General features: G+C 41.2%; 44 protein-coding genes. 16 read left to right on the forward strand and 28 right to left on the reverse strand.

Translation table 11 applies throughout. The annotated features are described in order from the left end of the window. Positions 1–282 precede the first annotated feature (282 nt). From ABIN91_RS19930 to ABIN91_RS19940, 3 genes are all read left to right on the forward strand, one after another. Positions 283–573, forward strand: a complete 291-nt coding sequence (locus ABIN91_RS19930; protein ID WP_348053207.1) for a GIY-YIG nuclease family protein — start codon at positions 283–285, stop codon at positions 571–573. 291 nt (positions 574–864) lie between these two features. After that, positions 865–1,803, forward strand: a complete 939-nt coding sequence (locus tag ABIN91_RS19935; RefSeq protein ID WP_348053208.1) for a terminase small subunit — start codon at positions 865–867, stop codon at positions 1,801–1,803. Between the two features lie 242 nt (positions 1,804–2,045). After that, positions 2,046–4,610 carry a BamA/TamA family outer membrane protein gene (locus tag ABIN91_RS19940; RefSeq protein WP_348053209.1) on the forward strand — a complete coding sequence of 855 codons (2,565 nt, stop codon included), beginning with the start codon at positions 2,046–2,048 and terminating at the stop codon, positions 4,608–4,610. Between the two features lie 63 nt (positions 4,611–4,673). Here the strand turns inward: ABIN91_RS19940 and ABIN91_RS19945 are convergent, their stop codons facing one another. Further along, complete coding sequence (locus ABIN91_RS19945) at positions 4,674–6,173, reverse strand: ATP-binding cassette domain-containing protein (RefSeq protein WP_348053210.1); 1,500 nt, start codon at positions 6,171–6,173, stop codon at positions 4,674–4,676. Between the two features lie 97 nt (positions 6,174–6,270). Further along, complete coding sequence (locus ABIN91_RS19950; protein ID WP_348053212.1) at positions 6,271–6,729, reverse strand: hypothetical protein; 459 nt, start codon at positions 6,727–6,729, stop codon at positions 6,271–6,273. Between the two features lie 235 nt (positions 6,730–6,964). Between ABIN91_RS19950 and ABIN91_RS19955 the strand changes: the two genes are divergently transcribed. Further along, positions 6,965–7,858, forward strand: a complete 894-nt coding sequence (locus ABIN91_RS19955; RefSeq protein ID WP_348053213.1) for a J domain-containing protein — start codon at positions 6,965–6,967, stop codon at positions 7,856–7,858. A gap of 68 nt (positions 7,859–7,926) precedes the next feature. Next, on the forward strand, positions 7,927–8,136 hold the full coding sequence (locus tag ABIN91_RS19960) for a hypothetical protein (RefSeq protein ID WP_348053214.1): 210 nt from the start codon (positions 7,927–7,929) through the stop codon (positions 8,134–8,136). Here the strand turns inward: ABIN91_RS19960 and ABIN91_RS19965 are convergent. The 6 genes from ABIN91_RS19965 to ABIN91_RS19990 form a co-directional block, all read right to left on the reverse strand. After that, positions 8,133–8,444: a hypothetical protein gene (locus tag ABIN91_RS19965; protein ID WP_348053216.1), complete on the reverse strand. Its 312-nt coding sequence runs from the start codon at positions 8,442–8,444 to the stop codon at positions 8,133–8,135. The genes ABIN91_RS19960 and ABIN91_RS19965 overlap by 4 nt on opposite strands. A gap of 4 nt (positions 8,445–8,448) precedes the next feature. Continuing rightward, the gene (locus ABIN91_RS19970; RefSeq protein WP_348053217.1) at positions 8,449–9,165 is read right to left on the reverse strand and encodes a pirin family protein; all 717 of its coding nucleotides are present in this window, start codon (positions 9,163–9,165) and stop codon (positions 8,449–8,451) included. A 193-nt stretch (positions 9,166–9,358) separates the two neighbouring features. Continuing rightward, entirely contained in the window at positions 9,359–9,964 is a 606-nt protein-coding gene (locus ABIN91_RS19975; protein ID WP_348053219.1) for a Crp/Fnr family transcriptional regulator, read from the reverse strand. Between the two features lie 19 nt (positions 9,965–9,983). Continuing rightward, a complete protein-coding gene (locus tag ABIN91_RS19980) occupies positions 9,984–10,643 on the reverse strand; it encodes a DUF4412 domain-containing protein (RefSeq protein ID WP_348053220.1) in 660 nt (219 codons plus the stop codon). A gap of 41 nt (positions 10,644–10,684) precedes the next feature. After that, on the reverse strand, positions 10,685–11,734 hold the full coding sequence (locus ABIN91_RS19985; RefSeq protein WP_348053221.1) for a hypothetical protein: 1,050 nt from the start codon (positions 11,732–11,734) through the stop codon (positions 10,685–10,687). A 192-nt stretch (positions 11,735–11,926) separates the two neighbouring features. Continuing rightward, positions 11,927–14,083 (reverse strand): DUF1800 domain-containing protein, encoded by a 2,157-nt coding sequence (locus ABIN91_RS19990; RefSeq protein ID WP_348053222.1) that lies wholly within the window; start codon positions 14,081–14,083, stop codon positions 11,927–11,929. 187 nt (positions 14,084–14,270) lie between these two features. On the opposite strand from ABIN91_RS19990, the gene ABIN91_RS19995 reads away from it, so the two are divergent. Beyond that, positions 14,271–16,439, forward strand: a complete 2,169-nt coding sequence (locus ABIN91_RS19995; protein WP_348053224.1) for an alpha-galactosidase — start codon at positions 14,271–14,273, stop codon at positions 16,437–16,439. A 106-nt stretch (positions 16,440–16,545) separates the two neighbouring features. Here ABIN91_RS19995 and ABIN91_RS20000 read toward each other — a convergent pair whose 3' ends face one another. From ABIN91_RS20000 to ABIN91_RS20055, 12 genes are all read right to left on the reverse strand, one after another. After that, the gene (locus tag ABIN91_RS20000) at positions 16,546–17,064 is read right to left on the reverse strand and encodes a peroxiredoxin (protein WP_348053225.1); all 519 of its coding nucleotides are present in this window, start codon (positions 17,062–17,064) and stop codon (positions 16,546–16,548) included. 52 nt (positions 17,065–17,116) lie between these two features. After that, entirely contained in the window at positions 17,117–17,632 is a 516-nt protein-coding gene (locus tag ABIN91_RS20005; RefSeq protein WP_348053226.1) for a CAP domain-containing protein, read from the reverse strand. Between the two features lie 45 nt (positions 17,633–17,677). Next, positions 17,678–18,622 carry a phosphatase PAP2 family protein gene (locus ABIN91_RS20010; protein WP_348053227.1) on the reverse strand — a complete coding sequence of 315 codons (945 nt, stop codon included), beginning with the start codon at positions 18,620–18,622 and terminating at the stop codon, positions 17,678–17,680. A gap of 2 nt (positions 18,623–18,624) precedes the next feature. Beyond that, on the reverse strand, positions 18,625–19,245 hold the full coding sequence (locus ABIN91_RS20015; RefSeq protein ID WP_348053228.1) for a sterol desaturase family protein: 621 nt from the start codon (positions 19,243–19,245) through the stop codon (positions 18,625–18,627). Positions 19,246–19,252: 7 nt separating this feature from the next. After that, entirely contained in the window at positions 19,253–19,855 is a 603-nt protein-coding gene (locus ABIN91_RS20020) for a DUF4833 domain-containing protein (RefSeq protein WP_348053229.1), read from the reverse strand. A gap of 2 nt (positions 19,856–19,857) precedes the next feature. Further along, positions 19,858–20,586 carry a CDP-alcohol phosphatidyltransferase family protein gene (locus ABIN91_RS20025; RefSeq protein WP_348053230.1) on the reverse strand — a complete coding sequence of 243 codons (729 nt, stop codon included), beginning with the start codon at positions 20,584–20,586 and terminating at the stop codon, positions 19,858–19,860. Positions 20,587–20,604: 18 nt separating this feature from the next. Beyond that, positions 20,605–23,145 carry a DUF5686 family protein gene (locus tag ABIN91_RS20030; RefSeq protein WP_348053231.1) on the reverse strand — a complete coding sequence of 847 codons (2,541 nt, stop codon included), beginning with the start codon at positions 23,143–23,145 and terminating at the stop codon, positions 20,605–20,607. Between the two features lie 151 nt (positions 23,146–23,296). Beyond that, positions 23,297–23,746, reverse strand: coding sequence for a phosphatidylglycerophosphatase A (locus tag ABIN91_RS20035; RefSeq protein ID WP_348053232.1), 450 nt, complete (start codon positions 23,744–23,746; stop codon positions 23,297–23,299). Positions 23,747–23,837: 91 nt separating this feature from the next. After that, positions 23,838–25,163, reverse strand: coding sequence for an inositol-3-phosphate synthase (locus ABIN91_RS20040; protein WP_348053233.1), 1,326 nt, complete (start codon positions 25,161–25,163; stop codon positions 23,838–23,840). 38 nt (positions 25,164–25,201) lie between these two features. Beyond that, complete coding sequence (locus ABIN91_RS20045; RefSeq protein ID WP_348053234.1) at positions 25,202–26,191, reverse strand: NAD(P)-dependent oxidoreductase; 990 nt, start codon at positions 26,189–26,191, stop codon at positions 25,202–25,204. Beyond that, on the reverse strand, positions 26,188–27,306 hold the full coding sequence (locus ABIN91_RS20050; protein ID WP_348053235.1) for a hypothetical protein: 1,119 nt from the start codon (positions 27,304–27,306) through the stop codon (positions 26,188–26,190). Before ABIN91_RS20050 ends, ABIN91_RS20045 begins: the two co-directional genes overlap by 4 nt. Then, the gene (locus tag ABIN91_RS20055; RefSeq protein WP_348053236.1) at positions 27,303–28,511 is read right to left on the reverse strand and encodes a pyridoxal phosphate-dependent aminotransferase family protein; all 1,209 of its coding nucleotides are present in this window, start codon (positions 28,509–28,511) and stop codon (positions 27,303–27,305) included. Before ABIN91_RS20055 ends, ABIN91_RS20050 begins: the two co-directional genes overlap by 4 nt. Before the next feature lie 334 nt (positions 28,512–28,845). Here ABIN91_RS20055 and ABIN91_RS20060 point away from each other — a divergent pair, with 334 nt between their 5' ends. From ABIN91_RS20060 to ABIN91_RS20075, 4 genes are all read left to right on the forward strand, one after another. After that, positions 28,846–30,180, forward strand: a complete 1,335-nt coding sequence (locus tag ABIN91_RS20060) for a TolC family protein (protein ID WP_348053237.1) — start codon at positions 28,846–28,848, stop codon at positions 30,178–30,180. A 14-nt stretch (positions 30,181–30,194) separates the two neighbouring features. After that, on the forward strand, positions 30,195–31,328 hold the full coding sequence (locus ABIN91_RS20065) for an efflux RND transporter periplasmic adaptor subunit (RefSeq protein WP_348053238.1): 1,134 nt from the start codon (positions 30,195–30,197) through the stop codon (positions 31,326–31,328). 12 nt (positions 31,329–31,340) lie between these two features. Then, positions 31,341–34,538, forward strand: coding sequence for a multidrug efflux RND transporter permease subunit (locus tag ABIN91_RS20070; RefSeq protein ID WP_348053239.1), 3,198 nt, complete (start codon positions 31,341–31,343; stop codon positions 34,536–34,538). A 317-nt stretch (positions 34,539–34,855) separates the two neighbouring features. Beyond that, a complete protein-coding gene (locus ABIN91_RS20075; protein WP_348053240.1) occupies positions 34,856–37,345 on the forward strand; it encodes a beta-galactosidase in 2,490 nt (829 codons plus the stop codon). 6 nt (positions 37,346–37,351) lie between these two features. On the opposite strand, the gene ABIN91_RS20080 is transcribed toward ABIN91_RS20075, so the two are convergent. The 5 genes from ABIN91_RS20080 to ABIN91_RS20100 all read right to left on the reverse strand — a co-directional run bounded on the left by ABIN91_RS20080 (position 37,352) and on the right by ABIN91_RS20100 (position 42,502). Beyond that, positions 37,352–37,777: a hypothetical protein gene (locus ABIN91_RS20080; protein WP_348053241.1), complete on the reverse strand. Its 426-nt coding sequence runs from the start codon at positions 37,775–37,777 to the stop codon at positions 37,352–37,354. A 6-nt stretch (positions 37,778–37,783) separates the two neighbouring features. Next, positions 37,784–38,875, reverse strand: a complete 1,092-nt coding sequence (aroC, locus tag ABIN91_RS20085; RefSeq protein ID WP_348053243.1) for a chorismate synthase — start codon at positions 38,873–38,875, stop codon at positions 37,784–37,786. A gap of 192 nt (positions 38,876–39,067) precedes the next feature. Further along, on the reverse strand, positions 39,068–40,396 hold the full coding sequence (aroA, locus tag ABIN91_RS20090; protein ID WP_348053245.1) for a 3-phosphoshikimate 1-carboxyvinyltransferase: 1,329 nt from the start codon (positions 40,394–40,396) through the stop codon (positions 39,068–39,070). A 9-nt stretch (positions 40,397–40,405) separates the two neighbouring features. Beyond that, positions 40,406–41,536, reverse strand: coding sequence for a chorismate mutase (locus tag ABIN91_RS20095; RefSeq protein WP_348053247.1), 1,131 nt, complete (start codon positions 41,534–41,536; stop codon positions 40,406–40,408). Positions 41,537–41,665: 129 nt separating this feature from the next. Further along, complete coding sequence (locus ABIN91_RS20100) at positions 41,666–42,502, reverse strand: prephenate dehydratase (RefSeq protein ID WP_348053249.1); 837 nt, start codon at positions 42,500–42,502, stop codon at positions 41,666–41,668. 557 nt (positions 42,503–43,059) lie between these two features. Here ABIN91_RS20100 and ABIN91_RS20105 point away from each other — a divergent pair. Then, positions 43,060–44,691, forward strand: a complete 1,632-nt coding sequence (locus tag ABIN91_RS20105) for a glycosyltransferase family 39 protein (RefSeq protein WP_348053250.1) — start codon at positions 43,060–43,062, stop codon at positions 44,689–44,691. On the opposite strand, the gene ABIN91_RS20110 is transcribed toward ABIN91_RS20105, so the two are convergent. Continuing rightward, positions 44,659–45,204, reverse strand: a complete 546-nt coding sequence (locus ABIN91_RS20110; protein ID WP_348053252.1) for a hypothetical protein — start codon at positions 45,202–45,204, stop codon at positions 44,659–44,661. The two genes, ABIN91_RS20105 and ABIN91_RS20110, sit on opposite strands and share 33 nt — an antisense overlap. 49 nt (positions 45,205–45,253) lie before the next feature. Between ABIN91_RS20110 and ABIN91_RS20115 the strand changes: the two genes are divergently transcribed. Continuing rightward, on the forward strand, positions 45,254–45,646 hold the full coding sequence (locus ABIN91_RS20115) for a hotdog domain-containing protein (protein WP_348053254.1): 393 nt from the start codon (positions 45,254–45,256) through the stop codon (positions 45,644–45,646). Between the two features lie 91 nt (positions 45,647–45,737). Here ABIN91_RS20115 and ABIN91_RS20120 read toward each other — a convergent pair whose 3' ends face one another. Further along, positions 45,738–46,286 carry a NifU family protein gene (locus ABIN91_RS20120; protein ID WP_348053256.1) on the reverse strand — a complete coding sequence of 183 codons (549 nt, stop codon included), beginning with the start codon at positions 46,284–46,286 and terminating at the stop codon, positions 45,738–45,740. 204 nt (positions 46,287–46,490) lie between these two features. Next, positions 46,491–47,834, reverse strand: a complete 1,344-nt coding sequence (gene purB, locus ABIN91_RS20125; protein WP_348053266.1) for an adenylosuccinate lyase — start codon at positions 47,832–47,834, stop codon at positions 46,491–46,493. Between the two features lie 256 nt (positions 47,835–48,090). On the opposite strand from purB, the gene ABIN91_RS20130 reads away from it, so the two are divergent. From ABIN91_RS20130 to ABIN91_RS20145, 4 genes are read left to right on the forward strand one after another with little or no spacing between them, the layout of a single operon-like run. Further along, positions 48,091–48,711, forward strand: coding sequence for a TetR/AcrR family transcriptional regulator (locus ABIN91_RS20130; protein ID WP_348053258.1), 621 nt, complete (start codon positions 48,091–48,093; stop codon positions 48,709–48,711). A gap of 23 nt (positions 48,712–48,734) precedes the next feature. Then, a complete protein-coding gene (locus tag ABIN91_RS20135; RefSeq protein ID WP_348053260.1) occupies positions 48,735–50,087 on the forward strand; it encodes a TolC family protein in 1,353 nt (450 codons plus the stop codon). A gap of 33 nt (positions 50,088–50,120) precedes the next feature. Beyond that, on the forward strand, positions 50,121–51,215 hold the full coding sequence (locus ABIN91_RS20140) for an efflux RND transporter periplasmic adaptor subunit (RefSeq protein ID WP_348053262.1): 1,095 nt from the start codon (positions 50,121–50,123) through the stop codon (positions 51,213–51,215). A gap of 25 nt (positions 51,216–51,240) precedes the next feature. Then, complete coding sequence (locus ABIN91_RS20145) at positions 51,241–54,672, forward strand: efflux RND transporter permease subunit (RefSeq protein WP_348053264.1); 3,432 nt, start codon at positions 51,241–51,243, stop codon at positions 54,670–54,672. Positions 54,673–54,695 lie beyond the last annotated feature (23 nt).

The following is a 54,695-nucleotide window of genomic DNA, read 5'->3' on the forward strand; positions in this document are numbered from 1 at the left end:
AAGCTAAAAAAGCTCCAGCAGCAGCACCGGCTCCGGCTAAAAAAGCAGAAGCAGCAGCAACTACTGAAACTGAAGAATCAGCAGAAGAAGCAAAATAAGCTTTTAATAAATTTAAATCCGAAAGCCCTGTTCGAAAGAACGGGGCTTTTTTTGTTTCCTGCCGTTATCCCGAACTTGTTTCGGGATCCCACTTGCTAAGTCTGCGAGTGCAAAGTCTGCTACCTGTCCTGTGGGGTGCCGAAATAAATTCGGCATGACGTGGTGGAATAATTATATTTATTTATGAAACAAGCATACGTTTATATCATGACCAATCAATATCGCACAACCTTTTATATCGGCGTTACTAACGATATTGCGGTAAGGGTTTGGCAACATCTTAACGAAGGCGGTTCTAAATTTGTAAAGCGGTACCATTGTTTTGATCTGGTTTATTATGAGCATCACATGAGAGTTACTGATGCCATAGACCGCGAGAAGCAATTAAAAAATTGGCACAGAGACTGGAAAATTAATCTTATCAAAACAACAAATCCAGATATGCGCGATTTAAAACCACAAATTGGGACTTAGTTGTTTTTTACCGTCATCCCGAACTTGTTTCGGGATCCCACGAGCTAAGTTTGCGATTGTAAAGTCTGCTACCTGTCTTGTAAGGTGCCGAAATAAATTCGGCATGACGGTGGTGGGTAGGAGATGGGAAAAATGGGTCGGTTATTCCAGTTTATTTGATTATTTTAGTTATTTAAGTTATTGATAATTAAATATTTATATTTTTAATTGTTGATATTTTCGTATCTTTGTATTGTCTTGACGTTACGCCTGTAACGTCTGTTTGGTCCCACCTAAAAAATGAATAAACCCATGAACAATTTTGAAGAATTAAATTATCAACAACAACGCTTTTGTGATGAATATCTGGTCAATTTTAACGCTTTCCGCGCGGCCTTGAGCGCCGGTTACAGTGAAAACACGGCCCGTAAGTGTGAGCTTTTGCATAATGCTAAAATACAGGCTTACCTTAAAACCGGAATGGAGAAGGCAAGGCAGCGATTAGAAGTTACGCATGATATGATTTTGCGCGAATTTGCCAAAGTGGCCTTTAGCAATATGGGTAATTATTACGACGAGCGTGGCGCCATTAAACCCATGTGCTGTTTAACCAGTGAAGAGAAAGCGGCTGTTAGCTATTACCAGATTATGGATAGCATAGATGAGCACGGCAACCGGGTAGGTGAACTTGGCAAGATTAAACTGCATAACAAAATGAGCGCTTTGGATAAGATAGCCAGGCACATTGGGTTTTACTCTGAGAAGAGTCAAGAATCAAGAGCCAAGAATCAAGATGAGGGGAAGGAGACTCAGGAATCAAGAGCCAAGAATCAAGATGAGGAGGAGACTCAGGAATCAAGAGACAAGAATCAAGACGAGGGGAAGGAGACTCAGGAATCAAGAGGCAAGAATCAAGACGAGGGGAAGGAGACTCAAGAATTAAGAGGCAAGAATCAAGACGAGGGGAAGGAGAGTCAAGAATCAAGAGGCAAGAATCAAGACGAGAGGAAAGTGGCAGTTGTTGTTGAGGACGAGGTATGCTTAGTGGTTAATAACGAAGGAAACCTTGCCGGCGAAACTGTATTGGAGAAAGCGACATCAGCTACAGTTAGCGGCGATGATTCGGTTTTGGAGCAAGTACCCGCGGAGGTCACAAAAATTCTTACTTTATCCCCCCAGGGTCGGCAATTGTATTCACCATTGGAACATTGTGCAGAGGGCTATGATAGCCACTTAGTTTCCGCACGGTAGAAAACAAAAAAGCCGAAGATAAATCCCCGGCTCTCCATGTTCCATATGTAAATGCAGCAAGCTGCTCAGGCGTGTTATCTTACCCCTCCGTATTATTCTCGCATACGCCAAATGCATTACGTTGATGTTACGTATGGCAAATGCGGCTTCGCAATAGCACAGATAGTCGCAATAAAAAGAACAAAAAACAAACAATAATGTTTATTTTTTACTTATAGGCATAGCTTTATTACTAAAAACCATTGAAATCATTATTCTTATCCGGCCTTATCGCGTTGCAATTTTTTGTGTTGAATGCTCATGCCCAATTGCGTGCCGACAGTGTTAAAATAGCTGTTGAACCCCACTATAATAAGGTAAGTAAAACCCATGAGTTTTTTTTGGGCGAAAACTACCGTAAGCTATGGGCTGCGCCGGTTAAGCTCGCCGTATTCCACATATCTACCGAAAAAGGTGGTTTAAAAATACTGCAAAGGGGAGGAGGCAAGCAAACCAAATCATTGCGTTTGCAAGACTCTACCGGTCAGCAATGGGTATTGCGTACCCTCCAAAAGTATCCGGAATATGGCTTGCCTGCTAATTTAAGGCCGACTGTGGCCAAAGATATTTTGCAGGATCAGGTATCGGCTGCTCATCCGTTCTCGGCATTAACGGTGCCGCCACTGGCCGAAGTGTTGGGTGTGCCGCATTCAAACCCACGCATAGTTTATTTGGCCGATGAGCCTGCGCTGGGTGAATACCGTAAAGAGTTTGCCAACAACGTATTTCTATTTGAAGAACGTGAGCCGCTTGACGCTGATAAAACCTACAACACCGAAAAAGCCCAGCGCAAACTGCAAGATGATAATGACAATAGGGTAGACGAAAAAACGGTACTCCGCGCCCGCCTTTTAGATATGCTTTTAGGTGATTGGGACCGCCACGAAGACCAATGGCGCTGGGAAAAGATAGATGGCAAACACGAAAACGTTTATGAACCCGTACCGCGCGATCGTGACCAGGTTTATTATAAAACCAGCGGTTTGTTCCCCTGGATCGTATCGCATCAATGGTTAAAGTCAAAGTTTCAGGGATACAGTAATAGTATTAGAGATATCAACGGATGGAACTTTAATGCCCGCTATTTTGACCGCTATTTTTTGAACCAACTGAGCGAAGATGATTGGAAAGAGCAGATAGCCTATGTTCAAAGTAAATTAACGGATGAGGTGATCAGCAAAGCGATCAAACTGATGCCCGATACTATTTATCAACTTTCGGGAAAAGAGATCACCGGTAAAATGATAGCCCGCAGAAATGCGCTTGCTCAACAAGCACTTGAATACTATCGTTTCATATCCCATGAAGTGGAAATACCCGCGAGCGATAAGATGGATAAGTTCGCCATTAACAACCAACCCGATGGCAATTTAACCGTAACCGTAAACAAGATAAAAAAGGACGGCAGTATTGATAAAGTAACCTACCAGCGTACTTTTAAACCCGATGTTACTAAAGAGGTTAGGTTGTACGGCTTTGATGGCGAAGATGTGTTTTCGGTAACGGGAACAAAGGCTTCGCCCATTACTGTGCGCATGTTGGGTGGCGGTGGTGTTGATAGTTTTTATGTAGATAAAGATCTGCATAACAAAGGCCGGCTGTATGTTTACGACCGTTCTGATCAGAAAAATATACTCCCCTCATCATCACAGGTCAAAATCAAAACATCAACAGATACTGCGGTAAACAACTACGATAAAACCAGTTTTAAATTTGACAGGTTTGAACCTATTATACTGGCTAAGTACAGCAACGATATTGGGGTTTTATTGATAGGTGGTTTTTCGTTCGAGAAACAAGGTTTCCGCAAAGAACCTTATGCCTTTAGGCAAGAGTTTTTAACCAATTATTCGCTTGCGCGGAAATCGTTCCTGTTTACCTATGTGGCGCAATGGAAAAAGCTTATCGGTAATAATGACCTTGGTATTAACCTGATGTCGAGAGGACCCAACAACCTGAGTAACTTTTTTGGCGAGGGTAATAACACCGTTTTTGTAAACCAGGGAAATAAAGAAATATCCTATTACCGTAACCGGTATGACTACATTACCGGTGATGTTTCCTTATATCACACTTACGGTAAGCTCCGCCTAAGCGCGGGTGTAGCGGGGCAATTTTACAACAGCGAATCGGCCGATAATCCCAACCGTTTTTTAACTGATTATAACCAGCTACATCCCAATGAGCACGTTTTTGATACCCGGGTTTACGCAGGCTTACTTGCAAGCGCGCAACTGGATACCCGCAATAAAAAAACATTGGCCACCAAAGGTATTTACTGGAATACCACTCTTAGCGGTTTTAAAGGCATTAATCAAAGTAATAGTACTTATGGCCAGGTGTTATCAGAGTTTAGCTTTTATTGGAACCCCGATAAGGATTCTGTACTGGTAATAGCCAACCGCGTTGGTGTTGGAACTACCATTGGCAATGCAGCCTACTTTCAACAGTTAAAGTTAGGCGGCGCTCAAAACTTCAGGGGTTTCCATACCAATCGTTTCACGGGCAAAACAATAGCTTACAATAACCTGGAATTGCGCCTCAAAGTGCTCGATTTTAACTCTTACCTGTTACCTGGCACATTAGGCCTGATAGGTTTTAACGATGTTGGCCGCGTATGGGTGCCCGGCGAATCGTCGGATGTTTGGCACGATGGCTATGGCGGTGGTATTTACCTTTTACCTGCCCAACTCATCTTAATAGAAGGTGTAGTAGGTTTTTCTAAAGAAGGTGCGTTGCCCTATATTTCTATAGGTTTTAGGTTTTAATATCTCGCGAGGGGGATAAATAAGATTCATTTCGTTCTTTCCTTTCTCAAGTTTGAATAGCAATTAAACCACAAACCCCTTATCCAACTTTAAAACCCTGTCCACACTATCCGGAATCTCGTGCTGGTAATGCGTAACATAGATCAGCGTAGCATTTCCAGATTGGCAAATGGCATCCACAATATGTTTAAAATGCTGTTGCTGATGCGCGTCTAATCCCTGGCAAGGCTCGTCAAAAATTAATAGGGGCGGGTTTTTAACCAAAGCCCGAGCCAGCAAAACCAAGCGTTGCGCACTTGCCGATATGTTTTTCAGCGGTTTGCGCGCATATTGCTCCAACTCCAAAAGTTTCATCCAACGTAAAGCTACCTCCGCCTTTTGCGGGTTACTTGGCCTGAATAAACCCAGCGTATCGTAAAAGCCCGATTCTATAACCTGCAAACAACTATTATCTGTCGGGAAATACTGGTGCAATTCGGGTGATACAAAACCTATTTTACTTTTAATATCCCAAATGCTTTCACCAGTGCCACGTTTACGGTCAAACAACACAATATTGTTGGCATAAGCTTGTGGGTTATCACCGTTAATTAAACTCAATAGTGTTGATTTTCCCGCGCCATTTGGCCCCAGTAATGCCCAGTGCTGGCCCTGTTTAATTTGCCAGTTTACCTTGCTAAGTATGGTTTTATCGCCGTATTTAATGGTCACATTTTGCATGGCAACCATATCGTTAAATTGCGTTTGTGGTGTGAGTGATAACAAATTATTTAATTCATCCTGGTCAATATTCCGCGTCGCGGCAATTTTTACCATCTCAGGTTTAAAATCGGCTTTAGCCAAACGCTCAATAATCTGGCCCTCGTGCAACACGGCTACATGGGTGATAGCATCAGGTATTTCATTTGGTGACGTTGCGATAACTACCGTAATTCCAGATGTCGCTATCTCACTTAAAATAGCATTGAATGCCGCGCGGGTTTGCACATCTAACCCCGTAAGGGGATTATCCAATAACAATAACGATGGGTGTTTCAACAAAGCTGCCGCGATCAGCAATCGCTTGGTTTCACCGTTTGATAATTTGATGAGCTGCTTATTGAGCAACGCGGTAAGGTTCAGTTTATTAACCGTTTGCTCATAGGCCCAAACTTGTTGTGTATCGTTAGCCGGATGAATATTGGCAAGATAATTCTCAACCGTAGGTGAGTCTTCCGAATCTGAAGAATTAAAGCGTTGCTGATAATAAAAATCGGTAGTGTTAGATAGATTGCGAAAGCTATGTTTGGGCGATACCATCGCGATCAACTTATGATGCGTAAAATAGGCATCCTTAACGGAATGGGTTTTTATAAAGTCGTCGAAATAATGATGGTGTATCTCACCGCCGGTCACATTAAATTTACCGGCAATGGTTTGTAGCAAAGCGCTCTTGCCCGAGCCGCTTTCGCCCACCAAGGCCCAGTGTTCTCCTTTATTGATTCGGAAACTTAAATCCTTAAAAATGGTTTGCTCCAGATTTCGAACGGTGATATGCTCAAGTGATAGGATAGACGTATTCATATTATAGCTGCTTAACAAGCCGCTAAACTAAATAATAAAGCATAAAAAAACGGAACAAGCTTTTGGCCGGTCCCGTTTTATGATATCCTAATGATGATTATCTTTCTGCCGGTTGTTCGTAATAAGTACCGTTCTTAAAAAAATCAAAATTGTATAATTTACCGTCTTTATATTCAAACTCGGCTAATTTTTGATCAGCATGGTTGGCCTCTAATTCTTCTTTGGTTTGCACCGAATTACGGCTGAAAGTGAATGTTCCCTTGTAAAAGGTAAAGTATATGGCTTTGTTATTGTTAATATCGGCGCCAAGTTTCTCTTTAATAAAATCTTGTAAACGCACTTTGGTTTTGTCGGTTAAATCAACATCTTCGTCAACCAGGTAATATTGTGTTTTAATGTTGGTTTGAATGTCTTTGTCAAGGTCTCCACCTTCTCCAAGGTCAACCTGGGTACTAAACGGGCTTAGGGGATAAATTTTGTACTCACCTCTTTTAGGTTCACAGCTGCAAAATATAGTACATAAAACTATAACCAATGCAAATACGGGGTTTTTCATTAATGGGGGAATATTTATTTCTATTATACGAAGTATGTTTAAAAACAGTTTTACTTATCTATTAGTTACTACATGCCTGTAAAACAGGCGCTGAAGCGGCTACAAAAATAGGACTAAAAATGCAATTTTTGCAAACCGGATTTAATATTTGCGTTATACAATGGTTTATAATTGCCATTTGTTAAACCATTGGCGTAAATTTGTTAACATATAAAAAAACAGCTTTAATACCGTAATGGATTATAAAGATTATTATAAGGTTTTAGGAGTTAAAAAGGATGCGTCGACAGATGAGATCAAAAAGGCATATCGCAAGCTTGCCGTAAAATATCATCCCGATAAAAACCCCGGCGATAAGGTAGCCGAAGAAAAGTTTAAGGAAGCCAACGAAGCCAACGAAATTTTGGGCAATGCCGATAAACGCAAAAAATACGATGAGATGGGCGAAAACTGGGGACAGTACCAGAACAACCCATATGCGCAAGGTCGCCCGGGCCGCCAGGCTTATAATACCGAAGATTTTTATGGTGATGGCAGCCAGTTCTCCAGCTTTTTTGATTCGATATTTGGCGGCGGTGGTGGTTTCGGCGGTGGCGGACGTAAACGTAGCAATCAAAGGCGCGGGCAAGATACCGAAGGCACTATTGATTTGAGTGTTGAAGAATCGTTCAATGGTACCAGCAGGCAGGTTACTTTAGATGGCGCCAAGCTAAACCTCAAATTTAAACCCGGTACAGCCGAAGGCCAGATATTACGTTTAAAAGGTAAAGGTAACCCTGGTTACGCAGGTGGCGAAAACGGCGATCTGTTGATCACTGTTCATATAGCTAAACACCCGCGCTTTGAGATCAAGGGTAACGATCTGTATTTTGACCAGCCTTTAGATTTGTACACAGCCATATTAGGCGGCAAAGCAACCGTGCAGGGTATTGATAAAGCAGTGAGCATGAACATTCCCGCCGGAACAGATAGCCATAAAATCCTTCGTTTAAAAGGAATGGGCATGCCTAAATTTGACAAACCCGAAGAGCGTGGCGATGCTTATGTGCGGATGGTGATAACAACCCCCAAGCATTTATCGGCAGAAGAAACAGAGCTGTTCACTAAACTTGCTGAAATAAAAAAATAAAACAGTATAATATAAACTATAATAACAGAGCAAACGTTATATCAAGAACCCAATTGTATTAACTGATAATGAAGAAGATATCATTAATAGTAGCAGTTATATTGATCGCTGTTATTTGTTTTTTTAGTCGCTGCGCTAAGATCAATACCGATCAGCCCTGTGGTACTTATCAAACCAATATTCAGTTGTTTAAAGATAGCGAGAACAAGTGCTACTATAAAGATCAGGATACGGGTAAAAAAGTATATGTAGATCAGTCTATATGCAATTGCTACTAAAAACTTTTACCAGCTAAAGCTTCAAAAACTTCCGCGTAAAGTAAGCCGCTACCACCTCCATAATGCTGCACAACGGGTATATTTGGCTTATGCGAATTAAAAAACAGGCAGAGTTCATCGTTCTCTGCCTGTGTTAATCCGGCACCAATTAATATAACGTTGCAGGGCTGCTCCTTAAATGTGCTAATAGCCTCGTCGCAACTTGATGCGCCTACACCATTCCATTCCGGCTTATTGTTAATAAGCCTTAAAATGGTTTGCATAATTTCGGGATGCTTGCCTACAACCAATATTTGTATGGTATCCATATTATTAAAATTTCATTGGTACATCCATCAATAAAAATTCGGCATCGCTCAGTGCTTTGATCGTGAATTTATCAGTATCCCAAATACCAAAGCCATCACGGGTGTTTACCACCTGCCCGTCAATTTCAACCGAGCCACTCAGTATAAAAGCGTAAACGCCGTTACCGGGAGCTTTAATGGTGTATTCGGTACTCAGGCCTTTATCAAAGTTACCTAAGTGAAACCAGGTATTCTGATAGATCCATACCCCCGCATCATCTTTATTTGGCGATAATACCTGTTGCAATTTATTATGGCGCTCTTCCTTATTCAACGTCAACTGATCATAACGTGGCTCAACATTGCGCACATTCGGGAACAGCCATATCTGTAAAAATTTGACCGTTTCGCTTGGATCGTTATTATGCTCGCTGTGAAAAATACCCGTACCTGCGCTCATTACCTGTATATCACCATCGCTTATTACAGCCTGGTTATTCATATTGTCTTTATGTTTCAAACCACCTTCCAACGGAATCGAGATGATCTCCATATTATCGTGTGGGTGCTCCCCAAAGCCTTTACCACCGGCAACGGTATCGTCGTTCAAAACACGCAATGCCCCAAAATTCATCCTTTCGGGATTATAATAACCTCCAAAACTAAAGCTATGGAAACTTTTAAGCCAGCCCATATCGGCTTTACCGCGGCTGTTTGCTAAATGTAATACTGTTTTCGACATGATGTTTTCTCCTTGATTTGTTATACAAAGATATAGCCCCTTGCAAGGATCACACTTGATGTAGGATAAGAAATGATTTTTTAATCATCATCGCGTCATTGCTGCTACGAAGCAATGAATGAAGCGTAAAGTATATAATAAGTAAGTATGCAGCATGTTATTCAAAAGCTCCCCCTTCAGGGGGCTGGGGGGCTCACCGTTTTATCGGCGCATTCCTATCCATCTTAACCAATTTATGCTGCATTCTGCTAAAAAATTCAGGCGTAACGCCAATATAAGCGGCAATTTGCTTTTTAGGCAACTCATTAATTAACGATGGATACCGCTTGCAAAAGTTATGAAAACGATCTTCCGCAGTTAAACTCAGGTTATCAATTAGCCGCTGCTGGTAAGCCACCAGTGAGTTCTCTGTAATAATACGGAAGAATCGTTCAAACTGTGGGATCTTAATATAAAGCTTTTCCTGATCAGCTTTGGATAAGGTAAGCGCCTCAGTATTTTCAATAGCCTCAATATTCAGTATCCCGGGTTTACCGCTAATTAAACTGTACATATCCGCTATCCACCACCCTTTCGGACCGAAATTTAACACATGCTCAAACCCATTCTCATCAACCGAAAATCCCCGCAAACATCCTGAAGTAACAAAGGTAGAGTACTTACAAACCTGCCCGTATTGTAAAATAAATTGCTTGCGTTTAATGGTTTTAGGATGCAGTAGGGATACAAAATAAGTCTGCTCATCCTCCGTAAGGTGAATATGTTTGGCAACACTCTGTAAAATTAACTCGGTAAACATAGATTGAAGATAGCGTTTACTAATTACCGCTTGTCATGTTCTTAAACTGTTGCGGTGTTAAAAATTCATAACCTTTCGGAGTATTGAAAACACCATCAGGTACTTTTTCAAACTTAATATCTTTAGCTGTAGTTTTAACAATAATACCGTTCTGCTTTGAAGTAAATGACAGCGGAACACCAAGCGCTGTATCCAGGTTTAACGTGAGCGAATTGGGGATAATAGCTACATCCTTAGTGAACCAGGCTTCAGCTTCGTCGCCGGTTAATTTCTCTTTTAGGTTATATTTATAAGCCTCATAACCCGCAATGCTTTTATGCTCTGTGGTTTTGGTAAAGGTGTACGATGGCATGCTGGCCAGTTCTTCGGCCTGCCCGTTTTTGTCATAGTCAATAGCGTAATACTTTTTCTGCTCGTCCGATTTTAGCAGCGCTCGCATAAAGGTTGTCTTTTGGTTGGTAACAATACTGGTTGATTCTTCTTTACCAGCCTGAATGCTTACCGTAGAATCACCTTTAAAATAAACCATGGCCTGCTTTGGCAAATGCTCTGCATATTCTTTTAAACTATCCGGTAATTGGTATTCAACTGTGTAGTAGATGGAGCCCTCAGTTTTTTTGCCGCTGCACGAGTACAAGCTTATCGCGATAGCAAACGCAAATAGTATATTCCTTTTCATCACCACAAAAGTAGCATAAAGCTTGTAGCCCCGCTAATTTATCAGGCGTTTTTGGCCATATTCAACTCGCTGATAATGCGGGCCAATTCCCAGTAAGGATGTTTAAAGTCGTGCCTGATTTGGTTGTGCTCAATAAAATTGCGGCATACGTAGGCAATATTATAAGCAGACATGCCGCCATTTTGAAGCGGCATCAACTGCTCTAATTGCTTTTTATCAAAATATGAATGCACCTTTTTGCCCAATGCCATACCGGTATAAACCACGGTGGAGTATTGTGTAATTAATTCGGCACAGTTGGCTATCATGTGGTTGGTATTACCGCTTTGATAGATCAAGGTGCCTTCCGGCGCATATTTGCGGATCTCCGCTTGCGCGCGATCAAATTTTTCGTTAGGATGTAACTTAAAGAGTAGTTTCCGGCCATTAGCAATTTTAACAGCTTCTTTAATAAACGACGGACGGTTTTCATATCTAAAGGTTTCGCGCATATCCGTAGTGGCAACCATCACATAATTCCGATACGGAAAATCGTTATCCACAAACCGGCTAATGTTATCATAGTTAGGCATACCGGTAACCACTATTTTATTAGCAACTGTTCCTAAACGGTTAAATTGTTTTTTATAACCTTCGGATGCGGCAAAATAAACATCACAGATGTTTGATGATCCGTTGAGTGATGTGCCGCCTGTTAAAATAGGAGGTAAATTTAGCGCCTTAACAATTTTACTCATCCAGGTATATTTATCTGTCATGCCTTCTTGCACCCAAACGGTTTTGGTAGCGCGTATCCTTTCGGGGATATGCAGGTCGCTGCAATATACTATCAGATCATATTGGTTTTTTTTGGCCTGATAATCTATTTGCAAATTATTGCGGCGTAAGTAATCTTCGGAGTTTTGTTTGAACTGACCGGCCAATATAGTACCATCCAGCAATCGCGTATGCTTGATCAGGAAATTAAGGGTTGGGGAATCTGTAAAAAACTGACTAAACCAGCAATCATAATCAATCAACTGCTGCGCCACCTGATGCATTTGCGAAGTTTGATTAATTGAGCCTGTTATAAATAGTATTTTTCCCTTCATACTCACTACATTAACACAGTATTGATCTGCTTGTAACTTTATTAATACAAATTAAGGGTATCAATAAAAAACTAACATCATTAAATTGTAAATTTACTATCTGACTTTTGTAGTTAAAAAGTAAAATCTGTGTTAATAAAAAAAGACTTTTCAAATGATGAAAAGTCTTTAACTATAAGTTATGATTAGTATTTATCTCCGCTGGAATTCTGGCGACCCGATAATAATACCCACCACCTGCGATAACATAGTAGCCTGGTTATTAGAATTGTTTTGTGTGATAACTTTTGGCGGATCTTTAACAATTGGCTTGGCAGTATTTTCGCCACCTAAATTCATAGTACCCATATCTCCCGGAGCGCCAACTGTAGGATGGTCTGGTGCACTTGGTGTGGCTTTAGTGGCCGCGTTGTTCACCTTATCCGCTAAAGCGGGATCATTTAATAAGGGTATAAGGTCCTTATATGTTTTTTCGAGGTTACGCTCCGGTATCATTATTTTGCTGTAAGTAACCAATGCAGCGTTGGTACTCTCTGGCTCATGGTGGTTGTTTAGCGCGGCCAGGTTAACCTTTACGCCCGGTATACGTTGTTGCGCAAGCGCCAAACCAAAATTCATCCGGTTAAGCAAGGCACCGGTATTTATCCAATACTGGCCTCTGTCCGGGAAACCGGTTGGAGCCTGGTAATAATATATCTTTTGGCCCATGCGGGTCATCCAATTATACAATTGGTATGGGTCTTTAACATCAGCATTCAGGCTACGGACCGAGCTAACCACCAACTCAAAAGGCGATTTTGTTTTCTCGCGCAAAGCCTTAGCGTTCCAAAACTCGGGTGAACTCACCATGGTGATCAATACCTGTTTAATATCACCATTTTGCTCAGTAAAAGTTTTAGCCATTTTATTAATGAGGCTCACAGGCGGATTATCGCTCACAAAACGTACAGCTAATTTTTTCGAGATAAATTTAGCTGTTGAGGGATGATGGGCCAGCATTTCCAATAGGTCAACACCTTCCTGGTAACCTCCCTTACCATCAAAGTGATGGCCTAACACAACTTTTTCGCCTAAATCATGGCGGGTTGGGGTAAATAAAAAGTCGCCGTCGTGTACAAAGCCTTTGCTCTCTAAATTTGCAACGCCAATCTTATCAACTAAACCTTTCATGGCGCTGCCATAACCATAGCTACTGATGGGATAAATAGTCCATCCGGTTAAAACTTTGGCCGCTTGTGTTACGTCGGTTTGAGTATAGCCACCATCAACACCTAAAGTGTGCAGTTCCATCACTTCGCGGGCATAGTTTTCGTTCAATCCGTTAATGTTTTTATTTTGAGGATTTGGCGGTGTTACTTTTTTAACTACGAGTGGCTGGGTACTTGGCGGACTCATCATCTGCATCATATCTACAGGTTTTGCAGCTTGTGTTGTTGGTTTAGCTGTGTTTGCCATGGCATCTCCACTCATCATCATATCGCCACCGGTAGCTGCTTGCGCAGGTTTAGCAGCGGGTTTTGGTGGCTGGGCGCTCATCATGTCACCGCCCATCATCATATTATCAGCAGGCTTTGCTACCGGCTTGTTTTGTTGTTTAGGTGGGGTAGGTGCCGGTGGGCCAACGCTGGTAAAGTTATCCAGAAAGTAAAGCATAGCCGGTGATTTTGCCGATGCCAACAACAGCTTATCAAATTCACCAAGCGCGTTCGGGCGTATCACATCGCGCTCATAGGCAGGTATAAAGGGTACGCTCTCGCCTTTGGTGAATGATACATTAAAGTGATTGAACCAAAAATCGGTCATCACTTCCTGCAATTGGTTGCGGCTATAAACCGCGCGCATTATGTTTTGATTAATAAACTGGCGGGTTAATTCGTACTCTGGTTTAAAGCCTTTGCGGGCCATATAGGCATTTACGGTGTCATTAAAGGCTTTTTTATTTACGGCTTTATTAACCGAATCTTTACTGATGATGCTATCTTTAATAGCCATGTAAGTTACTACAAAACCGGCAGGGTATTTTCTTAAAGCATCGGCATTGCTAAGGTTAATGGCATCATATTGTTTTAAGCGGTTATTCAGGGTGTCATCAGCCAGGCCTGCGTTAAGTTGCTGATCGAACCATTTTTCTAAGCCCATGTTTACTACCGAATCTATTTGCCCCGGCGTGGCGCCATAAGTAAAGCGGTTAAGCAAATGGGCCGCGGCCTGCCGCTCGGTTAGTCCACCGCGCTTGTACGGAAATTTATATGTTTTTACGGCCAATGCCGGACCTGTTAAAAATGATGAGAGCATAATGCCGCCCACCAATACAGCGAGGGCGATGCTTAAAAATTTAGTGGTCTTCATGAAAATAACTTTAGGTGATGTATCTCTATAGACGTTATAAAGCGATCAAGGTTTAAACTAATCACAACTATTACGTGTAATTAGTACACATCTGCACATAGCAGATAATAATCAGCACAAATTCACTATTTGTGTCAATACAATTTATGTTAGATTTGGTGCAATTATAATGCCTTAATCTATTCTTATGATCAAAACAAGTACGCTTGCCGGTATATTGTTATGCTTTTATGCTATCGGTGCCAAGGCCCAAACCGAAAAACAGGTTATTGTGGGTACACGCAATGTTAGTTTAGTGCTTACGGTGGGTAAAAACGGCCGCGTTTATCAATCGTATTTTGGTAAAAAACTACTTAACGCTGCTGATTATACAAACTTTGCGGCAGGCCGCCACGAAGCCTACATAACCGGTGGTATGGAAGATCAGTTTCAACCCGCCATCCAGGTTAAACATAACGATGGAAATCCATCATTGCAATTAGTTTATGTTAGCGATAACAGCAGCAAAAAAAGCGATGATATTACCGAAACTACATTCAATTTAAAGGACCCCAAATACCCGGTAGAAGTAGTATTACATTACGAAACCTATTTTAATGAGGATGTGATCAAAGCCTGGACAGAGATAAAACACAACGAAAAATCGCCTTTGATATTGAATAACTACGCATCAAATATGTTGCATTTTGATGCCGATAAATATTGGCTTACCCAATATCACGGCGATTGGGCCACCGAGATGATGCAGCAGGAAAGCCAACTAACCAGCGGTAGTAAAGTAATAGAAAGTAAACAGGGTACCCGCCCCGATATTTACCAGGAGCCTTTATTCATGCTATCCCTAAACCAACAAGCCGATGAAACCAGCGGCGAAGTTTTAGCAGGTTCGTTAGCCTGGACGGGTAATTTTAAGTTTCAGTTTGAGATAGACCAGTTAAACTCGTTGCGTGTAATAACAGGCATTAATCCTTACGCCTCCGAATACCAATTAGATGCAGGTAAAACGTTTACCACACCGGCCTTTATATTTACTTACAGTAATAGCGGTAAGGGTTTAGCCAGCCGAAACCTGCACAGGTGGGCGCGTAAATACGGCGTTTTAGATGGCGATAAACCACGTGCCACCTTATTAAACAACTGGGAAAACACCGGCTTCAAATTTGACGAAAAGCTATTGGTTAATTTATTTGATGATGCTACCAAATTAGGTGTGGATGTTTTCCTTTTGGATGATGGTTGGTTTGCCAACAAATACCCACGCAATAACGATAAAGCTGGTTTAGGCGATTGGGAAGAGAATAAAACCAAACTACCCAGCGGTATTGAATACCTGGTTAAACAGGCCGAAGCCAAAGGTGTAAAGTTTGGTATCTGGATTGAGCCCGAAATGGTGAACCCTAAAAGCGTGCTCTACGAAACACATCCGGATTGGATATTGAAACTGCCCAACCGCGATGAAAGCTACCAACGTAGCCAATTGGTGCTCGACTTAGCTAACCCAAAAGTTCAGGATTATGTATTCGGAATTCTGGATAATATGATGACTAAAAACCCCGGCATTGGCTATATCAAATGGGATTGTAACCGTACCATGAGCAATACCTATTCGGTTTACGAAAAGGATAAGCAATCAAACCTTTACGTTGATAATACTTTGGGTTTATATAAAGTATTGGATAGGGTGCGATCCAAATACCCGCACCTGTTAATGATGCTATGTTCTGGCGGCGGTGGCCGTACCGAATATGGTGCCATGAAATACTTTACCGAGTTTTGGGCCAGCGATAACACCGATCCGCTTGAGCGGGTTTATATCCAATGGGGTTTTTCAAACTTTTTCCCGGCCAATACCATTTCGGCGCATATCACCTCATGGAGCAAGCTATCAACCGTAAAGTTCCGTACAGATGTAGCCATGATGGGCCGTATGGGATATGATATCAACATGAAAGACATGAGCGAAGCCGATTTAAAATTCAGTCAGCAAGCCGTTAAAAACTATAAACGTTTAAGTGATGTGATCTGGTTTGGTGATCTGTACCGCCTGATATCACCCTACGAATCAAATCGTGCCGATCTGATGTATGTGAACGAAGCCAAAACCAAGGCCGCACTATTCAATTACATGCTTAGCGCGAGGTATAAAGAGATCTTCGGCAAGGTAAAACTGCAAGGCCTTGACCCAGCCAAACGCTATAAAGTTGAAGAGACCAATATGATGGAAGGAGCAAAACCATCCTTCCCGGATAACGGCAAAACCTTCAGCGGCGATTATTTGATGACGGTAGGATTAACTTTAAATGCTGGCAGGATAATACCACAAAGCAGTAGCGTAATTGAGATAACGCAGCAATAGGATAGAATTAAAGGAGAAATCTTTTGCGAGCGGTTCTGCTTATGAGCGTGTCCAGCGCAGAAGATTTCTCACTATCGTTTCGAAATGACATAGTTTATTAAAATAATTACTTTGCTTTCAACGATTGTACCACAGCCAAAGCCTGTTTAGAATGCTCGGTACCTTCCATCATTGATGTGTACGAGAAAGCTATCTTACCTTTCAAATCCACAACAAAGGTTTGTCTGCCGCTCATAAACATTACCTTTTTAACACCGAACATTTTATTAACCAAATTATCCGGGTCGCTCAATAGCACAAAGGGTAATTTATAATGTTCCTCAAACTTTTTATGGCTTTCAAAGGTGCCGCCATTAATGCCAATTACCTGTGCTCCTGCCTTGGTATAATCATTAAAGCTATCGCGAAAAGCACAGGCCTCTTTAGTGCAAACCATGCTTTCGTCTTTTGGGTAAAAATAGATCACGTAAATGTGCTTACCAATTTCATCCTTCATGTTAAAAATTTTACCATTTTGGTCTTTTAACGAAAAGTTGGGTACGGCATCACCAACGTTTAATGGCTTCTGAGCCATCGGGCTTACAGAAAAAAGGAGCGTTGCAATTGTTGACAGAATGTATTTCATGTTGTGGTTTTTAACAGATACGTAGTTTAAAGGCAAAACGATTTAAGCAATATTATTTCCTAAAGGCAAAGCTCACCCTGCCACCAAAATCCTGTACCCAATAGTATTTGTATTCCGCAATACCTATTTCGGTAAAGTCAGGGTTCATCAAATTTTTGCAATGAGCGTTACTCTTGAACCAACCTGTTAAAACCTCGTCGATGCTACGCTGGTTAAAGGCTATATTTTCGCCAATAGCATATTTGCGGAAACCTTTATAAGTATAGCCAACATCCAGCATCCGATTTTCCATTTTGCGGCCATCCTTACTATCATGGCTAAAATAGTTTTGGGCATACATATCTTCGGCGTGTTCTTTAGCGGCAAGGGCAAGTTTATCATTCCATGTTAATGGCTGTGCAGGTTTCATATAAATGTTTCCGCAATTGCAGCCTTTGGCACGTTTGGCATTAATGGCGTTTAGAAATTGACCCCGGAAATCTTGCTTACTGATGTGCAGGGATGATTGCGCCATTGCCACCGGCAAGAGCGATAAGTAGATCAATAATGTGAATGATAACCTTTTCATATCCGTATTAATAACGAATGATCGGTCGTTTTGTTGGATGGGAATTTATACTATAGCCCGTTCGTAGCTATCAATAAACGTTTTAAATCCGCTTGAGCGGGATAATATCCAATTGAACAGGCCTATCCCAATTACAGCGCAGGTAATGCCCGCTAACACATCTAAAACATAATGATGGCTCAAATACACCGCCGCGAACCAGATGCCTACCATCACCACGCCGAAAAACAAATTCACCTTGCCCAACTTGTTTTTTAAGCCATAATACAGTACAATAACAGGGTAAGAGGAGTGGAGCGATGGCATTGCCGCGAATACGTTTGAGCCTTTTGCATAAATAGATTTGAACACACTTACATTAAAATAGGTATCAAATTTAGCCAGCCCGGCTGTATTGCCTGGTGTATGCGATATAAAGTTAAAACCATGATATTGTACGTACCAGGGCGGCGCAGCCGGAAAGGTATAGTAAATAACAAACCCAATAAAGTTAACCAGTACAAAAGTGAGCAGGAACAATAAAAAATCGCGACGGTTTTTAAAGAACAGGTACAAGGCAAAGCCCATGGGTACGGGTATCCAGCACAGATAAAATATTCCGCAAATAATGTCTAAAGCTGTATTGCCATGGTAGCGCCAGTATTCGTTTGGGGTAAGTAACTCACTGTGGCTGCTGATACCGAAGATGTGTTTTTCGAAGTTGTAAATATCTTCGATATGTACAGTAGCGTAATTATAATTAGGAAAGGCCTTCATATAATCGTAAATGATCCAGTATACGATGAAGATAGAAAAGCCCACAATAAATTTTCGCGTTATCGCCGAGGCATAAAAAGCCAGGTTGAACAGGCCAACCAGTACCAGTTGATCAACTTTATAGCCTACTAAAAAGTACGATAGCGCCAGATAAGAAATAGATACAATACACACTACCGCTATGCTTTTACCATTAACGGTAACCGCGCCTGTTGTAGCCGGAGCGCTGCCCATGCTTACTTGTTGGTAAAGTGCGAGCGGAAAATGTTATCCCAAAAATCAGAACTTACGCCGTAACCGCGTGATGGATCTTGATAGTGGTGCAGCATGTGGTGTTGTTTGATCTTTTTCCACATGCCCGATTTAAAGTTGAAGTGGTGAATGGCATAATGCGTCATATCGTAAACCAGATAACCGCCTATAAAACCGGGATAAAACGCGAATACGTAAGTAGCCGGTAAAATAGCATTGAACAATAAAAAGAAGCCCAAGGCTAAAGGTATACTTGCCGATGGCGGCAATACCAAACGTTTCAGGTCGTTAGGATAATCGTGGTGAACGCCGTGGAATATAAAGTGTAGGCGGTATGCCCATTTGGCTTTAGGTACATAATGGAACACAAAACGGTGCATTACATATTCAACAAAGGTCCACACAAAAATACCGGCAGCAAACAGGCCAATAAATAACAATGCGCCCATACCAGCCTCAAAAAATGCTTTATAGATCAAATAAAATATTACAGGTACATATATCACCAGCGGAACAAAAAAGTAAACCTTAGAGAAAATCTCTAAAAGGTCGCTTTTAAACATCCTTACAGATTCACTGGAATTTGATACATAGTTTTTCTTCATTGCGCTTTCACGGTTTAAAACGTTCTATTACTTCTTTTCCGGTTATAGGGTCATTACCCTTAACCTCAACATATAATACATTAGGTATCCAAAATGTACCACCGTCTATCCTTACAAATATACGGGTCACTATGGCTTCTTTTTTGCCAATAGTGGCGTAAATATGATATTTATTATCCGTTGCCGATTTCATCAGCGATAGCGGATATTTTTTATACGACACCAACCGGACGTCAAATTTACCATTATCTAATGGTTTTGTCACCACACCATAAGCAAATTTTCGCTGAATAAAGTTCAATTCTTCCTTTTGGCCCTTCTCGTTGTATTTAATCCAGTACGGATGCACCGGGTTATCAGTATCCAACTGACCCTTGTTATCAACATTCAAATCATAAATAATGGTATTGGTGTTAGGGTCGCGTTGAATATAAAATAGCTTGTTTGCAACAGCAGGCACCGGAAAGCTCATCGCTTTTGGCTTTACCTTACGGGATGCGGTATCGGTAGCAGTGGTAACATCGATAGTGGTGTTAGATACTGTTTTATAAGTAAAAGATGTATGGAGCAGCAGTGAAAAATTTAACAGGATAGCGGCAGCAATTTTCATTATTATTTTTTTGTTGTAGTATGCTCGGCAGCATCCATTATTTTTTTGGCATCGTATAAACGCCTGAATGCTGTGATGTTTGATAGTATGGCCAATATTACAATTGGCACGGTAAATATGGTAATGGTTTCAAACACGTGGAACGGTATACCTGGTATGTACAGCTTATAATCGCCGCCAATATACATGGATGATATTCCGCATATCATGGCAAATAAGCCAATGGTTACCACACGCTCAGGGCGTTGCATTAAACCACCTTTTATTTCAATACCCAGTCCTTCGGCGCGTGCCCTAACGTAACTAACCATCATTGAGCCAATAAGCGCTACAAAAGCGAATATGGAACTCAAAAAGTAGTGATGGGCTACAAGATAATAGCAGATACCCAAAAACATGATCAATTCGCTATAGCGATCTAAAACAGAATCATACAACGCGCCAAACTTCGAGCTCATTTTGCCTAAACGCGCAACCTGCCCGTCAAGCATATCAAATAAGCCTGCAAAAAGCACTAATGCTCCGGCCCAGCCTACATAGCTTAAATCGCCACGGTTACCTTCTTCGGCACCCAATATGAATATTCCGGCAACGCCAAAATTCAGCAATAAACCAATTGTAGTAATAGCATTTGGGGTGAGGCCTATTTTGATCAAAACCTTCACCAAGGGATCTATAATTTTGTAAATTCCTAACTGAAGATTTACGCGTACGGTAGTTGTTTGTGCCATTGCGATTTCTTTTAATGATTAAAAATCTAACCTAACCCTTGTTCTGATACCAAACTGAGGCGCGTTTTGATGATCAAGATAATTAAACCGCTCAACAAGATCTATCCTGAAAAACTTAAATATATTACCTACACCAATACTGCCCTCGGTATATGGCTTGCTGCTTAAAGAATAAGTTAAAGGCCTGCCGGTCGCATCCATTGGGAATTGGATCAGATCAGGATGAAGGGCCGGGTTATTCTCGTCGCGGATACCGCCATATAAAGCTTTGAACGAAATAAACTCACGTAGTTTAACCCGTTTAAGCAAAGGTATCTTATTAAAAATAAATCCGTTAAAGCAATGATCTAACGTTACGCTGGCGTAATGGTCGCTCACAAACTCTAAAAAATTCATCAGGTTATATGAGTCTAACTGATAAGCGTACGTTTGGTTTGCACGATGGATAGTTTGCAATGGGTAAGGTATCCTGCCAAAGCTATAACCACCCTCGGTAATAAAGTCGGTATAGCCTAATTGCGATAAATAGAAACGTTTTTCAACCCGGGCCTTTAAATTTGAATAGGTGTATTGGCTACCGAATAAGCCTTTAACACCCTGAGTATACCCTAACGATAATATAGGGTATTTGCTTGGGATGGTTATTCTGTATATTTTACCCTGTATAAATTGCTCGTGCGGTGCATAACGCATTGTGAACGATAGCTCGGTAGTGGTTATGTTAGGAATGTTGTTTGGCAAACCGTTGATTGTATTATTGAATACCAATGAGCCGGCAGGTGTTTCTTTCCAGTTTTTAAAACCTAATGTGTATGATAGGTGGCTCTCAAACTCACGCACATAGTCTACCCTGTAATAGTCGTTATATAAGTACTTGTCGTTAACGCCACGTTTAAAAGATAGCAAAAAGTTGTCTTCGCCCACAAATTGTAATTCGGCTCCCGGTATTTTGGTTTCGCGCTGTACGCTGGCCCGGATGTAGTTCTGTGGGAATTTGTAAATGGTTTTATTATTGAGCGAATAGGTAGCGCTTAAAAAGTACTTCCATTTTTCGTCTTTAAAACCATAGGCTCCATAAGTTTCAAAATAGTATCTCTTGCTTAGCTCTGGCGTTGTTCTGCCACCAAAACGTAAGCGAAAACCTTCAACCGGGTTAAAGCTGTAAAACGCGTTTGCCGGCCCAATTTCAAATGGCCCGAACGATTTATACCCCGCCAATACCAACGACGCGATATCCATAGTGCGCTTAAATGCCGGTATGGTTTGTATGCTATCAATATTTTTGTAAACTTTTGATTCGGCTGTAGTTAAAGTATCTGTTCCGCGACTCCGCACCCAAAAGGTATTATCCCGCTCTTTAGCTTCTTCCGATACATATCCGCTTAAACCGTCATACGTGGTATCTGGTCTGGGTTTATCAAAAACGTAGTTTCTGAAATTAACAGTCCTTTCGCCAAAAAGCCCTGTTTTACCTTTTTTGGTGATACCGAAATCGGCTATCATATCACTTTTAGTTAGCTGATAGCGGCCATTGGTGTTTCGTTCAAAGTTTTGGTTCACAGTCATACTGCGTACCCAGTTCAGGTTAATGTTTTTATTGATGGAGAGTGTAGCGTGTTGTACAGCGTAATTGGTGTCAATAGTTACGTATATTTTTCCCTCAAACAACATATCTGTTGTATTGCGTGGGGTAAAACTCAACTCAACCAGTTTATGGTTTTCTGCATCAGTAATGGTATCGGTAATAAAAAACTTGTAGAATGTTGGAGCTTCGTCAGCAATAGGACTTAAAAACTCATTGGTCATTAAAAAAATGTTGTTTGAATAGATATCTACATCGCTATACATTCTGTTCAAATAGGCGTTCATACCATCATCATCAATAAAACTACCAAAGTTTACTTTTTTGTTCCCCAACACCACAACCTTTTTTGTTTCGGGTTTTTTGCGAAGATAATTTTGGGTTATCTTTTCGTCCATGTAAACGGGCAATAAGTTTTTGCCAGGTACAGAGGTTGAATCACGGTTTTCGAACAAGAACTTATACGGACGGAATATTTTTTTATTACCTATGTTAGCCGATAGATTGGTGAACGAAAACACCATCTTTTCGTATTGCTGAAATTCCACATAGTTATAATTCTCAATCCGGTTTTCATCCTTATGCTCAATTACCTTACGGATCAACTCGACCGCGGGATTATCTTTATTGCGATAACGCTGCTTTTTAGCTGATTTGATCTCAATATCTTTTAGAGTTTGGCCGCTTGTATAAAGTTTAACATTAAACGTTTGCGTTTCGCCCGGAATAATGGTTGTATTAACAGTTTTGTAACCAAGGTAAGATACCTGTATCTTATAGAATGACTCTGTTGTTCTTAAAGTATAGTTTCCTGTATTATCGGTAGTGGTACCTACATTGCTCCCGGTAAATGCTACGGATACAAAAGGTAAAGGCTTATTAGTTTTACCATCGGTGATGGTACCTTTAATAACCGTTAGCTGGGCCTTAGCAAGTATGGTTGAAAATACAAGAAAGAATAAAAGAGTATACTTCATTTTGTTATTAATACGCTTTATTTAGCCTACTGGTTTTTTGTATAAACGGGCTAAAATAAACCGCCGCAAATGTAAAAAAAATCAACTTAGACTTTTGTGTTCAAAAAGTCAAATCTTGTTTTGTTATACAGACGAAAAGAAAGTGTTAATGTTACATTAATTTAAACCACCAAATAATCTGTAGTATCAAATTAGCGTAAACACCTGCTAAAACATCATCTAACATAATACCCCAACCACCTTTTAAGCCTTCCATTTTCCTGATCCCCAATGGCTTAACAATATCGAAAAAGCGGAACAGAATTAACCCGGCTATCAAATATTTTACATTAACGGGTAAAAACAGCAGGCTAATACACATGCCCGCAATTTCGTCTATCACAACCCGTTGCGGGTCTTCGCCCCATATTTTTTCAACAACGGTTGAGCTCCATATGCCAATCGCGGTAATGGCAATAGTTATTACCAGTGCCAGTATGCCCGGGTAGCCGTTCATAAGCAATAAATACCACACAATGCAACAGGCAACAGAGGCATATGTGCCCGAGCCTTTGCCTATGTAACCAATGCCTAAACCTGTAGAAAATATTTTATGAAACACGTATTGTTATGATGCTTGAATTGACAAAATTACATAAAAAAACAGCCTGTTGATTTAACAGGCTGTTCATTTTTAGGTTATTTAACACTTGCTACATCGAGTCAACCAATTCCTGGTAGTAATCCAAGCCCAGGTGGGTGATCAAATCTTCGCCCATCATGTGGCGCAAAGTGTTTTGTAGTTTAATTAATTGTTTAAAAATATCGTGCTCAGGTTTTAAGCCCGGCGCAGCTTGCGGCGATTTTAAGTAGAATGATAACCATTCTTGTATTCCGCTCATTTGCGCGCGTTTAGCTAAGTCCATAAACAAGGCCAAATCCAAAACGATAGGTGCAGCTAATATAGAATCGCGGCACAAAAAGTTGATCTTGATCTGCATTTCGTAACCCAACCAGCCGAAGATGTCAATATTATCCCAGCTTTCTTTATTATCGCCACGTGGCGGATAGTAGTTGATACGTACTTTGTGGTACATATCGCCATATAATTCCGGGTTGATTTCTGGTTGGAAAATTTCTTCCAATACGCTCAGTTTAGAAACTTCTTTAGTTTTAAAGTTATCCGGATCGTCCAGAACCAAACCATCGCGGTTACCTAATATGTTGGTAGAGTACCAGCCTTTAACGCCCAAAGCACGCGCGGTTAAACCCGGCGCTAAAATGGTTTTCATTAAGGTTTGACCGGTTTTAAAATCTTTACCGGCAATAGGGGTATTGGTTAATTTAGATAGCTCAACCAATGCAGGGATATCAACCGTTAAGTTAGGGGCGCCATTTGCAAAAGCTACACCTAATTTTAAAGCGGCATAAGCATAGATCATGCTTGGCGCAATGCGGCGGTCATCATCTTTCATAGCTTGCTCAAAAGAGGCAAGGCTCATGTGTATTTCCGATTCCTCAAAATAGATCTCGGTCGATCCGCACCATACCAAAACCACACGGTTAAGGTTATTATCTTTTTTAAAGTTCTCAATATCGGCCATTACCTGTTGGGCAAGGTCCCAGCGGGTGGTAAATTCCTTAATGTGAGTTCCGTCAAGGTTCTTTACATAATCATGGTCAAAGGCTGCTTTCATCGGAACAATAGCCTCCAATGCATCCTTAACCGAATCCAGCAAATGCTGATCTAATACCTTCGCGTGCGATGCCGCCTTATAAACGTTATCCTCGTATACATCCCAGCCACCAAAAACAATGTCTTCAAGCTTAGCCAAGGGTACAAAATCTTTAATTTTAGGGTAGCGGTTCTCTGTGCGTTTACCTAAACGGATGCTGCTCATCTGTGTTAATGAGCCTATGGGTTGTGATATTCCTTTTTTTACTGCTTCAACTCCGGCAATAAGCGTGGTAGCAACGGCGCCTAACCCCGGCATCAGGATGCCTAATTTTCCTTCGGCTGGTTCAATGTTCGTCTTCATTCGATATTTGTATTGTGTATTACGATGTTAATAGATTGTTAAATCCAGTTGTTTTTTTTATACCATGCAAAGGTATCTACAAGCCCTTTTTTCAAGTCATATTCAGGTAAATAATTTAAATCCTGTGTCACATTCTTGATATCACATATCCAGTTCACAGCATTTAGCTCATTTAACTTCTCAATATTCAGTGCTGGTGTTTTGCTGCTGCGGGCGTAAAGCCGCTCTAAAAATCCGGCCAGTGCCTTAATTAGTAATAAAGGTAAATGTAGCTTAATTGTTTTTTTATTTAGCACTTCTTTTGAGTAGTTGGCCAAAGCATACCTGTCATACACCTTTCCATCACTCAAATTATAAGTTTTGTGTATGATAGGCGAGAACAGGGCACTTATCGTGATCTTAGCCAAATCCTTTACATAAATAAAGCTCAGGTGCTGGTTTACCCGCCCAATATATGGCTCAAACCCCTTGCTGAATTGTTTTAAAATAATGTAGATTCCGGTATCTCTTGGCCCGTAAACGGCAGTTGGGCGTAACGTAATTAATGGGAGCGAAGTAAGGGTATTCAGCTTTTGCTCGGCAAGTAATTTACTACGGCCATAAGCTGTTACCGGGTTAGGCGTGGTATGCTCGGTAATAACACCTTTAATATCTTCCAGTGGACCTAAAGCTGCCAAACTGCTCAAAAAAACAAACTTTTTAAGTTTGATATTTGACTGCGCTGCCGCGGATGCGAGGTTGAAAGAGTAATCGGCGTTAACGCGATCATAATCTGCCTGTGTTTTGGCAGCAGTTACACCTGCCGCGTGAATGATGTAGGTATATTGCTTATCCTCCAACTCTTTTATTAAAGAATCGGTACTGCTAAAATCGGGATAAACATAATTGATGGGGAACTCTTTCAGGTGATCTACCTTGCTGGTTTTTCTAACCGCGGCATAAACCTCTAAGTTGTTTTTTAGGGCATGCTCAACTAAATGGTATCCTACAAAACCACTTGCACCGGTTATTAAAACCCGTTCCTTCATATCTGCTTCTCGTAGATGCGGTATTTTTTGTAAGGATCACCTTTGATAGCCATAATGGCTTCGTTGATCAGCGTATTGTTCTCCAGTGTCCAACCGGCTTCAGCATGGGTAAAGCCTTTGCGTTTGTATTCGCTGATGATGGAACCATATAAACAGGCTTCGATACCCATTTTGCGGTAACCATCAATAACGCCTAAAGCGTAAATACGCAGACTACGTACTTTACTTTTATTGAACAATATTTTGAATAGTCCGGTGGGGAATAAACGGCCACGTTTTACCTTTATTAAAATTTCATTAAAATTTGGAAGAGCCAGCCCAAAACCTGCTATTTTGCCATTTTGTTCGGCAACGTAGGCGAAATCTGTATCTAAAATCAGCTTCAAATCTTTGGCTAAATGCGCAAATTCATCATCGGTTAAGGGTACAAAGCCACTGTTTTGGTCCCAGGCCGAGTTGTAAACTTCGCGTAGTTTGGCAACTTCTTCTTTAAAGTTTTTAAGGTTTACCTTGCGGATGATGATGTTGTTACGCTTCAACCTTTCCTGCAAAGCAGCCAGCAACCTTACCGATTTATCATCGTAAGCCTGCCCGTCCCAATGCCAGGCAATCAGATCAATTTGTTTGGCATATCCGGCTTTCTCAATCAATTCGGCATAATAAGGCGAATTGTAGGTCATCATCAAAAACGGCGGGCTATCAAAGCCCTCTACCAATAAACCACAGGCTTCGTTAGTTGAAAAGTTTACCGGGCCTATTACTTTTTGATCAACGCCTTTTTCTTTGAGCCATTTATCCGCCGTAGCGAAAAGTATGTTGGCCACTTCCTGATCGTTAATACAGTCAAAAAAGCCAAAAAAACCATCGTTCCTTTTGTTAAAGGTGTTATGGTTATTGTTTAAAATGGCTGCTATGCGCCCCACAACTTTACCGCCTTTGTAGGCTAAAAAGCACTGTAATGATGAGTGCTTGTGGAACGGGTGTGTAGTTAAAAGATCTTTTTGGGCGATAAACAGTTCGGGAACGTAGTTTGGATCGCCATCATATAAGTCATGCGGAAAGTCGATAAAGGTAGCAAGCTCCTTTGTCGACTTTACCGAAACTATGTCAATCATATTTTTTCTTTCACAGTATTGAATACACCAACCTGTTTAAACGCTTTTGATAATTTATCTACCGCTTCATCAATTTGAGCGAAGGTGTGTGTAGCCATTAATGAGAAGCGCAGCAACGATGAATCAGACGGAACCGCCGGTGATACTACAGGGTTCACAAATATACCTTGCGATTGTAGTATGTTGGTGGTCATAAACGTTTTAGCGTTGTCCCTAACATAAATAGGTAATATTGGGCTCTCTGTGGCACCCATATCAAAACCTTCTTCTAACAATAATGCTTTAGCATAATTAGTGTTTTTCCAAAGGTTTTCTATGTGATGAGGTTCACTTTCAATAATATCTAAAGCCGCAATAACGCTGGCTACAGAAGCCGGGGTCATACTTGCGCTAAAGATCAATGAACGTGCTTTATGCTTAATGTATTCGATCACATCCAGATCGGCGGCAATAAAGCCACCTAATGATGCAAATGATTTGCTAAAGGTTCCCATAATCAGGTCAACATCCTTGGTTAAACCAAAATGTGATGCTGTACCGGCACCTTTTTCGCCAATAACGCCTAAGCTGTGTGCATCATCAACCATAATGTTACAGCCAAACTCTTCGGCAATTTCAACAATTTCAGGTAATTTAACAATATCACCTTCCATGCTGAATATACCATCAACCGCTATTAGTTTAACGGCATCCTCTGGTAAGTTTCTTAGTTTTTGGCGGAGGTCGTTCATGTCGTTGTGCGCGTATTTGATAACGCGTGAGAACGATAAACGGCTTCCGTCAATAATAGAAGCGTGATTATATTCGTCTAATATCAAATAATCGTTACGGCCTGTAATGCATGATAATACACCCAGGTTAACCTGGAAACCAGTGCTGAAAATAACGGTAGCTTCTTTGCCAACATACTGTGCAAGCCTGTTTTCAAGCTCGATATGTATATCTAAAGTACCATTTAAAAATCGTGAACCGGCACAGCCTGTACCGTATTTGTCAATTGCTTTTTTAGATGCTTCCTTAATTTTAGGATGGTTTGTTAAGCCCAAATAAGAATTTGAACCAAACATTAATACCTTCTTGCCGTCAATAACTACTTCCGTATCCTGACCAGATTCTATTGGCCTGAAGTACGGATATAATCCTGACTCCTTTATCGAAATTGCATCTTGAAATTGAGCAACTTTCTCATGTAGTTTTTTACCCATGTATGTTAACCCTACTTAAAATTTTTGTAAAAATACCACGAAAATCCTAATATCCCGCTCCATTGCTTTATATTTTTTTAACATTACAGTGTTATTGCACAAATTTTCGGACAGCAAATTAATCGTTTTTATTGCGAAATATAAAACCGAATTCACATTTTGACTTTAATATAACCGTAAAACCCGTTTTTAGGCTTAAAAAAATCGTTTTGTAATAATGTTGTCACAACAAGCTTTTATCATGACGTATTAGTAATTATTTGACCAAAGTGGTGGAAAAGTTTAAACTAATGAACTTATTTTGTAGCGTAAAATCGATTCGCAGTTCTATAATATGAAAAAATCCGTCCGTCAGGTTTTAACAATAATACTCATTTGTTTTTTAATTCCTTCACATTTATTTGCACAGGCTAAAGTTGATACCGCTACATCTGTAATATCATTGCAGCAATGTATTGGTTTTGCGCTGCGTAACCAGCCCGCAACAAGGCAAGCCAGTTTAGATGAGCAGATAAACGAACGCACCATTAACATAGGTTTAGCCGATTGGCTTCCACAGGTTACGGCCAGCGGTAATGCCCAGCATTATTTTCAATTACCGGCTACATCTTTTAATGGTAATGTGGTAACAACCGGCTTGCCCAATACATCGTTATTAACGGCTAACGTAAATCAAACCCTTTATAACAATACCGTAGCGCTGGCATCGCACACTGCAAAATACAGCCGCGAGTATTATAAAGAGAATACGGTAAACAGCCAGATCAATGTAGTATCTGATGTAAGCAAGGCTTTTTACGATGTGCTTTTATCGCAAAAGCAACTTTCTATCATTAATCAGGATATTGTTCGCCTGCAACAAAGTTTAAAAGATGCCTACGCCCGTTACCAGGCCGGTATTGTTGATAAGATAGATTATAAACAGGCAACCATAGCCTTAAACAACGAGCTGGCCAGCCGCAAGCAGGCACAAGAGGCTATTAAAAGTAAAAGCGCTTATCTGAAACAGATCATGGGGTTTGACCCCGCAAAACCTGTTCAATTGGCTTATGACTCTACCCAGCTTGAGCGCGAAACTTTGATTGATACCGCGCAGGTTTTAGATGTAAATAACCGCATAGAATACAAACTGCTGCAAACTCAAAAAACATTGCAAAACATCAACGTTGATTATTATCGTTGGGGATGGCTGCCATCTGTTTCGGCATTTGGTACGTATAATTTGAATTATTTTAATTCAAATTTGCCAGATCTGTACAGCCGCTCGTTTCCAAACTCATTGGTAGGCTTAAACTTTTCGATACCCATATTTACCGGTACCAAGCGTTTGCAAAATTTAAGTAAGGCAAGGCTACAGGTTGAGCGTGCCGATCTGGATATTGTGAACACTCGTAATGTGATCAATACCCAATATACCCAGGCTTTGGCCGGGTACAAAAGCAACTATAACGATTACAGAATATTAAAAGAAAACGTTGAAGTTGCCACTGATGTTTATAATGTGGTGTCGCTGCAATATCGCGAGGGTATTAAAACTTATTTGAACGTGATCAATGCCCAATCTGACCTTCGTACTGCGCAGTTGAGCTATTACAATGCCTTGTTTAATTTATTATCGAGCAAAATTGACCTGCAAAAATCACTCGGAACCTTATCTACTCAATACTAATACAATACGTAGCAATGAATAAAAAAAACATTTTTTTAATAGGCCCCTTAGCCGTGCTGTGGGTATCATGCAAACAACCAGGAAAACAGGCAATGGTATTGCCGCCAACAGCTGTAACCCTGGTAGCCGCCGAGAGAGCAGATGCTGTTTATTATGATCAATACCCTGGTATCGTAGTTGCACTTAACAGTGTTGAGTTGCGATCGCAGGTTGCTGGCTATTTAACCGGAATTTATTTTAAAGAAGGTGAACTGGTTGAAAAAGGAAAGCCGCTATACGAGATAGACCGCCGCAAATACCAATCTGCATATTTACAGGCGCAAGCTAATTTAAGCAGCGCTCAGGCGGGTTTGATCCGCTCACAAAAAGATGCCGACAGGTATAATCAGCTTTTAAAGCAGGATGCCGTTGCCAAGCAATTGGTTGATAACGCCACCGCAACCTTAGCCAGCAGCCAAAGTCAGGTTGAATCGGCTAAAGCCGGGGTAGTATCTGCAAAAACAGATCTGGATTATTCGCTCATCAAGGCACCGTTTACGGGCCGCATTGGTATATCGCAAGTTAAATTAGGCGCGCAGGTTAGCCCGGGTACAACGTTGCTGAATACCATATCAAGCGAAGACCCGATAGCGGTTGATTTTGTTGTGAATGAAAATGATGTGCCGCGTTTTTCGGCCATGCAAAACAAACCGGCTATTAAGGCCGATTCTACCTTTATGCTCACCATGTCTGACGGTACGGCATACAAACAGCCAGGTAAAATTGTGGTGGTTGATAGGGGTATAGATAACCAATCCGGAACGATCAAGGTTCGTATCCAGTTCCCTAACACCAAACGTCAGTTAATAACCGGTGCAAGCGTTACTCTAAAAGTATTGAACCAGGCTTCGGGTTCGCAGGTAATGATACCTTATAAGGCTGTAACAGAGCAAATGGGGGAGTTTTTCGTATTTGTTGGTCAGGACACCATTGCTAACCAGGTTAAGGTAAAAGTTGGCCCAAGAGTGAGCGATAAGATAGTGATATTAGATGGCATAAAACCTGGCGATAAGGTTGTAACCGAAGGTTTGAACCGTTTACGCGATAAAGGCAAAATAATGGTTGGCCCACCAAAACAATCAGCACAAGGGCAACAAGCACCAAAATAATAAGATCAAAGCATGATTGCAGAAACTTTTATAAAGCGGCCGGTAACCGCAATTGTAATATCAATTGTGATACTGATAGTGGGAATTATCGCTATCGGTACCTTACCCATCGGCCAATATCCCGAAATTACACCGCCTACCGTACAAATTACGGGTACCTATACCGGTGCCGACGCGCAAACCGTTGAGCAAACCGTAGCTACACCGGTAGAGGTGCAGGTAAACGGTACCCCGGGCATGACCTACCTAACCAGTAATAGCACCAGCAACGGAGCCATGAGCATGACGGCGAACTTTGAAGTTGGTACCGATATTAACAACGCCACGCTCGATGTTCAAAACCGGGTAAGTATTGCCCAGCCAACCTTGCCGCAAGAGGTACAGCGTTTGGGTTTAACGGTTAAAAAGCGTAATCCAAGTATATTAATGCTTGTTGCCTTATACTCACCAAACGGAACGCACAATGTTACATTTACCGATAACTACGCTAATATATTTGTTCGTGACGCGCTTTTAAGAACCAAAGGTGTGGGCGATATCAACAGCCGCTCGGATGATTTTAGTATGCGGATCTGGCTTAAGCCGGACAAGCTATCGAGTTTAGGTATTACAGCCGCCCAGGTTACCCAGGCTTTACAGGAGCAAAACGCCCAGATAGCCGCTGGTACCATTGGCGCGCCGCCGCAAAAAAACGCGCAAACATTTGAGTACACTGTATATGTAAAAGGCCGCTTGGTTGAGCCCCAAGAGTTTGGCAACATCATTGTAAAAACCAATGCGGCTAACGGCACCATGGTTTACTTAAAAGATGTAGCCCGTATCGAGTTAGGTAAATTTAACTACTCCGGTAACTCGTTTGTTGATGGCAAGCGTGCATCGTACCTGCTGGTTTACCAGGCGCCGGGTAGTAACGCCATTGAAACTGCCGAAGGTGTTTACAAAACCATGGAAGAGTTAAAGAAGGCCTTTCCTAAAGATATTGATTACGTGGTTCCATTTGAATCGGTAACCGTAGTAAAAGTATCCGTTCACGAGGTTGTTGAAACCTTGTTGATAGCTCTGGCATTGGTTATTGTAGTGGTATTCCTCTTCCTGCAAAGCTGGAGGGCAACCTTAATCCCTGTACTGGCCATCCCGGTATCTATTATTGGTACGTTCATCTTCTTTATCCCTTTGGGCTTTACTATCAATACATTAACCTTGTTTGGCTTTGTGCTTGCCATTGGTATTGTGGTTGATGATGCCATTGTGGTAGTTGAGGCCGTACAACATTATATCGACGAAAAGGGAATGGATCCTAAAGAGGCCACCATGCACGCTATGCGCGATATATCGGCACCGGTTATCGCTATCGCCTTAATTTTGGCGGCGGTGTTTGTGCCGGTGGGCTTTATACCGGGTATTGTGGGCAGGTTATACCAGCAATTCGCTATCACTATTGCCATATCGGTAATGATATCCGCCTTTGTGGCGCTATCGTTAACGCCTGCGCTTTGTACCATGATCTTAAAGCCAATGAAGCTGGACGAATCGTCCACAGGCTTAAATAAGTTCTTTTTTAAGTTTAATAAATGGTTTGGCAACGTAACCAATAAATATCAGGGTGGTGTAAGCAAGAGCATCAAAAACTCCAAGTTTGTTGTGGTGATATTGATCTGTATCATAGTAGGAGCGGTGCTGCTATTCAAAAGCAAACCTACAGGCTTTATCCCAACCGAAGATGATGGCCGGGTTTATATCACCTTTGATTTGCCCGAAGCATCATCTACCACACGTACGGTTGATGTTTTACACCGTATGATGGGGATGTTGGATAGTGTACATGCCATTCAGCATTATGCCGCTTTGGGTGGGTTGAATGTGGTTTCGTTCGCAACAAAATCAAACAGCGGTACCATATTTTGCCAGTTAAGGCCATGGGACGAACGATCAAAAGACGAAGACCAGCTACTCGGCCCTAAAGGTGTGGTAGCAACCCTGCAAAAGAAATTATCGGGAGCTCTTAAAGAAGCCAACATTGTAGTAATATCGCCACCCGCCATACCTGGTTTGGGTACAACCGCGGGTTTCGCGTTTAACCTTGAGCAGCGTGAAACAGGAGATATCAAGAGCTTTGAAAAGGTGGTTCAAAACTTTATAGTAGCCATTAACCAGCGTAAAGAGATAGGTAAGGCATTTTCGTTCTTTACCGCACGTACACCCGGTTACCAGTTAACTATTGACAGGGAAAAATGTAAAAAATTAGGCATAAGTATATCCGATGTGGGGAATGCCCTGCAAACCTACCTGGGGAGCGCCTACGTAAACGATTTTACCATTTACGGGCGAAACTTTAGGGTGGTAGAGCAGGCCGATACCAATTACCGTGGCGATATTAAAAACCTTAACCAGTTTTTTGTAAAGAACCAGGCTGGTACTATGGTGCCGTTGAGCGCGATAACCACTTATAAAGTAACCGAAAGCGCGCCGTTAATATCCCACTTTAACCTGTTCCGCTCAACCGAGATTGATGGTAGCCCCGCCGAGGGTTATAGTAGCGGTGACGCCTTGAATGCCTTGAAAGAAGTAGCCGCGCAAACACTGCCGCAAGGTTACAGTTACGAGTTTTCGGGTTTGAGTAGGGAAGAGATCCTTTCGGGATCAAAAACGGTTTACATCTTCTTGCTTTCGCTGATGTTCGTGTTCCTGTTTTTGGCGGCTTTGTACGAGAGCTGGTCGGTACCATTCTCGGTATTGCTTGCCGTGCCTTTGGGGGCGTTCGGCGCTATTTTGGCACTTAAGTTTCAATCTACATTAACCGATAACGTTTACGCGCAGATAGGTTTGATAACCTTGATAGGTTTGGCCGCCAAAAACGCTATCCTGATAGTAGAGTTTGCCAAAGAGCGTGTTGACCGTGGTATGGAAGTAGTAAAAGCTACATTGGAGGCTGTACACTTACGTTTACGCCCAATCATAATGACATCTATGGCTTTCATTTTGGGAGTATTGCCGTTGGTCTTCTCATCAGGTGCCGGTGCCGAGGCCCGTAAAACCATTGGCTGGACGGTGTTAGGCGGGATGATTGCCGCGACATTCCTGGCCATTTTTATTGTACCGGTACTTTATGTACTGATCACCAAGTTTGCTTACGGAGCTAAAAAGTTGGCCGAAATGCAAGCCAATTATAAGCCAGACCCGGAACATGACGATATTCCTGGTATAGAATAATATACGTTTAAAAGCCCTTAACTCTAAAAGTTAAGGGCTTTTTTATTTGCGTACACAATAACTTTCTGTTTAAATAGTTCGTATAATATAATGTTATGAAAATCAGGCTGATGGTATGCTTACTGCTTGATGATAACGTTATAACAAACCAAGAACGCATGAATCAAATTACGGTGCCAGCCAAAGTTTGATACAATATACGTTGATTAGGAGCTTAGTAATAAGCTCCTTTTTCTTTTTAAAACTTGATGATAAGGATAGGTCAGGATGGTTGCTTGAAGATAAAATTTTAATTTGCACTAACCTCAATTATAATCATGTCAATTATCAGATCTGGCTTTATCGGCTTTTGCCTTTTGGCGATAACATTAAAAACCTATGCTCAAACCGAAGAGCATACTATTGTTTTGGGTAAGGATATTACCTATACCGAAAATGGCCACTTTAAACAAGGCGCATATAAAAACCCGCAAGGTGTTAAGCTTGATCTGAATAATTATTACTTGCGTAGCGGCGATAAGCCCGTATTGCCTGTTATGGGCGAAATACACTATTCTCGATACCCGCGTGCCGAATGGGAGCAGGCTTTGTTACAAATGAAAGCTGCCGGCATCAACGTAATTGCTTTTTACGATTTTTGGATACACCATGAGCAGAAAGAAGGTGAATTTAGATACGATGATAACTTAGATGTGCGCTACTTTATCCAGCTATGTGCTAAACATGGTTTAAAGGCGGTAGCTCGTATTGGCCCCTGGGCGCATGGTGAAGCCCGGAATGGTGGCATGCCCGATTGGTTTGTAAAAAAGAAAATGAAGAGCGGTAACGATCGTGTAACTAAAAATGGCAGCGTTGAACCCGAAGTTGCTGATTGGTATAAATCGTTAGCTAAACAATTTGAAGGTTTGTATTTTAAAGATGGCGGCCCGCTCATCGGTATTCAGTTGGATAACGAGATGCGCAGTAACGGGCCCGGTAGCGCGGGTTATGAGTATCTGGCTTCGCTAAAAAAGCTGGCAGTAAGCGTAGGTATGGATGTGCCATTGTATGTAGTAACCGGCTGGCCCGGCCCGCAGGTGCCCGAGGATGAGGTAATGCCTTTGTGGGGTGGTTATCCTGATGCGCCCTGGACGCAAAATACTAAAGACCTACCACCTAATAACATATATACTTTTACACCCGACAGGCGGGATAAAAATATTGGTAACGATATGCTTACCTATCAACCCGGTTCACCAAAGTCACCTATTTACCGCCATCCTTTTTTAACGGTTGAGTTGGGCGGTGGCATGCAGGTAACCTACCATCGTAGGCCAACTCTGCAAGGCGGAGATCTGATGGCTTTAATTTATACCCGTTTGGGAGTGGGGGCCAATATGCTGGGCTACTACGTTTTTCATGGCACGCAACATCCTTTAAGCTGGGATAAAGAATACCCTACACAGGAGTCCAAATCCACTATTTACCCATACCCGAATGACTATCCTCTGATATCGTACGATTTTGAATCACCCATAACCGAGTGGGGCTTTATTCGCGATTATTATCACGATTTTAAATTGCTTCATCAGTTTATCAATAGTTATGGTTCAAACCTGGCACCTATGCAGGCGCAGATCCCGGCTGATAATCCCGATAAGGCAGATAACCAGAAAGACCTGCGTTATACGGTAAGAAGTAGGGGTAATTCGGGATATGTGTTCATCAATAATTATGTGCGTCATTTTGATATGGCCAACCACTCCAGCGTGGTTTTCAACATTAAAACAGAAAACGAAACTGTTAGAATTCCCGAAAAGGGGAGCATTAACATAGCCAATAAAGTTTATGGTGTAATTCCTTTTAATTATGATATGGATGGCGTTTTACTAAAATATGCTACCGCTCACCCTATAACCATATTGAATAACAAAAACAAAGTGTACTGCTATTACGCAATGGAGGGTGTAGCTCCCGAATTTAGATTTGAGAGTAAGAATATCCAAAGTATTAAAACCACAGGTAAAGTAAGCCAAAGCGGCAATTTTACTTTAGTGCAAAATTTGCAAGCCGGTAAAATGTGTACTATTGATATCAGCGCAAAAAGCGGTAAGAAGTTCCAGATACTATTGCTGACTACAGACGAAGCCAGGTACTCGTACGTGTTTGATATTAAAGGTGTAAAAACTCTGATCTTAACACCCAATATGGCTTTTTATGATGCTGTTAAAGATGAGCTGACCATCCGTTCTGTGGGTAAAGCTGCATTCAATTTTGATGCTTATCCTGCAATTATACCCAAAAGCAAAACTGTTAAAGCTGATGGGAGCGAGGGACTATTCAGCAAATACAAGGTAAATTTACCTGAATGGAAGCCGGTTGAAATAGCGTTCAAGCAAATATCAAACGATCAGAATTTTATAAAATATATTGATTCACTACAGGGTAAAACGCCTGCTGGTCCAACGTATTCAATCAGGTATAACCCAGCTTTGCCTTATAAAAACTATAGCCTGGGCATGCCAGCCAGCATACCTAAAAATGTTTACGATGTTTTAGTTGAATTTGATTATCGTGGTAACACTGCGGGTTTATACGCCAACGGGTTAATAATTGGCGATGATTATTATGCCGGAAGTACAATGCCTTACAGTTTGAAACGTAACGAAAAACTATTAGGCAAAGCGCCATTCATTTTACAAATAACGCCATTGATGGAAAACCGCCAGATACATTTTGAGCCGGGTACTGATTTGAAGTTTGCTAAAGATAAACACGCGGAATTGAGAGCGATTAAGTTGACACCGGAGTATCAGGTGGTGTTGTAAATTTGCTTACAAAGCAAAAAAAGCATCAATTATATTGATCAAAGCACTCATCGGCTTATTTTGATCGATGGTATTGTAAAACTCATTGTTAATAGAAAGCTCGATAATTTCGCCATTACGAACTTTAAATAAATGAGGGAATTTTGAGTAATGTTTAAAGTTGTATAAAATGTGCTTTATAAGCCATTCCTCATAATCAGACTCAGGATTTTTACCATTCAGGAATATGATTTCAAAATTTGATGCAAGCAGAGGAATTAATATGATTTCAATCGCGTCCTGGACGTCTTTTTTATTGTTGTAACAGAAGAAGTTTTTTCCTTCTAATTCTAATAAATAGTTTGATGCAGGCCATTTAGCAGCTGTTTGCTTAGATTGATAAAATAGGAAGACAATAATTGCACTTAATAGTAAGCCGACAGCAATTTCCATAATGGATTACAAATGCGAATTCCTATCCCTCAACCAATGATCGGCTAATACTAAAGCGGCCATCGCCTCAACAATAGGTACAGCGCGAGGCACCACACAAGGGTCATGGCGGCCCTTGCCGCTAATTTCGGCAGCATCACCGGCAGCGTTAATGGTTTGCTGGTTGTGCATAATGGTTGCAACCGGTTTAAAGGCAACCTTAAATTCAATAGGCATACCATTGCTGATACCGCCTTGTATACCACCACTAAAATTGGTGATGGTTTTAATATCACCCAAATGGTTTTTTACAAAAATGTCGTTATGTTCGGATCCGCGCATTTCGCTACCAGAAAAGCCTGAACCAAATTCAAAACCATGTACGGCGTTTATGCTTAACATAGCCTTGCCTAATTCGGCATGTAGTTTATCAAAAACGGGTTCGCCTAAGCCAACGGGGCAATTTTGAATGTGGCAGCTTACTTTGCCACCAACGGTGTCGCCATCTTTGCGTACGGCATCAATGAAATCTATCATTTCGGTAGCTGTGGCCGGGTCGGCACATCTTACAATGTTGCTTTCGCGGATAGCTAAAAACTCTTCGGCGGTGGTTATTTTAATATTAGGCGCATCAATTTTACCAACGCTGCTTACATGGGCCAGTATCTCTATACCTTGTGTTTTCAATAGCAGTTTAGCTACTGCACCAGCCGCAACACGAGCCGCGGTTTCGCGGGCTGATGAACGGCCACCACCACGATGATCGCGGATGCCGTACTTGGTTTGATAAGTATAATCGGCATGTGATGGGCGGAATATATCGGTGTTATGGCTGTAATCTTTAGATCGCTGGTCCTCATTCGGTATCAGCATCATGATAGGGGTGCCGGTAGTTTTACCTTCAAACACGCCCGAAAGTATCTTAACCGTATCACTTTCTTTGCGTTGCGTAGTAATTTTACTCTGGCCAGGTTTGCGCTTATCCAACTCACCTTGAATGTATTCCATATCAATTGGCAGCTGCGCCGGGCAACCATCAATGATCACGCCAATAGCTTCGCCATGTGACTCCCCGAAAGTGGTTATCCTGAATAATTGTCCGAATGAATTGCCTGCCATGGTTTAGTAGTTAGTAGCGAGTATTTAGATTGATGTGTCATTGCGAGGTACGAAGCAATCGCAAGGAGGCAGAACGGCTTTTGTATATTCGCCTTGCACAGTTCGCGATTGCTTCGTACCTCGCAATGACACAGTTTGTTTTAGTCCGGAAGTCGGTAAGACCGAAAGTCCGGAAGTAGATTATATTGTTTTTTATCTTTCGGACTTTCCGTCTTCCGGACTTTCCGACTTCTTAATTTCAAACCCCGATTTTTCCAGATCTTTCCAGAAAGCCGGGTACGATTTCTCCACCACCATCGGATCCTCAATTTCTATTTGGGGGACTACCAATGCCAGCGGCGCGAAGGCCATCGCCATACGGTGATCTTCGTAAGTATGTATCATTACCTTTTCGGGGATGTGCTTTTCGCTGCAATCCAGTTTGTAAACCTGTCCCTTTTCGGTCAGCTTAACGCCGATCTTGGCCAGCTCGTTTTGCAGAGCGGCTATCCGGTCGGTTTCTTTGATCTTTAAGGTTTCCAATCCCGTAAAGGTAGCGTCGTGCCCTAAAGCCGCGCAAACTACAATAACGGTTTGAGCTAAGTCCGGACACTCTTTAAAATCAAATATCTTGCGTAGAATAGGTTTGGCTTCCTTTTGCAGATACACACCACCATCTTTAAAGTGCGATGTGATACCAAAGTTAGCCATAATCTCGGTGATCACGCTATCACCTTGTAAACTGTAAGGCTTTAAAGCAGGCAAAAATAGCTCGGCGGTATCAGATAAGGCCGCTATAGCGTACCAGTATGATGCCGCGCTCCAATCAGGCTCAACCACCAGGTCGGTTTCCTTAAAAGGTTGGTTTTGGATGTGGATGTTATTGCCTCCCCAGCTATGTTGAATGCCCGCCTGCTGTAGCATAGCCAGCGTCATCTCCACATAAGGTTTGGATGTTAGTTCACCTTCTATCTGCAACGTTAAACCCTGTGGTAAGCTCGAAGCGATCAATAACAAAGCGGTAATATACTGACTGCTGATATCACCTTTGATACTGATGCGATCCGTTTGCTGCTCAAAGCCGCTATGGATTTGAAGCGGAGGGAAGCCTTCGTTATTTACATAATCAATTTTAGCACCCAGTTTACGCATGGCATCAACCAATATCCCAATAGGGCGCTGCTGCATACGCTGCGTTCCGGTTAAAACTACGTTCTGATCCTGTAAAGGTAAAAAAGCCGTTAAAAAACGCATGGCAGTACCGGCAGGGCCGATGTTGATGTTTGGGATAGAAGGAGCAAGCACCAAAGAGTAAGGATCCTGACCTTGCAGATCTTTGATCCTTGTTCCTTGTTCTTTATTCTTTAAAACAGAAGAAAGGGTAACCGCATCCGCCGCATCACTCATGTTTTTTACCTTCACCGTGCCTTTGCTTAGGGCCTCAATAATGAGTGCCCTGTTGCATTCGCTTTTTGATCCGGTAAGCTGTATGGTGCCGCTTAGCGTTTTACTTGCCTTAGATACTATAATGTTAGCTTGCATTGCTGCTGTTTAGGCGTGTGTTAAATGTTCTTGCTGTGATCCGGCAATACCGTCTTTGTTCATGATCTCGGTTTGTTTACGGATAGATTCGCTGTGCAGCAATTCTAAAAATTTCTCGGTAAACTCTTTGCTCAGGTTAAAGGCTGATGCATATGGAATACGTTTGTTTAAGATCTCTTCCCAACGGTTAACCTGTAAAATGGTGATGCCGTTATCTTTTTTGTAGTTACCTATCTTCTCAACGATCTTCATACGCTCACCAACTTTTTGAATCAGTAAGTCGTCAATTTTATCAATGCCATCGCGTAAAACAGCTAAAGCATCTTTTACTTCTTCGGTACCGGCGCCTGGTTTTCTTACTTCCAGTTTATCCATTATGGCATCCAAAGCGGCAGGTGTTAATTGTTGTTTAGCATCTGTCCAGGCAACAGAAGGGTCGATGTGTGATTCGATGATCAAACCTTGCATATCCAGATCAAGTGCTTTTTGCGCGATGTAAGGGATCAACTCGCGGTTACCGCAAATATGGCTTGGGTCGCAAATGATAGGTAATTCTGGCGCGTGTGTTTTTAGGTTGATGGCCAGATCCCACATTGGTTCGTTACGGAAAGCAGTTTTTTCGTGTGATGAAAAACCACGGTGAATAGCGGCAAGTTTAGTGATACCAGCGTTGTTAACACGCTCCAATGCACCTATCCATAAAGAAAGATCGGGGTTAACCGGGTTTTTAACAATAACCGGGATATCAACACCTTTTAAAGCATCAGCAATTTCTTGCACAGTGAAAGGGTTGGCGGTTGAGCGGGCGCCTATCCACAAAATATCAACACCGGCGGCTAAAGCTTCTTCAACATGCTTTGCTGTAGCAACTTCAACGGCAGTTGGCAAACCGGTTTCGGCTTTGGCGCGTTTTAACCACTCCAAACCAATGCTGCCAATACCTTCAAACTCTCCCGGACGGGTACGTGGTTTCCAGATACCAGCGCGAAGCACCGATACACGGCCTGTTTTGGCTAACAAATGCGCGGTAGCAACTAATTGCTCCTCGGTTTCGGCACTGCAAGGGCCGGCAATTAAAAATGGTTCCTTGGTTACTTTAGCCCAGGAATTGAATGGCTGTATGTTAAAATTAAGTTTCATCGCTTTTTGTTTTTAGTCCATAGACCATGGTCGATAGTCAATGGTTTTGTTGTTTATTGTTTTTATATTGTTGTTATTTAATCTCTATTCTTATCTATGGACTATTGACCATCGACTATGGACGTCCTCTTATACCGTATCGTTCTTTTTGTATTCGCCCAGTATGTTAAAATTGTGCGTATGTTTTAGTATCTGGCGTATGGCGGCATCATAGTTTTCCTGTTTTTCCCATTCCACATCCAGATAAAAAGTGTACTCGTTACGTTTACCTAACACGGGCATGCTTTGTATTTTACTCATGTTAACATCGTTTTCGGCTAAAATATTCAATACCTTAGCCAATGAGCCAACCTGGTTACCCACCTGGAAGCATAACGATGCTTTATTAGCCTTTATTTTTTGAGCAAACTCATGTTCCGTTAAAATTAAAAAGCGGGTGTAGTTTGTTTTGTTTGATTCTATCCCGCTCTCCAAAACTTCCAGCCCGTATAGCTTGGCGGCAAGCGCGTTGGCTATAGCAACTGTATCGGTTAATTTTTCATCACGTACACGTTTGGCGCAAGCGGCGGTATCAGTACCTTCAACCAGTTTAATGTTTGGATAGTCATCAAAAAAATCCAAACACTGGCGCAAAGCCATTGGGTGTGATGTTACTATCTTGATATCTTCAAACTTAACACCAGGGTAAGCCAGCAGGTGCAATTGGATAGGCAAATAAACTTCGCCCACTACCGGGAAATTATAATTCATTAATAAAGTATAGTTTGGCAATATACTGCCGGCTATACTGTTCTCAATGGCCATAATTACGTAATCAGCCTCTTTAGCCTGTAATTTATCAAACGTTTGCTTGAACGAGTTACATTCCACAGTTTCGATATCTTCACCAAAAAACTTGAATGCCGCTTCTTCGTGAAACGACGCCCGTATGCCCTGTATTGCTACTCTTGGTTTTTTCTTTTCCATTTGTGTGTTAAAGCAAAAAAGTCCCGGCTGGTTGGCCGGGACTTTTTTGCTTTTTCTTATATCTGTTACGACATATCAGTCCCGGCTTGTACTCATAAAGTAAAAGTAATAACCGAACCAGAATGCGTTTGATGTTTTCATTTTTTGTTCTACGCTGTAAATGTACAGTTTAAAATTTATTTGTCAATAGCTAATTTTTATTTTTTTAATAAATCCGAATTTAGTTCGGATAAGTATATATAAATGTAAGGTAAACGAAATTTAATGCAATGTAACCAGTCGGCCCTTGTAAATGTCTTATTCAAACCAAAATAAAAAATATAAATTGGGGCTTTTGTTAAAATGCCATTAAAAATGCGGTAGTAATATCATTTATAGCACTCCATCTGCAAATTAAACACAAATATGGCATTTTGATGATTTTACTTTTGTACCAAATTAGTCAATTTGTCGTTGGAAATATCCTCTTTTGAATAATGAATAATTTACTTGACGTTCCTGAACAAAAATCTGAATCCAAATTAAATAACGGAGCGTTAAACAGTGAACAGTATATAATGAATAAAACTTTTACCAACAACCTTACTGATAATAAAGCCGCACGCTATACTGTTACTTTAATAGTACTCACATTTATTGCCCGCATACTAATTGCAACCTATACAGGTTTAGGTATTGGCGAATCTTATTATTTCCGCGGTGCATTAAGCCCGAGCTTGAGCTATTTTGACCAGCCGCCTTTGTTTTTTTGGCTGAGTACCTTTATGATCAAGGTATTTGGTTTGAGTAATTTAACCCTGCGTTTACCTGCGGTAGCTTTATTTGCGGGCACAAGCTGGTTGTTGTTTTTAATAACCAAAAGGTTATTTAATGCCCGTGCAGGTTTTTGGGCAGTGCTGATGATGAACCTAAGCGCTGTATTTACTATACCTGTAGCCACCTGGTTTCAGCCGGATGCGCCTTTAATGTTTTTTTGGTTGTGGGCAACCTACTTTATTGTACAGTTGCTAATGCCTGCCCCAGATGCACCGCCACGTACCACAAGGCAGGAGTATGGCTTATGGACCTTAGTAGGTGTTTTAATGGGATTGGCTACATTAAGCAAGTACCATGTACTATTTTTGTTTGTTGGCGTGTTGATGTTCATCATCGCCAATAAAAACCAACGCCGCTGGTTAACACATGGTGGGCCATACCTTGCGGTATTGATCACTATATTGATAGCATCACCAATTATCTGGTGGAATGCGCATAATAACTGGGTATCGTTCGCTTTTCAAGGCTCACGTGCCGTGTCTGATGGTAAGTTTGTGTTACACCCTGATTGGTTCCTGCGCAGCTTTATCGGCCAGGCTTGTTGGATATTGCCATGGATATGGGTGCCGGTAATGGGGCAGTTGATCAAGGCGTTCACGTTAAGAAATACATCGCAACCTTACAGCTTTGTATTATGGACATCGGTATTACCAATTGTGTTTTTCACGGTAATAACCCTTTGGGCCGATCTTCAATATCACTTCCACTGGCAGGCACCTGGTTACCTGATGTTGTTTATGCCTTTGGGATATGCGATAGATCAAAAACTAAATGACCCTGCCAAAGCGCGCGGCACTCGTAGGTGGCTAAGGTTTTCGGCAGCTTTTACCGTATTTACTATCGTCTTTTTAAGCCTGCACATGATAACCGGATTTTGGCAATGGTACGGGCCCAAATATATAGTAAACAAAACCCATTTGGGTATTGATGACCCAACCATTGAGGGCAATGATTACCTCGATATTAAAACCCGTTTTGAAAAAGAGGGATGGTTAAACAACCCCAATGTATTTACCGGTTGTACACGCTGGTGGTTAACGGGTAAGGTTGATTGGGCATTGAAAGGCCAAAAGCCTATTGTATGTTTTAGTTATGATCCGCGTAACCTGGCTTTTTTAGTTGACCCCGGAACATTGAAGGGGAAGGATGCCGTTGTCATCACACAAAACGATACCAGCAGTATTCACCAGGATGTTACGCCGTTTTTTGATAGCTGCAAACGTGTGGATGATATTGTAGTAACCCGCAACGGAAGGCCGGAGTTGCATTTGGTAACGTTTTATCTTAAAAACTTTCACCTGCCTAAAGAGCCAAGGGCTGATTTGCCTGTGTATTTTCAGCTAAAGGGATTGCCACCGTTTACCGGACGTTAAGGCATTGAATTTTGCATAATTACGGTTAATTCTCGGTTGTAATATCCATATACCTATGGGAAAAAACCAGATCATTAAAAAGACTGTCGAGAAATCGTCGATGACAACTTTACGTTGCAGTTCAATTGTTCTTACAGTTTTTGCAGCAAAATACATGCAATAAAACACACAGAACATTGTAAACAGATGTAAGCATATTACAACGGGTGTAATAAAAAGGTCAATGCCAGTTTTTGCATCGTTGTGAACCGAATGATTTGAGATGCTATAAAATGCCCAAGGCACATATATAAGCGGCACGAAAAAAAATAGCTTAAACTTTAAAGTTTTCATTTTTACGTTTTGAGGTACCTTGCTTTGAAGAAGAATAGCCACGGCCCAGAGCCAGGCCAAAAAAGCCCCCATACTTATGATAGTTAAAACTGATAAAGGAGTTAATATATCTCCAATAACAGATATACCGATCATTAACAAAAACAATTGCCAATGCTTGGCGAATAAAAAATTAACCATTGATTTAGTAGATTAATTGACTAATATAGCAACATTATAAATACAGAACATGAATTTCTACACGCGCAAATGGGTTAAACCCGAAGACCTGAATGCCCACGGAACCTTATTTGGCGGAAGCTTGTTGAGTTGGATTGACGAAGAAGCCGCCATTTATTCCATTATCCAATTAGGTACCAACGGTTGTGTAACCAAATACATGTCCGAGATCAATTTTGTAAGTTCGGCCAAGCAAGGCGATATTATCGAGCTAGGTATCAAGGCCATTAGCTTTGGGCGTACATCGCTTAGTTTAGCCTGTGAGGTTCGTAATAAAATAACGCTTAAAACCATCCTTACCATTGATAAGATCGTTTTTGTTAGTGTTGATGAAAAGGGTTTCCCTGTTCCACACGGAAGAACCGAGATAACCTATACTGATGAGCGTTTGAGAGAAGGTTGATTTTATGAATTAATAGTTCAAAAAAAATACCAGCCCGCAAATGCAAACTGGTATTCATTATAGTAAAAACAATTAAACGTTTCTGAGATGATTACATCGCCTCGGATACCACTTCGGTAACTTCGGGAACCATGCGTTTCAACAGGTTTTCGATACCCGATTTGAGGGTGATGGTTGACGATGGGCAGCCACTGCATGAACCACGAAGCTCAACAGTTACCACGCCTTCGTTAAAAGATTTGTAGGTGATAGCGCCGCCATCCTGCTCAACAGCCGGGCGAACGTAATCCTGCAATATTTGCTGAATTTTGATCTCGGCATCGGTACCTTCAAAGGTAACTTCTTCCTGCTCTTTTAGTTGAACCAATAATTCTGATTCTACAGCACCTTTAACAAACTCTTTCAGTATCGGCTCAAGGTCGGCCCATTCGCTGCCTTCGGTTTTGGTTACAGTTACAAAGTTGCTGGCGAAAAATACACCGTTAACAAACGAAAACTTAAACAACTCCTTAGCAAAAGGTGATTTTTCGGCACTCTCTTTAGTAGCATAATCTACACTTCCGTTAATCAGCAGCTTGTTTACAATGAATTTCATTGTAGCTGGGTTTGGTGTAGATTCGGTATATACGTTGATATTCATGACTGTACAATTTAATACTGAACAAATGTAATCAGGTTTTTGATTGGTTGTACTAACTGCTATTGTTTTGACGGGGGCATGACTTAGAATGGTTCTAAATCAAGTTTGTCATTGCGAGGTACGAAGCAATCTCTTTGAGCAGAGCGGCTATGCATGTTCGCTTGTCCTAAAGAGATTGCTTCGTACCTCGCAATGACGCTGGTTTTAGATGCCTGTATATGTTGATGGGCTAATCATCCTGATCTCCGCTTTAATATCCTCGCCAACATTTAACGTTTCAACAAACTCAGCTATTGTTGTTGCGTTGATCTCGTTATTGGTACGTGTTAATTCTTTCAGGGCTTCGTATGGATTAGGGTAACCTTCGCGGCGAAGGATGGTTTGTATCGCTTCGGCAACTACGGCCCAATTAGCTTCCAGGTGGACTTTTAATGCGCTTTCGTTCAGCAATAGCTTACCTAATCCTTTTAAAGTTGATTTGATCGCGATAAGTGTATGTGCTACAGGCACACCTATATTACGGAGTACGGTTGAATCGGTTAAATCACGTTGTAAACGGGAGATAGGCAATTTGGCAGCTAAGTGTTCAAATAAGGCGTTAGCTATACCTAAGTTACCTTCGCTGTTTTCAAAATCAATCGGGTTAACTTTATGTGGCATTGCCGATGAGCCGATTTCGCCGGCTTTGATTTTTTGTTTGAAGTAGTTCATGGATATGTAGGTCCACATATCACGGTCCAAATCGATCAATATATTGTTAATACGCTTTAGATTATCGCAATGGGCGGCAAAATTATCGTAATGCTCAATTTGGGTGGTGAATTGGGAACGTTTCAATCCTAATACATTATTCACAAAGCTATTGCCGAATGCTTTCCAGTCTGTATCAGGATAACCTACAAAGTGCGCGTTATAGTTCCCGGTTGCACCGCCAAATTTGGCAGAATAGGGTATGGTTGCCAATAACTGTAACTGAGCTTCTAAACGTTCTACATAAACCATTAACTCTTTACCTAAGCGAGTTGGCGATGCGGGCTGACCGTGCGTATGAGCCAGCATTGGGATGGCTTTCCATTCTTCGGCGTAAGTTTTAAGCTGGGCGATGATTTCTTGGATCCCCGGAAGGTAAACTTCATCGATAGCCAGTTTAAATGAATAGGGTATAGCGGTGTTATTAATATCCTGAGAGGTTAAGCCAAAATGGATAAACTCTTTTTGATCTTGCAGGCCTAAAGCATCAAACTTTTGTTTGATAAAATACTCAACGGCTTTTACATCATGGTTGGTTATTTTTTCGATATCTTTAATGCTCTGGGCATCGGCTTCGGTAAATAAACCGTAAATATCCCGTAACTTATCGAAGAGTTGGGCGTCAAAACCTTGTAGTTGCGGCAACGGCATTTCGCACAAGGCGATAAAGTACTCTATCTCAACAAAAACGCGGTACTTGATGAGAGCGGCTTCCGAAAAATAGGCTGATAGTTGCTGAGTAGTATTATGGTAACGGCCATCGACCGGTGAAACTGCTGAAAGAGGCGAAAGCATGATAAATGGGTTTTTGCGCAAAGATAGAAAATCAATGCTTGAATGATTAATTTATGGTTAATTGATTTAGATTTTTTTAACACCGGTGTCTCATTTATCATTTATCGATCGTCTACCTAATAAGCAAAGCTCTTTGAAATTGCAGAATCTTCATCATATCTGTGGCGCCTTCGTAGTCAGATCATTAAAATAATAAATAGTAAAAAAAATATCATGGAAACTTTGAAATCAAAAAATGTTTCCATAGTTTTGACCAATTATGTCAAATGTTCAAAAAGATAGAATATTAGAAGGGGCCGAGGAGCTGTTTTTTAAAGCAGGGATCCGCAGTGTGACGATGGATGAGATAGCGAGACATTTGGGCATGTCTAAAAAAACCATTTACCAATTTTATCGCGATAAGGATGATATTGTAAGCGCTTTGATCCAAAAAAGGCTTGAGGAAGACAAGGAGCAAATGTGCGGCATAGCCGGAAAATCATCAAACGTAATGGAAGAGATGATCAATATGATGAAGCATTCCGAAGAGTTTTTTTCGAAGGTAAACCCGATACTCATCCACGATCTGCAAAAGTATTACCCGGAGGCCTGGCAATTATTTCAAACATTTAAGGCCAATGTAGTAATTGATAGCATGCAGCAAATTATGGATCGTGGTATTGAGCAAGGTTATGTTAGGGAGGATATTGACACTAAGGTAATGGCGCGCATGCGGGTTTGGCAGATAGAACTTGGTTTTGATAACAACGTATACCCTCATAATGAGTTTAACAGCTGGAAGGTGCAGTTGCAGTTTTTAGAACATTTTATTTACGGAATATGCACCGAAAAAGGCTATCAAATTTTACAGCAATACAAAAATATATTACAGCACAACTAAATCAACTAACACTATATATAAATATGAAAAATCTGTTTTTAATAACCGCTTGCTTAACGCTGATTGCCGGTATTGGCAAGGCGCAACAGGCAGCACCACCCACTCAACCATATAACTTTACTTTGGCTGATTGTATAAACTATGCCTACGAACACCAGGATTCGGTATTGAACGCACAACTGGATGTTAAAAGTGCTGAGTATAAAGTAAAGGAAACTACCGGTATTGGTTTGCCACAAATTAATGGTTCGGCTTCACTTCAGGATTATTTGAAAATACCTACAACCCTTATACCGGGTGAAGCGTTTGGCCAGGCCCCCGGAACGTTTATCCCTATTAAGTTTGGTGTTAAATACCAATCATCTGTAGGGTTAGATGTAAACCAGATCATATTTGATGGTAAATACCTTGTTGGCTTACAGGCTTCAAAAACTTACAAGGAGTTATCGCAAAAATCGTTAACGCGTACCAAAATTCAAACCAATGTTTCTGTAACCAAAGCGTACTACCAGGTATTGGTGAGTAACGAGCAAATTAAGTTGCTTAATGCAAACATTGCACAGTTGAAACAACAGTTTGACCAAACCACGGCGCAAAACAAACAGGGTTTTGTTGAAAAGATAGACGTTCAACGTTTAGAAGTACAATACAATAACTTGGTAACCAACCGTGAAAATGTTTTGAGTTTGTTGACGCTTAATTATCAATTACTGAAATATCAAATGGGAATGCCTGTTGGCCGCGAACTAACATTGAAAGATAAACTATCAGATGTTAAGCTTGACGAAAATGTTGCTGAAACAACGGTTGATACAGCTTTTTATCGTAACCGTGTTGAGTTTAGTTTATTGGAAACTGTAAATAAGCTGAATGAACTTGATTTGAAAAGGCAAAGGTCACAATATCTGCCAACTTTATCTGCTTTTGGTAATACATCGGTAGCTTTCCAAAACAACGCTTTTGGTAATTTATACAATGATAATTTCCCTGCAACTTATATAGGTATCAAATTAAACGTGCCCATATTTAATGGTTTTCAGCGTAAATACCAGATTAAGCAGTCGGAGATCAGTGTGTTAAAATCGCAGAATGAAATCATTCACGGCAAAAACGCCTTAACGTTACAAGCTAACTCTGCCCGTATTACTTATACCAACGGAATACACTCGCTTAACAACCAAAAGCGCAACCGCGACCTAGCCCAGGAGGTATTTCGTGTATCTAAAATAAAATATGAGCAAGGGGTAGGATCGAGCATTGAGGTTACACAGGCGCAAACAGCTATAGAAAGTGCAGATAACGATTACATCAAAGCTTTATATGATGTGCTGATTAACAAGGTTAATCTTGACCAGGCTTACGGAAGAATAAACTAATTATCTATAAATCAAACATACAATCATAATACAATGAAGAAAATATTTATACTAAGCGCCGTTGTTTTTTTAGCAGCATGTGGCGGTAAAAAAGATCCTAAGACGGAATTGGCTGATCTGAAAAAACAACAAGCCGATATTAATGCCAAAATCACCGCCTTACAGGCTACTGTTGGTGCCGATTCGGTAAAGTCGACAGATGTTAGCGTGGCTGTACTTAAGGCAGGCACGTTTACTAACTATGTACAAATACAAGGTAAAATTGATGCGCAGGATAACGTAATGGCTTTCGCGCAAGTGCCGGGTACCATAACAGCTATCAATGTTAAACCTGGCGATCACGTAAGTAAGGGTCAGGTTTTGGTTCAGTTGGATGCCAGCGTTTTAAAACAAAACATAGCCGCGGCTCAAACCAAGGCTGATCTGTCAAAAGTGGTTTATCAACGCCAGAAAAATCTTTGGGATCAAAAAATTGGTACTGAGGTTGCATTTTTAACAGCAAAGGCCACAATGGAAGGTGATCAAAAACAGGTTGATGTATTGCGTCAGCAAGCTGATCAGTACCGCATCATATCACCTATTACAGGAACAGTAGATCAAATGGACTTGAAATTAGGTCAGTCTATATCTGCAGCTAACAGTATCCGTATTGTTAACGCCGATAATTTGAAAGTTAAAGCCGATGTGCCGGAATCATACGGAAGCCAAATTAACACTGGTGATGTAGTTAAGGTATTGGTACCTGATGCTCCGGACTCGTTAAACGCGAAATTGAGCTTTGCCGCTAAGGTTATTGATCCAACATCGCGCAGTTTTGCGGTTGAGGTTAAGTTGCCACAACGTAAAGGCATTCGCCCTAACATGACAGCTATTTTGAAAATTGTTAACTACCAAAATAGCAAAGCCATCAGCATCCCGGTAAAAGCTATCCAAAAATCAGAAGCAGGCGATTATGTTTACGTTGCTGTAAATGGTATTGCCAAACGTACAAATGTTAAAGCAGGTGCAACTTATGGTGGTATAACCGAAATACTTTCGGGCTTAAAAGAAGGTGACCAATTGGTAACCGATGGCGCCAGCGATATAGAAGATGGCAGCAAAATTAAGATAGTAAAGTCCGGTAATTAATTACAATTAAATAATTTGATCTACAATGAAGGATCTGCAAAAAGAATTTGGACCCTCAAGTTGGGCCATAGATAATAAAACGGCCATTTACGTACTGATATTTTTAATATCGGTACTGGGGCTGATTAGCTATAATAATTTGCCGAAAGAGAACTTTCCGGATATAGCACAATCAAAAGTGTTTATAACTACGCAATGGAATGGCCAGTCGCCTCAAAACGTTGAGAACTTGGTTACCAGGCAAATCGAAAAGCAATTAAAATCGCTTAAGGGCCTAAAAAAGGTAACTTCAAATTCGGTACAGAATGTATCTATCATCACAGCTGAGTTTCAAGCTAATGTTCTGATCAAAGATGCTAAGATTGACGTGAAAGACGCGGTTGATAAAGCTAAACAGGATTTGCCACAAGGTGATGTGAATTTGAAGGATTCGAAAATATCCGATATTAACGTTGCTGATTTGCCTATTCTATACATTAATATATCAGGCGATTATGACTTGAAAAAGTTGAAGGAATATGCCGATCTGTTAAAAGACGAGATAGAGAGCTACAAGGAAATATCGAAGGTTGACGAAGTTGGTGCATTAACACCCGAAATTCAGGTTAATGTGGATTTGAACAAGATGGCCGCTGCCCAAATTAGTTTTAGCGATATTATTCAAGCCATTGGAAACGAAAATGTTTTATCATCTGTAGGTACAATAAAAACTGACGGTATCCGCAGGGCAATTGATATTAAACAGGATTTTAAGAATGCCGATGAGGTAGCTGCAATGGCTATTCGTAACCCTAAAGGGCAGGCTGTTTATTTGCGCGATATTGCCGAGATCAAAGACTCGTTTTTGGAACAAGAGAGCTACGCGCGTTTAAAAACTCCAGAGGCAAAGGATTTTAAAAATGTAATTACCCTGAACGTTAGTAAACGTGCCGGTGAAAACCTGATAGCGGCATCGGATAAGATCAATGCGTTGATTGTTGATAAACAAAAAACAACTTTCCCCAAAGGATTGGATATTACCGTAACCGGTGATCAGAGTGATAAAACCCGGACTACGCTAAACGATCTGATCAACACCATTGTAATTGGTTTCTTATTAGTAACCGTTATTTTGATGTTTTTTATGGGAACTACCAACGCCATATTTGTGGCGCTATCGGTTCCGCTATCATGCTTTATCGCGTTTTTGGTGATGCCTGTTATCGGGTTCACCCTCAATATGATCGTGTTATTCTCGTTCCTGCTCGCGCTGGGTATTGTGGTGGATGATGCCATTGTGGTGATAGAGAATACGCACCGGATATTTGATAACGGTAAAGTGCCAATTAAGCAAGCCGCTAAAATAGCTGCTGGTGAAGTTTTCTTACCGGTATTTTCTGGTACTATGACAACCCTGGCTCCATTTGTGCCTTTGGCTTTCTGGAACAGTTTGATCGGTCACTTTATGTTCTTTTTGCCGATCACGCTAATCATAACTTTATTAGCATCATTGGTAGTGGCTTATATCATGAACCCGGTTTTCGCGGTTGATTTTATGAAACCACACGTTGAAGGCGAGCATGATAACCCTAAGTTTGATAAAAAGACAAGCCGTGCAGTATTGGTTATGGCTGTATTAGCTGGTTTAAGTTACCTGATGTTTATAACAGGTAAATGGACCATGGGCATGGGTAACTTTTTTGTATTATGTATTCTATTGTATCTGTTAAACCACTTTGTGTTACTACGTACAATTGATAAGTTCCAAAATAATATATGGCCACGTTTTCAGGATTGGTATGCCGGTTTACTTGAAAAAGCTGTACGCCGCCCGATAGCTATTTTGGCCGGAACATTTGGTTTATTTGTACTATCAATAGTGTTGTTGGTGGTATTAGGTAAAACCCCGGTATTTTTCCCTTCCGGCGATCCAAACTTTGCCTATGTGTATATTACAATGCCTATCGGTACAGATCAGGCTACAACTAACGAGATAACCCGTAAGGTTGAAGAGCGTGTAGCCAAATCCGTTGAAGCTGATAAGGATATTGTATCATCGGTTATATCAAACGTAACCAAAGGTGTTACCGATCCGCAGGATGAAGACCAGGGCGATTACGAAAATAAAGGTAAAGTAACCGTAGCCTTTGTTGAGTTTGGTAAACGTGATGGTAAGGATACCAAAGCTGTGTTGAAAAACATTCGTGCAGCGGTAACAGGCATCATTCCGGGTGCAAAGATCTCAGTAGTTCAAGAAAACAGCGGTCCGCCGGTACAAAAGGATATCAGTATCGAGATCATCGGTGATAACCTGGATTCGTTGGTTGCCACAAGTAACCGTTTAAAGGCTTACATTAATGCTCAAAATATAGCTGGTATTGAAAACCTGCAGGCCGACGTGCAAAGCGATAAGCCCGAAGTTGTATTTGATATTAACAGAGAAAGAGCAAACAGAGAAGGTATTACTACCAAAACAATAAATGATAATTTAGGTGCAGCTATATTTGGTGCCAAAGCTGGCGATTACCGTAATACCAAAGAAGACGACTACCAGATCAAAGTACGCGCTCTTGAAAGCCAGCGTGGTAATATTGATGAGTTGCGTAACATGAAGGTCACTTACCGTGATATGGCAACCGGTGGCGCTATCCGCCAGATACCTATTTCGGCCTTTACGGACGTGCGTTATACCAATACATACAGTAACATCAAACGTAAACAACAACGTAGGGTATTAACTTTGGGCTCAAGCGTTATTAAACCTTTTAACCCTAATGATGTGAACGCATCTATATTGCGGGCTGTTAAAAACTTTAAAAAGGCTGATAATATTACCATTCGTCAGGGTGGTGGTCAGGAAGATCAGGCGGAAGCCGCGGGCTTCTTGTTAAGCGCGCTTGCAACATCTTTCTGTTTGATATTTATTATTTTGATGATCCAGTTTAACTCGGTGGGTAAAACGTTCATCATTATTAGTGAGATATTCTTCAGTATTATTGGTGTATTTTTAGGTGTAACCCTTTGCGGGATGACGATGACCATTGTAATGACTGGTATTGGTATCATAGCCCTTGCGGGTGTTGTGGTACGTAACGGCATATTACTGGTTGAGTTTACCGATATGCTGATAGAACAGGGCGCTAACCTGCACGATGCCGTAGTAGAAGCCGGCCACACCCGGATGACACCGGTATTGCTAACCGCCACAGCCGCCATATTAGGTTTAATACCACTGGCCGTAGGTTTCAACATCGACTTTATAGGCATGTTTACCCACTTGAAACCACATATCCACTTCGGTGGCGATAACGTGGCTTTCTGGGGCCCACTGGCCTGGACCATGATCTTTGGTCTTGGTTTTGCAACCATCATCACCCTGATACTGGTACCATGTATGTACCTGATCAGGATCAACATGAAAAACAGGTTGTTCGGTAAAAAAGAAAAAGTAGTTAAAGCTGAAATAGCTGAAGCTTAATAATTGATCCCCAAAAATCAATG

The organism is Mucilaginibacter sp. (assembly GCF_039921305.1).
Lineage (GTDB): Bacteria > Bacteroidota > Bacteroidia > Sphingobacteriales > Sphingobacteriaceae > Mucilaginibacter.

Excerpts from the sequence above, each read along its gene's own strand:
- ABIN91_RS20000 (WP_348053225.1), bottom strand. The coding sequence starts at position 17,064 with ATGAAATACATTCTGTCAACAATTGCAACGCTCCTTTTTTCTGTAAGC.
- ABIN91_RS20100 (WP_348053249.1), bottom strand. The coding sequence starts at position 42,502 with ATGGAAAAGAAAAAACCAAGAGTAGCAATACAGGGCATACGGGCGTCG.
- ABIN91_RS20075 (WP_348053240.1), top strand. The coding sequence starts at position 34,856 with ATGTCAATTATCAGATCTGGCTTTATCGGCTTTTGCCTTTTGGCGATA.
- ABIN91_RS20045 (WP_348053234.1), bottom strand. The coding sequence starts at position 26,191 with ATGAAGGAACGGGTTTTAATAACCGGTGCAAGTGGTTTTGTAGGATAC.
- ABIN91_RS19950 (WP_348053212.1), bottom strand. The coding sequence starts at position 6,729 with ATGAAAAACCCCGTATTTGCATTGGTTATAGTTTTATGTACTATATTT.
- ABIN91_RS19975 (WP_348053219.1), bottom strand. The coding sequence starts at position 9,964 with ATGTTTACCGAGTTAATTTTACAGAGTGTTGCCAAACATATTCACCTT.
- ABIN91_RS19945 (WP_348053210.1), bottom strand. The coding sequence starts at position 6,173 with ATGAATACGTCTATCCTATCACTTGAGCATATCACCGTTCGAAATCTG.
- ABIN91_RS20120 (WP_348053256.1), bottom strand. The coding sequence starts at position 46,286 with ATGAATATCAACGTATATACCGAATCTACACCAAACCCAGCTACAATG.
- ABIN91_RS20065 (WP_348053238.1), top strand. The coding sequence starts at position 30,195 with ATGAATAAAAAAAACATTTTTTTAATAGGCCCCTTAGCCGTGCTGTGG.
- ABIN91_RS20080 (WP_348053241.1), bottom strand. The coding sequence starts at position 37,777 with ATGGAAATTGCTGTCGGCTTACTATTAAGTGCAATTATTGTCTTCCTA.
- ABIN91_RS20095 (WP_348053247.1), bottom strand. The coding sequence starts at position 41,536 with ATGAAACTTAATTTTAACATACAGCCATTCAATTCCTGGGCTAAAGTA.
- ABIN91_RS20130 (WP_348053258.1), top strand. The coding sequence starts at position 48,091 with ATGTCAAATGTTCAAAAAGATAGAATATTAGAAGGGGCCGAGGAGCTG.
- ABIN91_RS20020 (WP_348053229.1), bottom strand. The coding sequence starts at position 19,855 with ATGAAAATTGCTGCCGCTATCCTGTTAAATTTTTCACTGCTGCTCCAT.
- ABIN91_RS20050 (WP_348053235.1), bottom strand. The coding sequence starts at position 27,306 with ATGATTGACATAGTTTCGGTAAAGTCGACAAAGGAGCTTGCTACCTTT.
- ABIN91_RS20145 (WP_348053264.1), top strand. The coding sequence starts at position 51,241 with ATGAAGGATCTGCAAAAAGAATTTGGACCCTCAAGTTGGGCCATAGAT.
- ABIN91_RS20070 (WP_348053239.1), top strand. The coding sequence starts at position 31,341 with ATGATTGCAGAAACTTTTATAAAGCGGCCGGTAACCGCAATTGTAATA.
- ABIN91_RS20030 (WP_348053231.1), bottom strand. The coding sequence starts at position 23,145 with ATGAAGTATACTCTTTTATTCTTTCTTGTATTTTCAACCATACTTGCT.
- aroC (WP_348053243.1), bottom strand. The coding sequence starts at position 38,875 with ATGGCAGGCAATTCATTCGGACAATTATTCAGGATAACCACTTTCGGG.
- ABIN91_RS20055 (WP_348053236.1), bottom strand. The coding sequence starts at position 28,511 with ATGGGTAAAAAACTACATGAGAAAGTTGCTCAATTTCAAGATGCAATT.
- ABIN91_RS20115 (WP_348053254.1), top strand. The coding sequence starts at position 45,254 with ATGAATTTCTACACGCGCAAATGGGTTAAACCCGAAGACCTGAATGCC.
- ABIN91_RS19930 (WP_348053207.1), top strand. The coding sequence starts at position 283 with ATGAAACAAGCATACGTTTATATCATGACCAATCAATATCGCACAACC.
- ABIN91_RS20105 (WP_348053250.1), top strand. The coding sequence starts at position 43,060 with ATGAATAAAACTTTTACCAACAACCTTACTGATAATAAAGCCGCACGC.
- ABIN91_RS20135 (WP_348053260.1), top strand. The coding sequence starts at position 48,735 with ATGAAAAATCTGTTTTTAATAACCGCTTGCTTAACGCTGATTGCCGGT.
- ABIN91_RS19955 (WP_348053213.1), top strand. The coding sequence starts at position 6,965 with ATGGATTATAAAGATTATTATAAGGTTTTAGGAGTTAAAAAGGATGCG.
- ABIN91_RS20025 (WP_348053230.1), bottom strand. The coding sequence starts at position 20,586 with ATGGCACAAACAACTACCGTACGCGTAAATCTTCAGTTAGGAATTTAC.
- ABIN91_RS20010 (WP_348053227.1), bottom strand. The coding sequence starts at position 18,622 with ATGGGCAGCGCTCCGGCTACAACAGGCGCGGTTACCGTTAATGGTAAA.
- ABIN91_RS20005 (WP_348053226.1), bottom strand. The coding sequence starts at position 17,632 with ATGAAAAGGTTATCATTCACATTATTGATCTACTTATCGCTCTTGCCG.
- ABIN91_RS19970 (WP_348053217.1), bottom strand. The coding sequence starts at position 9,165 with ATGTCGAAAACAGTATTACATTTAGCAAACAGCCGCGGTAAAGCCGAT.
- ABIN91_RS19985 (WP_348053221.1), bottom strand. The coding sequence starts at position 11,734 with ATGAAGGGAAAAATACTATTTATAACAGGCTCAATTAATCAAACTTCG.
- ABIN91_RS19995 (WP_348053224.1), top strand. The coding sequence starts at position 14,271 with ATGATCAAAACAAGTACGCTTGCCGGTATATTGTTATGCTTTTATGCT.
- ABIN91_RS20060 (WP_348053237.1), top strand. The coding sequence starts at position 28,846 with ATGAAAAAATCCGTCCGTCAGGTTTTAACAATAATACTCATTTGTTTT.
- ABIN91_RS20140 (WP_348053262.1), top strand. The coding sequence starts at position 50,121 with ATGAAGAAAATATTTATACTAAGCGCCGTTGTTTTTTTAGCAGCATGT.
- ABIN91_RS20110 (WP_348053252.1), bottom strand. The coding sequence starts at position 45,204 with ATGGTTAATTTTTTATTCGCCAAGCATTGGCAATTGTTTTTGTTAATG.
- ABIN91_RS19965 (WP_348053216.1), bottom strand. The coding sequence starts at position 8,444 with ATGGATACCATACAAATATTGGTTGTAGGCAAGCATCCCGAAATTATG.
- ABIN91_RS20015 (WP_348053228.1), bottom strand. The coding sequence starts at position 19,245 with ATGAAGAAAAACTATGTATCAAATTCCAGTGAATCTGTAAGGATGTTT.
- aroA (WP_348053245.1), bottom strand. The coding sequence starts at position 40,396 with ATGCAAGCTAACATTATAGTATCTAAGGCAAGTAAAACGCTAAGCGGC.
- ABIN91_RS19980 (WP_348053220.1), bottom strand. The coding sequence starts at position 10,643 with ATGAAAAGGAATATACTATTTGCGTTTGCTATCGCGATAAGCTTGTAC.
- ABIN91_RS19960 (WP_348053214.1), top strand. The coding sequence starts at position 7,927 with ATGAAGAAGATATCATTAATAGTAGCAGTTATATTGATCGCTGTTATT.
- ABIN91_RS20040 (WP_348053233.1), bottom strand. The coding sequence starts at position 25,163 with ATGAAGACGAACATTGAACCAGCCGAAGGAAAATTAGGCATCCTGATG.
- ABIN91_RS19990 (WP_348053222.1), bottom strand. The coding sequence starts at position 14,083 with ATGAAGACCACTAAATTTTTAAGCATCGCCCTCGCTGTATTGGTGGGC.
- ABIN91_RS19935 (WP_348053208.1), top strand. The coding sequence starts at position 865 with ATGAACAATTTTGAAGAATTAAATTATCAACAACAACGCTTTTGTGAT.